Below are 45,429 nucleotides of genomic sequence, written 5' to 3' on the forward strand. Positions count from 1 at the left end.
GAGCAGGCGGACCTGGTCTTTGTCGAGGACCTTGTGCAGGGCGGTGATGATGCCCTTGATGCGGGGGTGGTCGGGGGCGACGCCGTAGCGGATCAAGCCGAAGGGCGCGGGCATGCGCTCGTAGAGGTCGATGCTCACTCCCCCGTCCGAGCAGGCATCGGACTTCATCAAGGCGTCGGCGGCGTAGATACCGGCGGGCCCGGCGCCGATGATCGCTACCCGCAGTGGAGTTCTCACTTCTCGTACCCCGCGACGAACGGCGTGTCCACGCCGAGCTCACCCACCGTGCCCGCGCCGCCCGGCGAACCGAGCGCACCGGCGCGGCCGGGCAGCGCCGTGTCGAAGAAGGCCGCGTTCGTGGCGACGAAACCTTCCTGCCCGGCCGGGATGTCATCGTCGAGATAGATCGCCTCGACCGGGCAGACCGGTTCGCACGCACCGCAATCCACACACTCGGTCGGATGGATGTAGGCCATCCGGTCGCCGGTGTAGATGCAATCGACGGGACATTCCTCCACGCAGGCGCGATCCATGACGTCCACGCAGGCGGCTCCGATGACGAAGGTCATGGCTGTAGTTCCTTCTCGTTGGGCTCGCCGAGGGCGGCGAGGATTTCGTAACGCAGACGCGCGAATTCGGGTTCGAAGCGGGCACCGGGCGCGCGCGGCGAGGCGATCTCGATGACGCGCTGAATGCGGGCCGGGCGCGGGGTGAGCAGCACGATCCGGTCGGCCAGCAGCAGCGCCTCGTCGACGTCGTGCGTCACGAACAGCACCGTGGTCCGGCGTTGCCGCCACACCGAGATGAGCAGCCGCTGCATATCGGCGCGGGTCTGAGCGTCCAGGGCGCCGAACGGTTCGTCCATCAGCAGCACTCGTGGTCGCGCGGCCAGCGTCCGTGCCAGCTGCACGCGCTGGCGCATGCCGCCCGAGAGCGCACCGGGTAGATGGTCACCGAAGTCTGTGAGCCCCACCAGGTTCAGTAGTTGCTGGGCTTCGACGCGACGGTCGCGGCGTGACACCCCGCGCAGTTTCAGCGCGAACTCGACATTGCGCCGGGCGGTCCGCCACGGCAGCAACGCGTCCTCCTGGAACACCATCGAGCAGTGCTGCGCCGAGGGTCCACCGTCGACCGTGACCGTCCCACCGATCGGCGGCAGCAACCCGGCCATCGCCCGCAACACGGTGGATTTGCCGCAGCCCGACGGACCGAGCAGCACCACGATCTGCCCCGCGTCGACATCCAGATCGACTTCGGCGGCGAGACTTTCGCCGTAGGCGATACGTAATCCGTCGAGCCGCACCGCAGCGCCGGCGCTCATCGCTGCGCCCTTGGCAGCCACCGGTTCACCCGGCGCCCCGCCAGTTCGACCAGCCAGGCGGTGAACCAGCCGAGCAGCCCGATGGTGAGCATCCCGACGATCACCCCCGGATAGTCAAGCAGCCCGTAGGACTGCCAGGTGAAGTACCCGATGCCGAACTGACCCGAGATCATCTCCGCGCTGATCACGCAGATCCAGGCCACGCCCATCGCCACCGACAGCCCGGAGAAGATGCCCGGTAGTGCGCCGGGCAGGGCGATCTGGAACAGGATGTCGCGTCGGCGCGCGCCGAGGGTGTGTGCCGCCTCCTCCCATACCTTGGGCAGGGCGTGCATGGCGTGGATGGTGCTCACCGCGACCGGGAAGAACGCGGCGAAGAAGGTGATGAACACGATGCCCTGTTCACCGGTCGGGAACAGCAGGATGGCCAGCGGCACCAGGGCGATCGCCGGGATGGGCCGGAATACTTCGAGCACCGGCCGCACGAGTGCGCTCACCACGGCCGAGCGGCCGACTGCCATGCCGATCAGCACACCCGACACCGTGGCCAGGCCGAAGCCGATCAGGATGCGGCGAGTGCTGGAGAAGATGTCACGGTAGTAGGTCGACGCACCGAGCTGGGTGCGAAAGGAGTCGAATACTTGTGCGGGCGTGGGGATCTTGTCGAAGCGCAGCCAGAACACGACCTGGTTGGTGGTGAGCAAGTACCAGGCCAGCAACAGCGCGAACAGCGGTACGGCGGTCAGCGCGGCCTTGCGCGCCTTGGCGGGAACGGCGAAACGGGTGGGTGAACTCGTTGGCGTGGTGGCGGTTTCGGGTGCCGCGACGGGCGCGGTGCGTGGTTCGATGGAAACGGTCATGGTGAGCCTCCTGGTCTCACGTGACGGATTTAGCGGGCCTTCAGTGCTGCCTGGTAGTCGATCACCGTGACGCCCGGATGGGCGGCGGCGTACTGATGTGCGTCGGTACGGGTCGCGAAGGGCAGCAGCCGGTCGTCGGGGCCCGCGGCGGGATCGCTCACCCAGGTCGCGGTGGCGGCGAACAGCCGGGTGCCGGTGCTGTGGTCGGGCACGTAGGCGGCGCGGACGGTGGTGCCTGCGGCCGCGATCTGTCGCAGCAGACAGGTCGGGGTCTTGGCGACCGTGGTTGTCGGGGTGTTCGCGAACCACACCTCGGAGGCGGTAGCGAGGCCGTCCACCGCTCCCCCGCAGGTGGCATCGGTGCCGGTCAGTGATGCGGGGGCGGCCACCGATGCGCGGGCGGTGTCGTAATCGGCGCCGTAGACGGTGCGCACATAGCGGTCGTCGACGAACTCGCCGAGGTCCAGATCCGAGAGCGCGCCAAGGCTTTTCAGAAACGGCAGCAGCTTGCCGAGCGCGTCCACCTGCTGGGTCTTGATCGTCGGATCGAAGCTCACCAGGCCGTTCGGGCCGTTGTAGAGGTACACGACCTCGGCCGGTAACCCGGTGATCTCGGCGACTCGCTGTGCGGCCTCGAGTGGGTTCTCGTTGAGGTAGTCGGTGGTCTTGCGTACCGCGGTGAGGAACGCGGTGACGATGTCGGGGTTGCCGGTGCCGAAGCGTTCGCTCGCGACGACGGCGTGGAAGGTCGGAATGCCCGCGCTGCCACCGTCATAGAGCAGTTTCGCCTTGCCGTCGTAGACGAGTTTCTGTGGCCACGGCACGAATTGCGCCAGCGCGGCCACCTGATCCCCCTGGAGCGCCGAGGCGCCGACGGCGGGATCCTGGCCGAGCAGTTTCACCTCGTCGAGGGCCAGACCCGCCGCCGAGAGCCCGGTGGCGAGCATGCCGTGCGCGGCCGACCCGACGCTGGTCGACACGATCTCACCGCGCAGGTCGGTGATCGTGGCCGCCTTCGAATCCGTGGGCACCACAATCTGATTCAGCGAACCGCGCAGGTTGTAGCCGGTGACGGCGATCAGTTCGGACTTCACGTCGGCGTGGTCGCGGGTCTTGGAGCCGTTGACCAGGATCGGCGCGTCGCCCATCGAGCCGATGTCGACCTGACCCGCCAGCATCTGCGCGGTCAGCGGTGGACCCGCGGCGAAGTCCTTCCACTCCACCTTGTAGGTGAGGCCCTTGGCCCTGCCGAGTTCGGCGAGTTCGGCCTCGAAGGTGCCGCGATCACGCAGCAGGGTGCCGGCGGTGACGGTGTTGATGGTCTTGGACTGGTAGCCGATGTTCACGGTGACGGTCTTGCCGTCGTCGGCGCCCCCGCAGCCGGTGGCCAGGGAAGCGACCGCGGCGATGCCGAGCAGCAGCGCGGGGATTCGGATGCTCATGATGGCTCTCTCAACGCAACAGGATCGGAATGTTCACGGTGACGGCGCCGACCGGGCATCGCGCGGCGCACGGCCCGCAGTACCAGCATTCGTCGACGTGCATGTAGGCCTTGCCCGAATCCGGGTGGATGGCAAGGGAATCGAGCGGGCACATGTCCACGCAGAGGGTGCAGCCGTCGATACATTTCGCCTCGTCGACCGAGACGGGGACATCGAGGCGGGCATTGACCAGGGCCATCAGAGTTCCTTTCCAGAGTTGGCGATGCCGATGCGGGCGAAGGCACGGACGTCGGCGTCCGGGTCGTCGAGAGCCGTCTGCAGCGCCGAGGTGATGTCGCGTCGCTCGGCGATCCGTTCGGCCAGTGCGCGCACTGCCGCCTTGCGGACGTCGAGGTTGGGATCGGCGACCGCCGACAGCAGCGGTGCCGCGGCGAGTTCGGGGTCGGCGGCGGCCAGGGCGATCGCCGCCGCCTGCCGGACCTGCCATGCCGGGTCGGTGATGGACGCCGTGGCCGTCGCGGCGGCCTGCTCGTCGCAGCCGGTACCCGCCAGGCTCGACAGCGCGGCCGCCCGGACGAGCGGCTGGGGGTCGGCGGCCAAGGCGAGCAGGGTCACCGCGCCGCGCGGATCACCCACTGCCGCGATACCTTTCGCGACACTGATCCGCACTTCCTTGTCTTCGTCGTCGGCGGCGACGGCGAGTTCGTCGAGCGCGTCGACCGAGGTGAGGCCGGCGACCACCGTGCGCCGCACCGCGACATTCGGATCGGCCAGCCATCGCCTCAGCTCACCCGCATCCACCCTGCGGTGGCGCCACAGCGCCTCGATCGCGGCCGAGCGCACCGCCGGTTCCGTCGCAGCGACGCAATTACGCAGTGCCGCATCGAATTCCGGACCAGGCACGAGTACCTCGAGGAGTTCGGTGAGCAAGCCGATGGCGGCGTGACGCACGTCGACATCGGCATCGGCGAGTGCCGTGGCGAAGATCGGAGCGGCCTCGGCCCAGGCGTCGGTGGTCTCGCTGAGCACCGACAGTGCCGTGCGGCGCACTTCTGGGTCGGGGTCGGTGATGAACGGGGTGAGTTCGTCGAGCTCGGGGCACTCGTCCGCCAGCTCGAGCAGGGCCAGCAGGCGGGCGCTCATCGGACGCCTCCCACTTCGAGGTCGCCGACATTCCTCAGGCTCGGCAGGTGTGTGATCATCGCGCACCCCACGCGCCGACGAGTTCGGGTGCGGAGACGTCGGCGACGCCGTCGGGACGGACGAAGCCCGGCACCGGCACGATGTAGGGGGCGACCGGCCTGGTGCGGAACTCCATCGCCCCGCCGGCCCCGCGATACAGGTTCAAGTGGCAGAACCATTCGGCATCGTTGCGTCCGGGCCAGTCGGCGCGCTGATGGTAGAGCCCCCAACGGCTTTCGGTGCGTCGCAGTGAAGCCCGCGCCGCCATCTCGGCACAGTCGCGAATGAAGGTCACCTCGGCGCAGCGCATCAGTTCGTGCGGGGTCTGGCCGCCCATCGCGGCGATTTCGGTCTGCATCCGTTCGAAGGCTTCGACGCCGAGCGTCAGATACGACTGCGCCTTGGGCGGCTGGAGATAGTCGTTGACGAAGCGGCGCAGTTTGTATTCGACCTGCGGCTGGGGCGGGCCGTCGGGATTGCGCAGCGGGCGGTAGATCAGGTCGTGGGCGGCTTCGATCTGGTCGGCGGGCAGTTCCGGATGTGCTGCGCTGCGGGCGAATTCGCTCGCGTGCTCGCCCGCGATGTCGCCGTAGACGAAGGCGCCGATCATGTAATTGTGCGGCACCAGTGCCATATCCCCCGCCGCGTACAGACCGGGCACCGTGGTGGCGGCGTGTTCGTCGACCCAGACTCCGGACGCGGAATGGCCACTGCACAAACCGATCTCGGAGATGTGCATCTCGATGTCGCCGGTGCGGTAGTCGGTGCCGCGGCCTTCGTGGAAGGTGCCGCGGGTGGGGCGTTCGGTGGTGTGCAGGATGCCTTCGATCTCGCGGATCGTGGCATCGGGCAGGTGACTCAGCTTCAGGTAGATCGGGCCGCGGGCGCTGTCGAGTTCGCGTTTGACCTCGGCCATCATCTGACCCGACCAGTAGTCGCAGTCGACGAAGCGGTTGCCTTCGGAGTTGACCTGGTAGCCGCCGAACGGGTTGGCCACATACGCGCAGGCAGGACCGTTGTAGTCCTTGATCAGCGGGTTGATCTGGAAGCACTCGATGCCCGAGAGTTCGGCGCCCGCGTGGTAGGCCATGGCGTAGCCGTCGCCCGCGTTGGTCGGGTTCTCGTAGGTGCCGTAGAGATAGCCCGAAGCGGGCAGCCCGAGCCGACCGCACGCACCCGCGGCCAGGATCACCGCGCCCGCCGAGATGGTGACGAATTCGCCGGTGCGCGTGTCGAATCCGACCGCGCCGACCGCACGTCCGTCGACGGTGAGTACCCGCACCGGCATCACCCGGTTGCTGATGGTCACCTTGGATCGGACGTCGCGGGCGCGCAGGGTGCGGTAGAGCACCTTCTTCACGTCGCGCCCCTCCGGCATCGGCAGGACATAGGAGCCGGAGCGGTGCACCTTGCGGACCGCGTATTCGCCGTGCTCGTCCTTCTCGAACTTGACGCCGTAGCCCTCGAGTCGCTGCACCATCTCGAAACCCCTTGTCGCGGTTTCATAGACGGTGCGCTGGTTGACGATGCCGTCGTTGGCGACGGTGATGTCGGCGACGTAGTCCTCGGGGCTGGCCTTGCCGGGGACGACAGCATTGTTGACACCGTCCATGCCCATGGCGAGCGCGCCGGAGTGCCGGACGTGGGCCTTCTCGAGCAGCAGCACGTCGGCGCCGTGGCGGGCGGCGGTGAGCGCGGCCATGGTGCCCGCGGTGCCGCCGCCGACGATCAGGACATCGCAGACCAGTTCTCGCCGGTCGGTCAGCGGTGGAATCTGCATGGGGATCAAGCCCTTTCGTGGTTGTCGCGGGTGCGCCGCGGGGTCACCGGAACGCGGTCGAGCCGCCCGGACAGGGAGAACCGGTCACCGCGATAGCGGATGTACTCGAGATCGACGGGTCGACCGGAATCGGTATAGGTGAGCCGTTCGAGGAACAGCAGCGGAGATCCCGCGCGGACCTGCAACAGTCCGGCGACGGTGGGGTCGGCGGCGACCGCCTCGATCGCGACCGCGGCCGAGCCGAGGGGCAGGCCCAGTTCGGCTTCCAGGAGGCCGAACACGTCGCAGCCGGTGAGGTCCTTGTCCAGGAGTGGGATGCCGACGTCGGCGGTGAGGTAGCTGGCGTCGAGCGACAGTGGCGCGCCGTCGAGGTAGCGCACCCGTTCCAGTGCCACGACCGGATCGCCGGGCTGGAGCTCGAGCCGTTCGGCGACCAGCGGTGTGGCGGGCACGATCTCGGCGAGCAGGACCTGGTTCACCACCCGGTCGCTGCTGGTCTCGAAGGTTTCGGCGAGGCCGCGCAGCCGGTCGAGACCCTGTACCGCCTTGTCTGCGACGACGAAGGTGCCCGCCCCGGGGACACGGTCGATCAGGCCCTCGTCGCGCAGCAGGGTGAGTGCGTCGCGGACGATATTGCGGCTGGTGGCGAAGTCGGCGGCGAGCTGAGGTTCGGCGGGCAGTGCGCGAGTGCCGTAGACGCCGCTGCGGATGCGGGCCCGCAGGATGTCGCGGATGCGCCGGGCCGGTGCGCTGCGTCTGCCCGAACCCGGATCGGGAGGCCGTGGCCTCGCCGAGGAGGTTGGAGTGGCTGTCATGCGGCAAATGCTGCGAACGCCACGTTACAAGGGACGTTTCGGGCAATTACCGGATGGTTACGCCAGTTCCTGATCGTCGGTGAGGGCCGTGACCTGCGGCGATGCCGACACACCTGCCAATCCCACCACTACCGGAGTGGGGAACTCGGCGCCCGGCGGACTCAGTCGGCGCCGAGATGGAGGCGGATCGTGTCACGTACCCAGCACCTGTACCGGTCGAGCGACCAACCTCGTTCGTTGACGAGATTCCCGTAGGTACCGGTGTTCACGAGGCCCCACAGCATGTCGGCCACCGATGCGACGTCGACCTTCGGCGGCAGTACGCCGTCTCGTTCGAGCCTGCGCCCGATATCGAGCAGCTCGCCGTAGCGATCGGCCTCGCGGACCCGCAAGGTCTCCTCGACTTCCGGATACTGGCGCCGAGCTACGACGAGCGCCTCGTGAATCCGCCACACCCTGGACGCGACCTCGACATCGGCGGCGATCGTCGCGTCGAGCGCCTCCCACGCGGTCATCGTGTCCGTGATCGGATGCCGTTCGATGGCCGGAACGACATCGGTGGCGTAGATGTGCAGATGCAGGTCGGTCAACAACTCGACCTTGGACGGGAAATGGAGGTAGATCGCCTGGCGTGAGACCCCGGCCTCCTTCGCGATAGCTCCGAGGCCGGCGCCGTGATAGCCGTGTTCCTCGAACATCGCGCGCGCCGACTCGAGGATCTGAGTCCGGGTTTGGGGACGTCCGCCACTTGACACGCTGTCAACCATACCGTACTTTACAAGCTGTCAAGCTAATCCTCGAGGAGGAACGTCATGGCTCGCTACCTGATCAGCACCTGGGACGGCGCGGGGAACCTCGTCCCGACTCTCGGCATCGCTCGTGCCCTGGTCGATCGCGGCCACGACGTCCGAATACTCGGCCACGAGACGATCGTGCAACGATGCGCCGATGTCGGCGCCCGCTTCGTCAGCTTGACGCAGAGCGAGGGCTGGGACGCGATATACACCCCGGACGACTTCGAAGCCGAGGTGAAGCTCATGATCGAGGAACTGTGCTTCAGTTCGGCCGTCGCGCGCGACCTCGCGCAGGAGCTGGACCGCGAGCCCGCGGATGCGGTGCTCGTCGATTGCCTGCTCTTCACCGCTATCGATGTCGCGCTGGCATCGGGCACTCCCACCGCGACGCTGTTCCACACGGCGTACACCATCTTCCGGGGCGGACCACTGGTCGAGATGTTCGCGCCGGGTATCGCGCTCGCGAACGCGGGGCGCGCGGAGCTCGGCCTGCCCGCGATCGAGAGCCTCGCCGATATCCATGACGCGTGCGCGCAGGCGCTCGTCGCGGTACCCAAGGAGTTCGAGCCCGACGGACCGGACGCAGCCAACGTGGTGCGCATCGGGCCGGTGCTCGACGCACCCGCGCTGTCGCGTGAGATCGACGAGGTCGATATCGGTGACGGTTCGAAGCCGCTGGTCCTGGTCGCGCTGAGCACGAGCGAGCAAGGTCAGGCCGAGCTGTTGCAGCGGTGTGTCGACGCGGTCGCACAGATGCCGGTGCGCGCCATCGTCACGACCGGAGCGGCGATCGACCCGGCGACAGTGCGGGCGGGGGTGGATACCCAAGTTGTGCGGTATGTGCCGCACGCCGAGATCCTTCCGTCGGCGTCACTGGTGATCACCCACGCCGGGCTCGGCACGACGATGGCCGCGCTCGGTCGTGGTGTGCCGCTGCTGTGCACCCCGATGGGCCGCGACCAGTTCTTCAATGCCGAACAGGTCCGAACCCTCGGAGCGGGCCTGATGCTGATGCCCGATGCGAGCAGCGAGGTGATCGCGCGGACCGCGGCACAGATCCTCGGCGACGGCAGCTTCGCCTCGGCCGCGAAACAGCTGGCCGTCACCATCAGCGGCTACGGCGGCGCGGCGAAGGCCGTTGCCGTGCTCGAAACGCTCGGCTAGGACGCTCGACCGCGTGCGGTCTCGAGCAGCGCTGCCCGCTCCACGAGCAGTTCGCCCGGCCCGGTCGGCGGGGTGTTGCGGCGCCAGATGGCCCGGAATTTGCGGGTCAGGCGGGCGGCATCGGCCGAAGGGACTTCCACCAGGGTGCCGGTGACGAGGTCGGGCGCGGCGATCAGTCGGCTCAGGACCGCGGGTGCCATGCCGGTTCGGGCCGCTGCGACGATCGCGGCGGTCGACCCGAGTTCCGCGGCCGGGCCTGCGGGTGCGGCCGCGGTGGCGAGCAGGTCCCACACGGTGTCGCGGGTGCCCGATCCGGGTTCGCGCCACAGCAGGGCGGTGCCTGCCAGCTCGGCCAGCGTGACCGGGGTCTTCCGTTGCGCCCATGGATGATTCGGTGCCACGACTACGACGAGGTCGTCGGCCCCCAGTACGCGACTGCCGAGTCCGGCCGGTGGATGTGGGCCTTCGACGAAGCCGAGATCGGCGGTGCCGTCCCGCACGAGGCCCGCGACCTGGGTCGAGTTCTCGACTTCGAGGGAGATCACGACTTCGGGGTGATCGGCGCGCAGGGCGGCGAGCCAATGCGGAATGCGGTGGTCGGCAATGGTTTTGGAGGCGGCGATGCGCAACCGTGGGGCCTGTGCGGCGCGGAGCCGGGCGAGGTCGTCCACGAGGTCGTGCACCGCGGCGAGAACGGTACGAGCGTGCGCGACGACGGCGCGGCCCGCGTCGGTCAGTTCGGAGCCGGTCGGTGCACGGTCGAGCAGCTTCACGTGCATGCGGCGTTCGAGTGCGCTGATCCGCATGCTCGCGGCGGGCTGGCTGACCCCGTGTCTGCGGGCGGCGGCGCCCAGGCTGCCCAGCTCGGCCACCGACACGAGGAGATCGAGGACCTCGAGGTCGGGTGTTCCGGGCGGCAGGGTCATGGCCCGATTATGGGCGACGGGTGGCGCGACACCACATCAGGCACTGTCGCCGCCGTGGACATGGCCGAATCGGCCACGCAATGTCTTCGCCACACCGTAGAGGGCGAACACCGGTTTCAGCGGCATCCATTCGCCGAACCGATACTCCCGTCCCGGGACGAGCCGGACGGCCAGTTCCGGGCTCTGTTCCGCGAGATAGGCGCGGGCGGTCTCGGCGTGCGTCGGCAGCGAGACGATCTTGATCCGGTCGACATCCTTCAGGTACGGGATCGCGAAAGCGATGTTCTCCCAAGTGGATCGGCTCGACTGCTCCAGCACCAGTTCGCCGTCGTAACCGCAGATTTCCACGGCGTAGCGCCCCATCAGCGCCGCCTCGGTCTCCGGACCGGCGCAGGCGCCCCCGCACAGGACGAGGCGGGTCGCGGTCGCGCGCGGATCGATGGATCGCAGGCCGGCACGCACCCGCCACCGGTTCATGCCGTTGGCACGCGAACCAGTGTTGCGATACCCCAGCACCACGATCGCTTCCGACCCCGCGCGCGGAGTACCGACGCCCCGACGGGAGGCGCGCCGATTCGCCCATTCACCCCACAACATCAGCCCGACACCGGTGGCGATAGTCAGCCCGGTTCGTTTCCGCACCTCTCCAGCAAACCACACACGCCGTCGGCAGGCCCATAAGCCACGTTGATGGGTACCTGCGAATTCGCTCTCTACCTCGGGATCCTCGGTGGCGCGAGGGTGAAGGAGTGAACCGCGTACACACTCTCGCTCCCGGTCTGGCCCTTGCCGCACTCTTGGCCACCGTGGCCACGCCGGTCGGCAAGGCGCTGCCGATGGTCGGTGCGCCGGTGCTCGCGCTCGGCGCCGGCGCTGTCGCCGGGATGGTCCTGCGCCGCAAGGACGTGACAGGCGAGACCTTCGGCCCGGGACTCGACGTCGCCCGGCAGCGGTTGCTCGGGGTGGCGATCGTGCTGCTCGGGCTCGGCCTGCCGCTCGGGTCGGTCCTGAGTGTGGGGCGCGAGACGGCGGTGGTGCTACTCGGGACATTGCTCGTCGGCGGTGTTGCGGCGTTCTTCGTCGGACGGATGCTGGCGGTGGACAAGGAGTCGGCGACCCTGATAGCCGTGGGCACGACGATCTGCGGCGCGTCCGCGATCGCCGCCGCCACCGCGGTCCTGCGACCCGACAAACAACGCGTCGCCTACGCCCTCGGCACCATCTTCATCTTCAATGTGACCGCCGTGCTGGTGTATCCGCCGCTCGGCCGCGCTCTCGGGCTGTCGCAGGAGGCGTTCGGGTTGTGGGCGGGCACCGCGATCAACGACACCTCGTCGGTCCTGGCCGCGGGCGTGATCTTCGGTGCCGGTGCGGCGCAATTCGCTGTGATCGTGAAAATGGTCCGCAGCCTCGCCATCATCCCGCTCTGCCTGGGCCTGCACGTCGGCCGCCGCCACATCGCCGAGCAGACCGATCTACCCCAGGCCTCCCTGCGCCAGGCGGTCCCCCTCTTCGTGGTCCTGTTCCTGGCCGCATCCGTCATCGCGGGCCTCGACATCATCCCCGCCGAGCTCACCGAGCCGCTCGCCACCACCAGCAGCTGGCTCATCGCCGCCGTCCTCGCCGCCATCGGCACCTCCCTGAGCCTCGCCCGCCTGCGCACCGCGGGCATCCGCCCACTGATCCTCGGCGGCGCCCTCGGCCTGATCCTCGGCACCACCAGCCTCGGCCTGATGTACCTGACGGGGTGGTGGTGACAGCGGTGGTCTGTCGCTACCGTCGGCTCAGCCGGGAATCGCCTCGGCGACGAGACCCATCAGAATCGTCGTGAAAGACAGGGACCCTGTTCCGAACGCCGCAGCGATGGCGTAGCCGATGAGTACGTCCTCCGTGGTGGGTACGGGTGGCTCGATCGTCCGGTTGAGAACCTTCGTCGGCAGCGCCCAGAATACGTCGACAGTGCCATCGGCCTTCACCGTCAGCTCACCGAAGTCATTTTCGATCTCGTACGGCTTTCCGTTCACGAACGTCGCCGTCTCGATGTCTTTGGGACGCATGCTGAGACAGCGGCCGTCGACCACAGCGGTGATGCGATAGCTCCGCTTGAGAAGCTTTCCCCGTCCGATGTCCAGGGCAAGAGCACGACCGTTCACGACCGCGGAGATGGCCGCCGTGTCCCGACTACCGAGGTGGCATCGCTTTCGCGTCCGAGGTCCTCGCCGCTCGATGACAACCGAGACCTCCACATCGGACGCCAGGAATGTCCGCACTCTCCCCTCGGAGCGTTCGATCACCAAGGTCCCCCACACCACGGTATCCACCTCGACACGATCGACTTCGGTCGTCCCCACGTTGCACCCCGCTCATCCCCGCCACACAGCGAACTACGAAGTTACGATTATCGGACATCGCATGTCGGCGCGGACAGGAGGATGTTATGAACAGTGTTTGCCGGATCATCGCCGCCGCGGGTGCCGCCGCGGCATTGACCCTGGCCACCGTGGGTACCGCGGCGGCCCAGGAACCCGAGCCGCCCTCGTCGCCGTTGGTCGAATTCATCGAGTCGTGGCCGCCGGCGCCCGCGGGGTGCAACGAGGCCTGGGACCCGATCGAGGATGCCGTCGAGGATTCGATCCCACCCCAGTACGAGGCGGAGTTCGACGCTTTCGACGACTGGTGCGAGGGCGAAGCGGACTGATACGGGGCGGCCGGCAGTGCGGCCGCCCCGATCGACCTGACCTGTCGCGTTGACCGCGTTCATCACCGCTTCGAGTGCGGCCGCCACGACCGAGGTGTCGCGGCCGAACGCCCAACCGTTGCGACCTGCCGCCCGGTATTCGACGTAGCTCACCGCCGTGCTGTCGGCGCCCCTGTCCACGGCATGCTGGGTCAGGCCGAGGATTTCGATGGGGTGGCCCGCCCCGGCGAGTGCGGCGGTCAGAGCATCGACCTGGCCCACACTGTGGTGTACCGAGTGCCGCTCGGTGCCGTCATGATGAGTAAACTTCTACCACAACTCCTCAGACAAGTAGAGAGGTTCTCGGGTGGTAGCGCAGGTAAGACGTCAGCCGTTGGCCGCACAAGCGGCCGAACTCCTGCTCGCTCGCATCCGTGCGGGCGAGTGGCCGCTGGGCCATCGACTACCGGGTGAGACGCTGCTCGCCGCCCAGCTGGGTGTCGGCCGTTCGACGCTGCGCGAGGCGATCCGGGAACTCGCGGGCAAGGGTGTGCTCGACAGCAGGCAGGGTTCCGGGGTGTTCGTGACCGCCCTCGACGTGTCCGAGGACTGGGATGTCGTGCTGCGTGGCGCCACGATCGCCGCGGTGATCGAGGCGCGCATCGCGATCGAGGCCGAGGCCGCCGCGCTCGCCGCGCAACGACGCACGCCTGCTGACCTGCGGGCCATCCGCCGCGCTCTGGCGGGTCGCCGGGCCGAGGGCCAGACCGTCGCCGATCACGTCGACGCCGACATGGCCTTCCATCGCGCGGTCATCGTCGCCGCCCACAACGACGTGCTCACCCAGCTGTTCGACAGCTTCCTCCCGCGACTGCGCCTGGCCATGATCGACATGCTCGCGCTGCGCCCGGTCCGCTCCGAGCAGGCCGACCACTTCGCGCACGAGCAGCTCGCCCAGGCGATCGCCGATCGAACCCCTACTGCCGCCGCGGAATTCAGCCGCACCCACCTGTCCGCTTTGAAGGAGGCCTTCACATGACCGGCGCCCCCGTGATCGAACTCGACGACGTGACCTTCCGCCGTGACGGCAAGAAGATCATCAACGGCATCTCGCTGACCGTGCGGGCCGGTGAGCACTGGGCACTGCTCGGCCCCAACGGCGCGGGTAAGAGCACGCTGCTCGGCTTCTGCGGCGCGGTCGCCTTCCCCACCACCGGGGCCGTGCGGGTGCTCGGCGAACAGTTCGGCCGGGTGGAGCTGGCCCGGTTGCGCCGCTCGATCGGCCACGTCAACCCGCGTCACCCCCTGCGCTACGCGCTCACGGTGCGCGAGGTCGTCCTCACCGGAGTCACCGGCACGATCGATACTCCGATGCGGTGGTCACCCACCTCCGAGGATCTCGCCCGCGCCGACGCCATCATCGACACTCTCGGCCTGTCCACGAAGACCGACGACATCTGGCCCACCCTGTCCCATGGCGAACGCGGCCGCACCCTCATCGCCCGCGCCCTCATCAGCGACCCCAGAGTCCTGCTCCTGGACGAGCCGTCCACCGGCCTCGACCTGGCCGCCCGCGAACAACTCCTCACCACCATCGACACCCTCGATCACACCCACCCCGAGGTCGCCTCGATCCTGGTCACCCATCACCTCGAGGAACTCCCGAGCACCACCACCCACGCCCTGCTCATCGCCGACGGCCACACCGTCGCCGCCGGCCCCGCCACCGAGGTCATCACCACCGACCACGTCTCCACCGCCTTCGCCCACCCGATCGAAGTCCGCTACGACGGCCGCTGGAGCGCCCGCGCCCGCTGAGGACCCACCACCCATTCGGGCAGTGGTTCGCGCGCAATGAGCCACTGCTCCGGGATCCCACGGGTGCGATCCCGGATTCCGGTCCCGGTGTGGGCCGCCACGATTCCGCCGACGATCGCGGCCGTGGTGTCGGCGTCTCCGCCCGCCTCGACGCAGGCGCGGACCGCCGCCGGATAGTCGTCCAGATAGGTGGCGGCTGCCCACAATGTGAAGGGCACGGTGTCCTGAGCGCTGACCCGTGCGCCGTTGCCGAGTTCGTAGGCCGCTTCGGCTACCGTTCGGCCGAGCAATTGCCGGGCGCGACGGACACCCTGCGCGGTGAGCCCGTCGACCAGATACGGCACGACTGCCAGCAGCAATTCATCAGGCGTACAGCCCTTTTCGCGCGTGACTGCCGCATGTGCGGCCGCGACCGCGACGGCCATCGCACCCACGATCGCTTCCGGGTGCCGATGGGTCACCTCGGCGGACAGCGCTGCCTGCGCTGCCGCCCGATCCGGATCTCCGGCGAAATACGCCCCGAGGGGCGCCACCCGCATCGCCGCACCATTTCCCCACGACCCGCGCCCGTCGAATACGGCACCCGCGGCTTCGGCCCACGGCCGCCCGTCGCGAATCTCGTGCAACACAACAACTGTGCCGGGACCGTAGCCGCGATACGGTTCGCACCGTTGCGCGAATGCGGCCGCGAGCGCATCGCGATCCACACCGCCGCGGTCTCGGATTTCGGCGTACACCGAGCACGCCATCTCGGTGTCGTCGGTCCATTGCCAGGGTGCGGCCGGCGCTCGTCCGGCGAGCAGATCAGGGACGGAGCGTCCGGGGACGAAGAATTGAGCGCCCAGCGCATCCCCTACGGATAAGCCTTCGAGGCTGTCGAACGAGGGATCGGAATTCAGCATGCTGGACGCAATCATCGCCCATTCGGAGCAAGCGCCGCAAGACGAACTCCGAACGGGCTACACCAACTCGACCTCGTCGAATCCGACTGTCAACCTATGCCGCCGCTCCCGCAGAACATTCCCTTCCCGGTGAACGGTCCCCTCCCCGAATTCGATGCGCAGCTCCGCCCGCCGAGCATCGACCTCCTGTACAACACCGCAGATGCCGCTGAACGGGCCCGCCGGAAAATACACGACATCGCCCGGACCGTATTCGGTAATCCCCACGGCGCCACTGTAATTCACATCAGCGCGTCTCGTCGCCGTCCGATGTGTCAGATCGAGGGCGCACCGGTTCGTAGAGATTCCGGGCGGCCTGCGGATCGATATTCTCGAGATCGAGAAAGTAGCGGCACTGCCACTCCTGTGAGCGTCGCGCCTGCTTGTTCTCCACCACCGACCACGGCGGGTACACCCGGAATCCGCGCTTGCCGCCACGACCGGCGACCGACACGATTCCGTGCTCGACAAGTGCGCTCTTCGGGAATACGAACTGTCCGAAACGCGGTCCCGCGCGGGCGGTGATCACCAGTAGATCGGCGCAGTCTTCGGCGGCGAAAGGCTCCGTCGAACCGTCCTCGGCACGCCGCCACACGGCAACGAACACGCCCACCTTCGTCGGAGTTTGCTTGCCTACCCGGAACCGGACAGCGCTACCGCCGATCCCGGACACGAATGCTCCGTAATCAGCGTTCTCCGCCTCGGGAACCGCGGCCGAAATGTCCAGTCCCAGCACAGCGATGAGATTGCGTGCCTCGACCACGTCAGGATGCACGATCATCGGTCCCGTCGAATTCGAGATCGAAGTCCTCGAGGAGTTCGTCGGCGCGGGAGAGGGCTTGGTCCAGTTCGTCGGCGACGGAGTCCATGACGGAGATGCCGTCGAGCATGTCGGAGAGTTCGGTGTGCAGGGCGTGGAGTTCGGCGATGGCGGGGTCGACCGTGGTCCATGCGACGGTGTCGGACCACCAGGTATCGCGTTGGACCCAGGACCAGACGATGTCACGGACGAGCAGGGCGTCGGTGGTGAACAGCTGGCGATGCTCGGCGCCGGTGATGTGCTCGAGTTCGTAGGTGCCGTCGTCGAGGTAGCGCGCCTGGATGTAGTCGGTCGGGGTGCGCGTCAGCAGGAGGAACGGGTGTTCCGGTGCCGGATCGGTGGCGGAGGCGCCGGGCCGGGCCGGGTCGACAGGGTGTGGCTCCTCCGAGCCGTCACCGACGTGGACTACGACTTCGGGCTGGTCGTCGCTTTGCTCACCCATCGGGCCAGTGTGCCGGATCGGTAAGGACACCGGAGAGCCGGACCGATGAATCGGTGACGTATCTTCCGGGTGATTCGGCCACACGGTTCACCGGCGACTGAAATCGGGCTGCACCGCGATATGGCGGCGGGTAGCCTCGCCCCGATGACGTGGAAAGCACCCGAACTCGAGCCGACCAGGACCCTGGTAGGCGCTGACGAGCGGGCAATGTTGCAGTCCTGGTTGGACTTTCATCGCCAGACGTTGCTCGGCAAATGCGGTGGACTCGACGGCGAACAGCTCGCGACGCGGTCGGTGGAGCCGTCGTCGCTGTCGCTGCTCGGGCTCGTCCGGCATCTGACCGAGGTGGAGCGGGGCTGGTTCCGGCTGTCCGCGGCGGGCGAGGAGGTCGAACCGGTCTACAGCTCCCCGGTCGAGCCCGACGCCGACTTCGACGACCTCGCGTCCTTGCCCGCCGAGGAGGTTTTCGCCGCCTTCCACGCCGAGATCGCCGACTGCGACGCCGCCGTCGCCGGCCTCTCCCTCGACCACGTGTTCCACGTGCCGTGGCGCAGCGACGACTACACCCTGCGCTGGGTGTACCTGCACATGATCGAGGAATACGCCCGCCACAACGGCCATGCAGACCTGCTGCGCGAGCGGATCGACGGCGTCACCGGCAGCTTCTGAGTCAGGTACCGATCACGACATCGGCAGTGAGCTGGTCGAGATCGTCGATGACCGCCGCGGCCAGGGCGAGCGCGTCGGGCAGCGGGGGGAATTCCGGGCGCGGCGCCGCGATCAGGCGCATCCCGGCGCGGTGCGCGGAGAGCAGCCCGTTGGTCGAATCCTCCACGGCCGTACAGGCGTTCGGATCCAGGCCGAGGCGCTGCGCGACGGTGAGATACACATCGGGTGCGGGCTTGCCCCGACCGACCTCCTCGGTGGACAGCACCACGGTGAAATAGTCGATCAGCCCTGCCTTCGCGAGCACCAGATCGATCAGCGCGGCAGGCGAAGAGCTGGCCAGGCCGAGTTTCCAGGAGCCCGCGCACCGCCGCACCGCGTCGATCGCGCCGGGCAGCAGCGGAACGTGGTGAGCGTATTCGTCGGCCATCAGATCGATGATGTCGGCAGCGACCTTGTCGGCCGGTGCGGCCACACCGAGATCGTCGGCCAGGTACGACGACCACTCGACGGTGCTCATCCCCATCATCTTCTTCTGCGAATCCGGTTGCCACCGACCATTTTTCAGAACGACGTAATCGTGCCTGACCTTTTCCCAGATGGGTTCGGAATCGATCAGCACACCATCCATGTCGAACACAACCGCCGCGATACCCATGCGTTCAGCCTTTCGCCGCTCACCCGGAGGGGCACCACCGACGGTGCGCCGACTCTCCGGTACCAAGGAGACCTACTCGGTGATCGGCACCCAGCCTAGTTGACCTGACACCGATCCCCGACGCGAACATCCAGCTGGGCAGCGATAACGTGTTGCATATGGACGATACACAGGTCGGCAGCTCGCTCCCGGACGAGAAGCATCACGAAGGCGGATTCCGGCCGGTTGCCGAGCTGATCCAGGCACGCAAGGATCGCAGCGGCGAGTCGACCGCGGGCGGGCCGCACTACGGCGAACTGATCGAACAGGCCCGCGTGCTGATGGACCGGGCGCGGCTGGTGAGCCCGTCCGACGAGCTCGCCAAGGAGGCCATCGCCATCCTCGAGCAGCTCAATGCCCGCCTCGAGGAGGCGGTGGTGGACGAGTGGTCCTCGCCCAGCTGGTCGCGCACCGACCTGCCCGCGCGCGGCAACATCACCCTGCCGCCGTACACGGTGATCAGCGGTGACCGCGACGGTGTCACCGCGAAGGTCACCTTCCGCACCTTCCACCTGGGCGGCAACAACGCCGCCCACGGCGGGCACATCGCGCTCGCTTTCGACGACATCATCGGCATGACCGCCGCGCTGTCCACCAAGTCGGTGACCCGCACGGCCTCGCTCACCCTCGACTACCGGTCGATCACACCGCTCAATCGCGAACTGACGGTCCGCGCGTGGACCGAACGCGTCGAGGGCCGCAAGGTGTACCTACGGGCGACGCTGCACGACGACGAACGTCTATGCGCCGAGGCGAAGGGACTGTTCATCGTGCTCAACCCCGGCCAGCCCTGAATCCGTTCCGACATTGCGATCGACGTGATCGCAATGTCGGCCGCGTGCCGCGAGGTGGCGCAATAGCGGTTTCCCGGCCGATACCCGCAGGTCGCGCGAACCGCCACCCGGCGTAGAAACATCCCCTGAATTCACGCCGGAATCGCGGCGGGCCGGGTGCCGCGTAATCGCCGCTATCGTCGCTGTTCATGCAGGTCAGCGAGAAAACAGGGGCGCCGGAGCCCACCCCGATCCGCGGTCAGCGCGCCGATCGGGCGCGCCGGGTCGCCGATATCCTGCGCCACCAGATCCTGGCGGGCGCGGTGGCGGGCACGGTGCCCGGCGAGCAGGAACTCGCCGCCGAGCACGGCACCTCCCGCAACACCGTGCGCGAAGCACTGGCGCTGTTGCGCGACGAGGGGCTCATCGATCGCGCCCCGAAACTCGGCACCAGGGTCGCCGCCCGCAAGTTCGACCACGGCCTCGATGCCCTGCTCGGCCTGCAGGAGACCCTCAAAGGACACGGCACCGTCCGCAACGAGGTCCGTGCCGCCACCACGATCACCGCTCCCCCGGCCGTCGCGCGCCGGCTCGAGCTGGCCCCGGGCGACAAGGTCGTCTACATCGAACGGCTGCGGTTTCTCGCCGATCTGCCGCTGAGCCTCGACCTCACCTACCTCGCGCCCGATATCGGCACCGAGCTGCTCACCCACGACCTCGAGACCACCGACGTGTTCGTGCTGCTCGAACAGGTCACCGGGCAATCGCTGGGCGCCGCCGACCTCGCACTCGAAGCCGTCGCGGCCGACCCACACACCGCGACCACCCTGGACACCCCGGCCGGTGCGCCGCTGCTGATGCTCGAACGCCTCACCCACCTCGACGACGGGCGCCCCGTCGATCTCGAATACATCCGCATGCGCGGTGACCGCATCACCATGCGCGGCAGCCTCACCCGCAGCACCCCCGAATGGAAGGTCCTGTAATGGCACTGGTCCCCCAGCGCGCCGACGTCCCGGTGACGATCGACGAGTCACTGTGCATCACCGGCTGCACTCTCTGCGTGGACATGTGTCCGCTCGATTCCCTTGCCATCCACGATGATTCGGGCAAGGCCTACATGCACGTCGACGAGTGCTGGTACTGCGGGCCGTGCGCGGCACGCTGCCCCACCGGCGCCGTCACCGTCAACATGCCCTATCTGCTCCGCTGAACCCGGGAACCCCACGCATGAAGATCACTCGATTCGCCCCTGTCGCACTGGCTCTCGCGCTCGCCGCGGCGGGCTGCTCGCTCGAAAGTACCGACGCCGCACCGGCGGGCACCGTCAAGGTCGTCGTCGGTTACCAGTCCAAGACCATCAATACCGTCACCGCGGGCACGCTGCTGAAAGCGCAGGGCTACCTGGAGCAGCGGCTGCAGAAGATCACCGACGGTGGCGGCGCGAAGTATCAGGTGGAGTGGCAGGACTACGACACCGGCGCGCCGATCACCGCTCAGATGGTGGCCGAGAAGATCGATATCGGCTCGATGGGCGACTATCCGTTGCTGATCAACGGATCTCGCACGCAGGCCAATGAACGTGCACGGACCGAGCTGGTGTCGATCACCGGCTACAACCCCAAGGGCGCGCTGAACATGGTGGTGGTGCCCAATGATTCACCTGCTCGCTCGCTGACCGATCTGGCCGGGCAGAAGATCTCGGCCAGCGTGGGTTCGGCGGGCCACGGCACCCTGGTGCAGGCGCTGAGCCGGGCCGGGATCGACCCGGCCAAGGGTGTGGAGGTGCTCAACCAGCAGCCGCAGGTCGGGGCGACCGCGCTGGAATCACACCAGGTGAGCGCCCTGTCGCAGTTCGTGGCGTGGCCCGGTCTGCTGGTGCAGCAGAACAAGGCCAAGCTGCTCTACGACGGCGCCGAGCTGAATGTGCCGACTTTCCACGGCGTGGTGGCGCGCCGGGCGTACGCGGCCGACCATCCGGAGGTGTTGCAGGCGTTCCTCGCCGCACAGCTGGACGCGACCGCGTTCCTCAACGAGAAGCCTTTCGAGGCAGCCGATCTCGTCGCCAAGGGGTCGGGCCTGCCGCAAGAGGTCGTGTATCTCTACAACGGCCCTGGCGGTACCAGTTTCGACACCACGCTCAAGGCGAACCTGATCGCGGCGTTCAAGGATGACGTCAACTACCTGAAGTCGATCGGAGATTTCGCCGATCTCGACATCGACGCCTTCGTTGAGGACGGACCGCTGCGCAAGGCCTTCGCCGAGACCGGCCGTGGGGATTACGACGCCACGCTGGCGTCGGGGGTCAACCCGAGCAAGGTGACCGGTACCGATCCGATCTGCGCTGTGGCGGTGAGTGATCCGGCGCTCGCCGGCGAAGTCTGGGTCGACGGTGCGGACAAGCCCCAGCCCGCCGCGAACCCCGGCTGCTTGTTGCGGGCGGTGCAGGCAGCAAAGGCGCAGGGCAAGACGATTCGCGCGGTGTATGTCCCCGATGCCGAGCTGGGCACTCGCTGGTTCGCCGACAAGGCCATCTGGTTGCGCGAGGGCACCCAGTATCTGCCGTTCACCACGCAGGCAGCGGCCGACCGCTACCGCGGTTCCCATCCCACCGCCGCACCGGTCTCCTATGAGCAGGCCGTGACGGAAGTCCGCGGATGAGCACGGCTTCCGGGCTGACCACCCCGATCAGGACCGATACCGACAGCGCCGATTCCACAACTCAGCGCGACGGCGCACCCACCAGGTCGGTCTGGGTGTCGCGGGCGATCCGGGTCACCTCGGTGGCGGCGGCCATCGGTCTGTGGCAACTGCTCACCGCGGGCAACGTGCGCGCCGGACTCCGGTTCGACACCCTGCCGACGGTGACCGAGATCGTCACCGAGTTCGGTGAACATCTCGGGACCGGCCAGTACTACCTCGACGTGGCGCAGTCGCTGATCCGGATCGTCACCGGATTCGGTCTGGCCGCGGTCGTCGGGGTGCTGGCGGGCATCGGGCTCGGCCGGTCGCGGCTGCTGGCCGATGTGTTCGGGTCGCTGGCCGAGCTGATCCGGCCGATTCCGGCGATCGCGCTGGTGCCGGTGGCGATCCTGCTGTTCCCCAGCGACGAATCCGGCATCGTGTTCATCACTTTCACCGCGTCGCTGTTCCCGGTGCTGGTGAGTACCCGGCATGCGACGCGGGCGCTGCCGACCATCTGGGAGGACGCCATCCGCACGCTGGGCGCCTCGCGGCGGGAGGTGCTGACCCGAGTCGTCGTGCCCGGCATCCTGCCCGGTGTGTTCAGCGGGCTGTCGGTCGGCATGGGCGTGGCCTGGATCTGCCTGATCTCCGCCGAGATGATCTCCGGACGCCTCGGCATCGGCTACCGCACCTGGCAGTCCTACACCATCGTCGACTACCCAGCCGTGTTCGTCGGGATGATCACCATCGGTGTACTCGGTTTCCTCACCTCCGGAATCGTCGAACTGGCAGGCCGTCGGGTGACCCGATGGCTGCCGCGAGAGGTTGCCCCATGACCACGACCACCGCCGCACCTGCCGTGTCCGTCGGCATGCGGTTGAGCCTCGAGGCCGTCCGTATCAGCTACGGAACCGAAACCGTGGTGCGCGACTTCGATCTGACGGTCGCGGCGGGTGAGATCCTGGTCCTGGTCGGCAAATCCGGTTGTGGCAAGTCGACGTTGTTGCGCGCGATCGCCGGGCTGCGCAAACCCGCCGCCGGCGTGATCCGCGCCGATGAGGACACCGTCACCGGCCCGTCCGCCGATCGCGCGCTGGTGTTCCAGGACGACGCGCTGCTTCCGTGGCGCACCGCTCGCGCCAATATCGATCTGGCGCTACACCTTCGGGGAGTATCGCGGAGCGAGCGCGCGACGCGTTCGCAACGCTGGCTCGACGAGGTGGGGCTCAGCGGCTACGCCGACTATCTGCCGCGCGATCTGTCCGGCGGCATGCGCCAACGGGTTCAGCTCGCCCGCAGCCTGGCGGGCTCGCCGCGCGCGGTGCTCATGGACGAACCGTTCGGCGCACTCGACAGCCAGACGCGTTCGGAGATGCAGCGCCTGCTCGTCGACACCTGGCGCGCACACCCGACCACGATCGTTTTCGTCACCCACGACCTCGACGAGGCCCTGCTGCTCGGCGACCGGATCGCCGTGCTCGGCGCCGGCTCGCTACGCGCGGTCGTCGAGGTGCCCGACGCGCGCGAACCGGTGGACCGCAGCGCCCTGCGGGCCCGAATCCTGGAGTCTCTATGAACATTCCCGAACTGTCCGATCGCATCCGTCTCGACTGCGACGTGCTCGTCATCGGTGGCGGCACCGCAGGCACCATGGCCGCGCTCACCGCCGCCGAGTCCGGCGCGAACGTGCTGCTGCTCGAGAAGGCGCATGTGCGCCATTCCGGTGCGCTGGCCATGGGCATGGACGGCGTGAACAACGCCGTCATCCCCGGTAAGGCGGAACCGGAGGACTACGTCGCCGAGATCACTCGCGCCAACGACGGCATCGTCGACCAGCGCACCGTGTACCAAACGGCGACGCGGGGTTTCGCGATGGTTCAGCGGCTCGAGCGCTACGGGGTGAAGTTCGAGAAGGACGAATACGGCGAGTACGCGGTGCGCCGGGTGCACCGGTCCGGGTCGTATGTGCTGCCGATGCCCGAGGGCAAGGATGTGAAGAAGGCGCTCTATCGCGTGCTGCGGCAGCGGAAGATGCGGGAGAAGATCCGCATCGAGAACCGGCTGATGCCGGTGCGGGTGCTCACCGCAGGCGGCCGCGCGGTGGGGGCGGCCGCGCTGAACACGCGCACCGGCGAATTCGTCGAGGTGGCCGCGAAAGCGGTGATTCTGGCGACGGGCCCCTGCGGGCGGCTCGGCCTGCCCGCGTCGGGCTATCTGTACGGCACCTACGAGAATCCCACCAACGCCGGTGACGGCTACTCGATGGCCTACCACGCCGGTGCGGAACTCTCCGGAATCGAGTGCTTCCAGATCAACCCGCTGATCAAGGACTACAACGGCCCTGCCTGCGCGTATGTGGCCAACCCGTTCGGTGGCTATCAGGTCAACGCCGAGGGTGAACGGTTCGTCGACTCCGACTACTGGTCGGGTCAGATGATGGCCGAGGTGAAGCAGGAGATCGAATCCGCCCGCGGACCCATCTATCTCAAGGTGTCGCACCTGCCGGACGAGACGCTGTCGACACTCGAATCGATCCTGCACACCACCGAGCGCCCCACCCGGGGAACCTTCCACGCAAATCGCGGGCACGACTACCGCACGCACGATATCGAGATGCACATCTCCGAGATCGGTTTGTGCGGTGGACATTCCGCGTCCGGTGTGTGGGTGGACGAGAACGCGCGAACCACGGTGCCCGGCCTGTACGCGGCGGGTGACCTGGCGTGCGTGCCACACAACTACATGATCGGCGCGTTCGTCTACGGCGATCTGGCGGGCGCGCACGCGGCGTCGACACTGGCCGGGATCGACGCACCGGCAGACCTGCCCGAAGACCAGCTCGCCGACGCCCACGACCTGATCTACCGGCCGTTGCGCCAGCCAGAGGGGCCACCGCAGCCACAGGTCGAATACAAGCTGCGCCGGTTCGTGAACGACTATGTGGCGCCGCCGAAAACGGCGGCCAAGCTCTCGATCGCCGTGGAGACCTTCGAACGGATGCGCGCCGAGGTCGACGGCATCGGCGCACAGACACCGCACGAACTCATGCGCGCGGTCGAGGTGCAGTTCATCCGGGATTGCGCCGAAATGGCTTCGCGCAGTTCGCTGACCCGCACCGAGTCGCGGTGGGGTCTCTATCACGATCGCGCCGATCTGCCCGAGCGTGACGACGAGTCCTGGAATTTCCATCTGAACCTGCGCAAGACGGTCGATGGGGCGATGGAATTCGTGAAGCGTTCGGTGGCGCCCTATCTGGTTCCGGTGCCCGGTCTCGACGACGTGCCCTCGGCCGAGCCGATCGTCGAAGTGATCGCGCAGCCCGAACTGGTCGGGACGCGGGCGCCACAGCGCGAGGCCCCCGTCCGCACCGAGGCCGCGCCGGTATCGCCGTCCTCGCCTCGGCTGGTCACCCTGCTCGCGCTGGATTCACCTGCGGTCGAGGACCTTTCGAGCTACCTCACGGATGCCGATCCGGTGGTGCGGGTCGCGGCGCTGTCGGTGCTCACCGAGAACACTCCGGACGGATTCGCCGACGAGCTGGTGCGGGCGCTGGGCGACGAGGCGGCCTCGGTGCGCCGAGCGGCCACCGAGAGTCTGCGGGAACTGGTCGAGGTACTCGCGGGGGCCGGTGCGCTGAGCGAGCATCTGCGCTCCCCCGATCCTCTGGTCCGTGCGACCGTGGTCGATCTGCTGCGCGCGCTGCGGGCCGGATCGGCATCGGATTACCTTGCGGCACTTGGTGATACCGACCATCGAGTCAGGATCGAAGCGGTGCGCGCGCTGGTCTCGCTCGACGACGCCGATGCGGTGTCCTCGATCGCGGGCGATGCCAACCGTGAGGTGCGCATCGCGGTCGCGCACGGGCTCGCCTCGATCGGTGACGGCGGTGTCGAGGTGATCCGCGTGCTCGCGGGCGACCCCGATCCCCTGGTCCGCGCCGCCGCGCTCACCGCGTATGCCGCACTGGGCACCGCCGAGGCGGATATCGCCGAACTCGCTGCGGCACTAGACCATTCCGCATGGCAGGTGCGTGTCGGTGCGGCGCGTGGACTGGCGGGTTCGACCCCGGAAGCGGGCGTGGTGCCGTTGGGCGAGGCGCTCACCGACCGTCACCTCGACGTGCGCAAGGCGGCGGTACTCGCCCTGTCCACCTGGCCGAGCAGCGCCGCCGCCCTCGACGCGCTGGAGTCGGCGATCACCGATCCCGACGCCGACGTCCGTGCCTACGCCCGCCGCGCGGTGACCGCCGCGGGTCGCGTACCGGACGACGCCGTTCGTGCCGACGCGACCCTGACCGAGGCCAGGGCATGACCGCCACGCTCAGGATTATCACAGCTCGCCGTCGGTAGGCTGGCCCGATGAGTGCACTTCCAGCCACGTTGGTGAGGGTTACCGAGGATCTGGACGCGGTGACCACGATCGGCCACGAGGACGATCCGGCCGATGCCGGGTCGTCGCGTGCCGACGTCGAGGCGATCTGGGCGTCGGTGCGCGCGTGGTATGCGATGGGCACGACACCGGCCATTCAGGTCTGCCTGCGGCGCAACGGCGGGATCGTCCTGAACCGGACCATCGGTCACGGCTGGGGCAACGCACCGAGCGACGGACCGGACGCCGAGCGGATCCCGGCGACACCGCAGACACCGTTCTGCGGGTTCTCCACCGCGAAGGGCGTCGCCGCCACCCTGATGTTCATGCTCATCGAGCAGGGCGCGTTCGCGCTGAAAGACCCTGTGGCCGAATACATTCCCGAGTTCGCGGCCCACCGCAAAGGCATGATCACCATCGGCGATGTGCTGTCGCATTCGGCGGGCATTCCGTTCATCACCGCACCACACAGCGGAACCGCCGCGGTCCTCGACGAGGAACTGGCCCTCGCCGCCCTCACCGATCTGGTGCCGAGCTGGCCGCCCGGCCGTTTCCGCGTCTACCACGCCTTGACCAGCGGACTGATCCAGCGACTGCTCGTCCAGCGCGCCACCGGCAAGCGGATGCGCGAGCACCTCGCCGACCAGGTGCTGACACCGTTCGGCTTCCGCTGGACCAACTTCGGCGTCGATCCCGTCGATGTCGGCAAGGTCGTGCCCAGTGTGAAGACCGGCCCACCGCAGCCCCGCCTCGCCCGATTCCTGGCGAACAAGGCACTGGGCGGCCATATGGACAAGGCGTCGAAGGCGACCAACGACGCGTTCCTCGCCGCCGAACTCCCCTCCGGCAACCTGGTCACCACCGCCTACGAACTGTCGCGCTTCTACGAAATACTCGCGCGCGGTGGCGAATTGGACGGAAGAAGAATCATCGGTCCCGGCACGTTGCGCGACGCGATCGCCCCCGCCGATCGCATGCCCGGCCTGGCCGGTCGCGTCAGCCGCGCCGGATTCGAGCTCGGTGCCCGCCGCTCGAAATTCGGCCGCGACACCGGATCGCACTTCGGCCGCAGTGGCCTCACCACCCAGTACGGCTGGGCCGACCCCGACCGGGGCTTGTCGGGTGCCGTTCTGACCAGCGGCAAAGCGACCACCGATCTCGATCGACCATGGCAGCTGGTCGCCCAGATTTCCGACACCCTGCGCCCGCTACCCCCTGCCGGTCGGCTCTTTCGTCCCTGATCGGACCAGCACAAACGCACTATTCGGGATCGACGACGACCACGACGCCGGTCGGCGCTTCGAGCAGATCGAGTGTGCGCGCGGCGGCGGTGTCGACGTGGATGCGGGGATGCGCCGGTGGGGTCGACTCGTAGTACGTCCCGGGACCGTAGAACTGGCCGTAACGCAGCACCACGCCGCCCGCGGCCAGGACGGCGGATTCGTGGGTCGCGATCGCCGCACCGCGGCCCGCGGGCGGTGCCCAAGCGATGCTCTGGGCGATAAACCGTGTCGCCCCGGCGGCCGCGGCGGCCGCGAGCAGATTGGCGGTGCCCTCGGTCCGGATACGGGAGTTCGCCTCGCCGGAGGCGGCCAATCGCGCCACATCATCGGGGAGGTCGGTGAGCTGGTGCATGACCAGTTCCGGAGCGAAGTCCATTACCGCGGTGGTGAGGCCGTCGGCGTCGTAGACGTCGTGGACCACCGCGCAGGCTCCACTCGCGCGGACGGCCGCCGCTTTACCCGGGGAACGGGTCAGGCCGGCCACCTCGTGACCGGCGCCGACCAGCAATGGCAGCAACCGAGATCCGATGACGCCCGTGGCGCCCGCGAGAAAGATACGCACGCCCCCGACAGTAGCGGGGGCGGTATTCAGGCCCCGATGACCGCGTTCATGATCGTGCCCGCGCTGGTGGCGACCGCGCCGCCCGCCATGGCGCTGGCGATCATCTTCGGCGACTGCAGACCGCCGCCGTTCCACTTCTCCCAGGCGAAGCGGCCACCGCCGTAGGTGATGGCGGTGACGCCGGATAACAGGATCATCCAGGTGAAATACCGGCCCAGCTGCATCACTTTGTCGGCCATCGGCGGTGCCTCCGGCGTGGGATTGCCCACCTGGGCGACAACGATGCCATATGTGTCGTGCACTGCGGCCAGGATCATGCTCACGATCGGTGCTCCTTCGTCGGTTGTTCGTGGTGAAGCCGATGTCGAGAACTCGTGACGCGGTAGAACCCAGATATGCGGTAGAACCCAGATATGTTGAACATTCAACCTCATGGGCGTTTCGGTGACGTGGGCGACACTCCGCGCAAACCATGACCGCCATCACACGCGCGGATCCGTGCCCGCGTCGCGCCGTGCCCCTACTATCGAACGTGCGGGGCTTGTTCAGATTCGGCGCGACGAGGCGCTGACCACCACCTTCATCGCACGACTACCGTACCGCGAGGAGGGCACGATGGCTTTCCTGATTCCCTTGTTCTTCGCGTTTCTTCTGGTAACCGCAGCAGTGGTAATGGTTTCCTACGCCACCGTTTTCCTGACTTATTGGTTTGAATCACGCCGGATCCGTCCGGAACAGTCCGACCCGCAACCTGCACGCTGAGCCCCGTTCCGACCTGATGTCCCGGTATCCCACGAGGTACCGGGACATCGTCGGTTTCACCCCCGATCGCGGTCAGGGCAGATCGAGACCGGACTGCGATGCGATCACGGCGGCCTGCACGCGCGACTGCACGCCGAGCTTGCTCAGCACCCGGGAGACGTGCGTTTTGACCGTGGCCTCGCCGATCCGTAGGCGCGTGCCGATCTGAATGTTGGACAGACCGGCGCCGAGACCGGCGAGTACCTGCCGTTCGCGGTCGGTGAGCGCGGACAGGTCCGGCGCGGGCGGGACGTCCCCCACGCGGGGCAGCGCGGCGATCACCGCGCGCGTCACCTTCGGATCGAGGACAGCGTCTCCGTCGGCGACGGCCAGCACGGCGCTGACCAGGTCGTCGCCGCCGACGGACTTGAGCAGGAATCCGCTCGCACCGGCCGAGAGCGCGCCGAGGACGTATTCGTCGATGGCGAAGGTGGTGAGTACCAGCACTTTCGCGCTGGTCTCGGCGACGACGGCGGCGGTGGCCTCCAGCCCGTCGACGCGCGGCATGCGCACATCCATCAGCACCACATCAGGGCTCAGGGCACGGGCTTGCCGCACCGCGGCGGCGCCGTCGGCCGCTTCGCCGATCACCCGCACTTCGCCGGAAACCTCGAGGAGCATCTTCAGGCCCGCTCGGATGGTGGCGTGATCGTCGGCCACCAGTACGGTCACTGTCACTTGTCCCCCAGTGGAATTCGCGCGCACACGCGCCAGGTGCCGTCGTGTGGGCCCGCGGTGATCGTGCCGTCGACCGATTCCGCGCGAAACATCATGTTGCGCAATCCATTTCCCTGACCCTGGGCTGCTCCCGGTGGGATCGAATTCGTCGCGGTCATCACCAAGCGTGTCGCATCGCGGCTCAATTCGATGTCGAGTGGTGCGCCGGGTGCGTGTTTGGTCGCATTGGTCAGGGTCTCGCTCAGGATCCGGGTGACGACGGCCTCGATCGCGATGGGCAGTTCGAGGTCTCCCGGCCGTCGCAAGGTCACCGCGCCGCCTGCGGCCTCGGCCGCGTCGATCAGGCCGTCCAGGGACGACAGTCGCGTGGTCACCGCGGTGTCGTCGGGTGCGGTCAGCAACTCGATGGTCGTTCGCATTTCTTCCAGTGCGGCCAGACTGCCCGAGCGGATCGTCCGCAGGACCGCCATATTGCCGGGATCCTTCTGCGCCACTTCGGCCAGGATCGCGACCGCGGAGACGTGGCCTGCCACCGCGTCGTGCAGGTCGCGGGCCAATCGCCTGCGCTCCTCGCCGATCGCGGCGGACCGTTCGGCGTCGCGCGCGGTGAGCTCGGCGCGAGCGGCGTCGCGTTCAGCGTCGACCGTGCGGCGCGAGGCCCGTACCGCGCGCGCGTATCCGAGCGGCGACCAAGTGAGCGCGACGCCGATCAGGCCGGTGTACAACGCCGCTCTGACGCCGAACACGGTGAGCGCGAGCAACGAACCGCCCACGGTGACCGTCAGCGAGAACCAGGCGACGACCGCGCCGAGCCGGTCCGATCCGGTGCTGACGGCCAGGTAGATCACGTCGGTCAGCGCGATCCACAGCGGCAGCGACGGTCCGAGCACGAAGTCACCGGCCAGCAGGGCGACCATCAGGCCGAAGCCGAGGGCGGGCTTGCGTTGCGCGGTCATCTGGATCACGAACGCCGCGCCGAGCAGCGCCAATTTCGCCGGCGGTGGATACAGGTCGCGGTCCACCACGACCGCCCAGCCACCCGCGGCCCACAGCAGCAGCCCCACCAGAAACACCCCGACGGCGGCGGCGGTCGCGCTGTCGAAGGCTTCCGCGAGCCGGCTCAGGGGCGTGCGGGGTGGTGGCATGCCCCATTTCAGCACACCGCTGTGACGCCGCGGGTCCCCCGAAAGGCGGACCGGACAACGCCCCGAAGCGGGACGACGGTCCTGCGGTGTCCCCGGCACAGTGAGGGAATGGACGAACTGAGGAACCCTGTATTGCTGACGATCGCCGCGTGCGAAGTCGGTTTCTGGGTGCTGGTGGTGGGCGGTTTGCTACTGCGCTACGCGATCCGGCTGCCGCGCGCGAGCACGGTGACGCTGGCGCTGGTGCCGGTGCTGGATGTGGTGCTGGTGGTGGCGGTGGCGATCGACCTGCATCGTGGCGGTGAGGTGACCTTCGCCCATCGGGTCGCCGGGATCTACCTCGGCTGCACGGTGATGTTCGGTGGCCGGATCATCCGGTGGGCCGATGAGCGGTTCGCCCACCGGTTCGCCGGTGGGCCGGTTCCGGTGAAGGTCCCGAAGTACGGGCCCGAGCGAACGCGCAAGGAGTGGGCCGATTTCTCCCGTTGGCTCGGTGCGGCTGCCATCGCCGGCGCGCTCACCTTGGTGCTGAGCTATACGGTCGCCGATGCCGAGCAACGCGAGCAGTTGATGGGGGTATTCGGCAGCCTCGGTGTGATCACCGTGATCTGGCTGGTCACCGGGCCGGTATGGGTCACGGGGTCGCGTAACGGCTGAGCCGATAGGCGGTACTCGGGCCGCACTGATATCGAGCGATACTCCGGGTGACCCAGTTGGTCACCCGGAGTATCGCTCGTCGATGGCTCAGACGGCGGCGGCGGCCTGTCCGGTGACGACCTCACCGATCCACGGCAGCACCGCGGACCGCACGTCGACCGTGCGCGGGAGCAGCCCGTTCGCCGCGAGGAGGTCGGCGGCGCGCTGCTGTTCGTCGAGGAAGTCCGCGCTCACCGGGTGCACACCGAACGGACGGCCGCGCAGCGCCGCCTCCCAGGCATCCAGATCGGCGGGCAGGCCGCGTGCCTGCGCGTCGTCGACGAAGTACTGGGCCGCCTCGCGCGGATTCGCGGCGATCCAGGCGTCGGATTCCTGCAGCGCGGCCAGCACCGCTTCCACCGCGGCGCGGTTGCCTTCGGCCAGGTCGCGGCGCGTGAACCACAGCGACGGGTGGCTGAACACCGACGCGGTGTCGACCAGGGTGGTGAGCTCGGTGGCCGCCTCGACTTCCCGCAGGCCGGGGTAGGTGCCGACCCAGGCGTCGAGTTCGCCTGCCAGCAGCGCGGAGCCGCCACCGCGCACATCGACGTCGACCGGCTCGACGTCGGCCCAGGTGAGACCGGCCTGATCGAGGGCGAACAGCAGCAGCGTGGTCTGCCACGAGCCGTGCGCGATCCCGACCCGTTTCCCCTTCAGATCCGCGGCGGAGGTGATGCCACTGGCCGCCGTCGCGACCAGTCTCCCGTTCTCCACGCGCGGGCCCGAGATGCCCAGGTAGACGATGTCGCGCTCGTTGGCGAGCGCGGTGAGCGGCGGGGTGAAGCCGGTGCCGATGATGTCGTAGCCGCCCTCGGCGAACAGCCAATCCGAATGTTCGCCCGGCAGTGCGGTTTTGGGGTCGATGCGGTCGGGGTGCGGCAGTGCGCGCAGGTCGACCCATTCGACGTCGGGCAGCAGGCGTTCCAAGATCCCGCGGTGGCGCAGGACGAACAGCGAGTTGTTGTGCGGGAAGTAGCCGACCCGGATGCTCATCGCGCGTCTCCGATCAGGCCGAGGCGACGGGCTTCGTCGGCCAGACCGCTGCGCTGCCACTGCACGGCGAGGTTCGACGGATCGAATTCGACCGAGCCGCCGAGGGTTTCGGCGATCGCCTGGTACTGCGCGCCCTCCTCGAGCAGCACGACGAACTTCGCCAGCTCCAGCAGGCCGGCGCGACCGATCACGTTGGCGCCACCGTTGGCTTCGAAGATCGCGACCAGGTGCGGGTCGACCTCGAGGCGGCCGAGGATGAAATCGCCCGCGCCGATCGTGCGGTCGATGTGCGGCGGGATCTCGCGCGACAGGGTGAGTCGCTGCGAGGCGGCGTAGCGGATCGGCAGCGTGCGGTGGGTCTGGGCCCAGCCGCCGAGCCACGGCGTGTGGATGTGGACGACGGAGGTGATCTCGGGGTGGGCGCGGAACACCTTCGCGTAGCCGGTGACGAATCCGGCGGAACCCTTGCCGGACAGCACTTCTCCGTCGAAGGTGGCGACGACGGGCTCGACGGTGCGGTCGTCGGCCCACGGGCCGGGCGCGTTGAGAGCGACGGCGATCTCCTCGCCGGGCACCCGCTCGACGAAGTTGACGGTGCCGTTGCCGGTGACGGTGCCGGTCTCCCGGAACACCCGGAACGCGGTGTCGGCGTCGCGGGTGACCGTTTCGACGAAGGCCGTGACAGCCTCCGGCAGACGGGTTTCGGTGGTGGTCATCGAATGGCTCCTGCGTTATCGGGCCGTCGCGAGGACGGTGTCGGTGGACGGGGTGGTGAGCCGGGAGCGGCCGAGCAGCGGCAGGACTTCCTCGCCGACCCGGTAGGCCTCTTCCAGGTGCGGGTTGCCCGCGAGGATGAAGGCGTCGACGCCGAGGCCGATCAGTTCGTCGAGCCGCTGGGCGACCTGCTCGTAGCTGCCGACCAGGCCGAAGGCGGGGCCGCCGCGGATCAGGCTGAATCCGGCCCAGACATTGGGCTGGACCTCGAGATCGCGGTAGCCGGTGATGGTTTCGGGCACCCATCCCGCGATGCGGGCGGCCCCGACCGAGTCGCCTTGGGCGGCGCGATTGGCGGCGTCGCGGTCGACGAAGGCCCAGCCTTTCTCGATCTCGGCCCAGGCCGCTTCCTCGGTGTGGCGGGCGACGATGTCGATGCGGACCGCGAACTTCGGTGTGCGGCCCGTTGTTTCGGCGTTGCGGCGGACACCGTCGAACTTGGCGCGCAGGTCGGCGTAGGGCTCGAGCCAGGACAGGTAGTAGTCGGCGTGGCGGCCCGCGGCGGCGACGGCGGCGCCCGAGGAGCCGGAGAAATACACCTCCGGGAACGGGTGTCCGGCCAGGCCGGGCGGTAGCGCGGCGCCCTCGGTACGGAAGAAGCGGCCGTCGTGGTCGAAGGGTTCGCCGTCCCATACCCCGCGCAGCACGTCGAGGAATTCGCTCGTTCGCGCGTAGCGGTCGTCATGGGAAACCTTGTCGCCCCACCACAATTGGGCCGCTCCGCCGCCACCACTGATGATGTTGTAGACGAGTCGCCCGCCGGTGGCGCGCTGCAGGCTCGCCGACATCCTGGCCGCCTGCACCGGATGCAGGAAGCCGGGCTGGAAAGCGACCATGAAACGGTAGGTGGTGGTCTCGGCGGCCAGCGCAGCGGCCACGGCCCACGGGTCGTCGGTCACCGGGAACGACGGCAGCAGCCCGCCGAGAAAGCCCGCCGATTCCGAGGCTTTCGCGACCGCGACGACATGGTCGAGATAGCTGTACTGATCGAGTGCGCCGTCGCGGATCGCCGGTGCGATATTGCCCGGTCCGTAGCCGCTCGCATTGCCCCGGTTGTAGCGGCGCGGGGTGCGCAGGGAGGCATGGTCGCCTTCCATGCCGATGCGCCAGTAGACGTCGATGGTCATGCGGTGAGCTCCTGCGCGGTGGTGAGGGTGCGGCCGATCGGGTCGGCGAGGAACAGCAGGTGTTCGCCGGCCCGGTGGATTTCCTCGATGTTCGGGTGTCCGGCCAGCACGAAGGTCTGCACTCCGGCGCTCTCATAGGCCGAGAGTTGTTGTGCCACCTGCTCGTAGCTGCCGACCAGGCCGATGCGCTGGTCGTAGCCGAGGGCGTCGAAGCCCGCCCAGCGGCCGTCGCCGAGCGTGTGTTCGACCGCGGTGTCGGGCCGGTCCAGCTCGGCCCACTGTCGGTGGACCCTGGCCCAGGCTTCGTCCTCGGTCTCCCTGGCGATGATCGGCAGCTCGAGGCCGGCCCGTACCCGGCGTCCCGCTGCAATGGCCCGCTCCCCCAATTCGGCGACGGCACCGGCGATTCCGTCGGGGCTCTCGACGAACAGGTGGACGTCACCGTGCGCGGCAGACAGCGCCAGCGCGGCCGGTGAGGTGCCGCTCAGATGCACGCTCGGGAACGGCAGACCGGACAGGATCCCGCGGAATCCACCGTCGATCACGTCGTAGTAGCGGCCTGAGTAGTCGAAGCCGGTACCCGCGAATCCAGCTGCGCCGATCTCGTTCTCGTTCCAGACGCCGCGCGCGACGGTGAGGAACTCCGCAGCGCGGTCGTAGCGCTCGTCACCGGTGACGCGGTCGCCGCGCGAGCGGGCCTCGGCGTCGTCGGTGTCGACGGCCAGCCGCCAGTTCAGCCGGCCTGCCGCGTGCCGCTGCAGGGTCGCCGACACCTTGGCCGCGTAGACCGGTGTGCCGAAGGCGGGCTGGAATTCGACAGTGACCCGGGTGTAGCGGGTGGCGCGCAAGGCCGCCGCCGCCACGATCCAGGATTCCTCGCCGAGCGGGTCGTAGGGCGCGAGGACACCGTCGAAACCGTTCAGCTCGGCGGCATCGACGATCTGGGCGAGATCGTCGAACGGGCCGAACCGGCCGGGCCGGACATCGGTGGCCCCGGTCGGCGGCGTCGGCGGGCCGAAGCCACCGCGACCACGCAGTTCGGGCTTCCCACGGCGGCCGTCGCCGCGGCTGGGCAGCCGCCAGTGGAACTCGGTCATGCGGGCACCCGCTCGACGGCTACCAGCTCCTGCGCGCGAGCCAACGGCTCAGGGTCGACCCAGGATTCGAGGTCGAAGTCCGCGGCCAGGAAGCCGTGGGTGTAGAGGAACTGCTTCTGCACGCCGAGCAGTTCGACGCGTTCGGCGGTGAGCGAGGGATGCAATCCGCGATGGAAGTCGTCGCCGTAGGCCGCGGCGACACCCGCGGGCCCGGACAGCGTTTCGCGCTGCAGCACCGCGCGGACGCCGTCGAGATCACCGGCGGCCCAGTCGGCGGCACGCAGGCTCTGCGCGAGGAAGCCGATGACGACATCGGGCCGCGACTCGAGCAGGTCGGCATGCACGGTGATCGGACGCGGTGTTCCGTTGTTGACGCGCAGATGCTTGGTGGCCGAGGCGTCGAGGTCGACCGCGACGCGCAGCCCGTTCTCCTTCGCCACTTCCTGCGCACGGGCGCCCTTGACGTAGATGGCGTCGACCGTGCCGTCGAGGAGTTCCTCGACACCCCACGTCGTCGAGCGTCGTGCGCTCTGGATCGCGGTGCGCACCTGCGGGTCCCGCTCGACGTCGAGCTCGACGACCCGGACGTCGGCCAGGGTCAGCCCGGCGGGGCGCAGCGCATTGGCGAAGCCGTGCAGCGCCATCGCGCGCGGGAAGCTACGGGCCTGGTCCTGCGCCCATGCGGGGACACCGATGCGCAGACCAGCCAGGCCCGCCGCGTCGGTGACCGGCGAATCGGGGCCGACCAGGATCGCCTGGGACTCGTCGATCCAGGTGAGGCCGATCAGGCGGGTCGGCGAACCCTGCGCGCGGGCGGCCAGCGCGGGCACATTGCCGCCCTCCCGGATCAGGCCGGACAGGTCGTGTGAGAAGTGGTGGCCGGCGAGCTCGGGGCCCGCGTCCTGCAGGACGCCGAACTCGAGGCCCGCGTCGGCCGCGGTCTGGCCGAGCCAGCCGAGGCTGTGCGCGAGACCGCTGGCAGTCGGCACGGGGCAGCGGGTGTACCACAGGGTTTCGGTCATGACAGGCTCCTTGGGTGTGGTCCGACGCCGAGCTGGGCGAGGAATCGCGTTCGGTAACCGAGGGTTTCGGGTGCGGTGTGGTCACGCGGGTGGGGTAGGTCGATGACCTCGTCTACGGCGAAGCGGCCGCGGTCGAGGATGATCACGCGGTCGGCGAGCCGGATCGCCTCATCCACGTCGTGGGTGACCATGAGGACGGCGGGCCGGTGCCGGGCGACGAGATCGCCGACCAGGTCCTGCATCTGGAGCCTGGTCAGTGCGTCCAGTGCCGCGAACGGTTCGTCGAGCAGCAACAGTTCCGGTTCCCGCACCAGCGCCCTGGCCAGCGCTGCGCGCTGTGCTTCGCCACCGGACAGCGTGGCGGGCCACTGACCTGCCTTGCCGTCGAGGTGAACCTCGTTCAGCGCGCGCACACCGGCGTCGCGCTGTGTCTTGCCGCGCCGCAGGCCGACGATCACATTGGCCAGCACCCGCTTCGAGGGAATCAGGCGGGGTTCCTGATAGACGGTGGTTCGGCGGGCGGGCACCAATACCTCACCGGTATCCGGTGTTTCGAGCCCGGTGAGCAGGCGCAGCAGCGTGGTCTTGCCCGTGCCGCTCGGGCCGAGCAGCACGACGAACTCGCCGCGGCGGATGGTCAGGTCGACTCCGTCGAGAACTGTCTTCTCACCGAACGCCTTGCGCAGTCCGGTGATCGACACCGCCACCGGCGCTGGGCTCGCCACTTCGATCGGCGCGGCTGCTGTCGTCGTCATCGGATCGCCACCTGCTTGCGCCAAGGCATCGCGTAGCGTTCCGCGAGCCGTACGAGTGCGTCGAACACCAGACCGAGCAGCGCGTAGAGAACCACGCACAGCACCATGTAGTCGGTGCGGTTGTATTCCTGGGCCAGTGTCACCAGGTAGCCGACGCCCTGCTGGGTACCGACCTGTTCGGCGGCGATGAGCGCGGTGATGCTGATCGACAGGCACACCCGCAGCGCCATCAGGATGCCGGGCAGCGCGGCGGGCACGATCACCTCGACGACGAGCCTGGTTCCGGTGAGCCCGAAACTGCGTGCCGCCTCGACCATCTTGCGGTCGACATTGCGCACGCCGAGATAGGTGTAGGCATACATCGGCGCCGTCGTCGCCACCGCGATGAGCAGCACCTTGTACAGCTCATCGATCCCGAACCAGGCGATGAACAGCGGCACCAGCGCCAGGAACGGCACCGCGCGCACGATCTGCATGGTCGAGTCGACCAGCTCCTCGCCCAGGCTGGACAGCCCCGACAGCAGGCCGAGCACCAGCCCGACGCCGACGCCGATCGCCACCCCGGCGGCCGCGCGCCAGAACGAGGCGAGCGCGAAGTCGACCAGCTGGCCGCTGTCGAACAGTTCCACGAAGGCCGACCAGACCGCGCCGGGGCCGGCGATGACCCGCGGCGAGATGGCGCCACTCGCCGAACCCGCCCACCAGGCCAGCACGATCGCGGCGGGCAGCGCGGCGCGCAGGCTCAGCGACAACCACCGGGGCCGCTGCCGGGCGACGCGCGCACGGGGCGCAGCCAATGCGAGAGTCGCCATGTCACTTGTCCTTCAACGCGGCGAGCTGGTCCGCGGTGAGCTTGGACTTCAGGTCGTAGAAGATGTCGGCGGCGGTGATCCGGCGGGGAATGACGCCGTTGTCGGCGAAGGTGTTCACCACATCGGCCAGATCGGCGGCATCGGACTCGACCGGCAGCCGGGGCACCCTCGCCTCACCACCCACGCGCACCGCGTCGGCGAGCCGGTCACCGGTCAGCGCGCGCGGGCCGGACTTCTCGAAGACGTTCTCGAAATCGGCGGGCGTCGCCTTCTGCTTCGCGGTAAGTCCCTGCAGCACTTCGAGATACTTCGCCGCGACATCGGGTCGCTGATCGAGGATCTCGGTGCGGAAGACCACGACGGAGTTGTCCTTGGAGCCGATCTGCTTCTCGGTGACGATCTCCACCGCGCCTGCCGCCTTGGCTTCCTGGTAGGGCACCAGGAACGACGCCCACGCGTCGACCTTGCCGGTGGCGAATGCCGAGGCGGCGTCCTTCTGCTGCAAGGGAACCCGGGTCACCTTGTCGGCCGGGATGCCCGCCTGAACCAGGGCCTTGAGCGTGATGTACTCGCCTTTGGCGGCGGGGTTCACCGCGATGCGCTTGCCGACGAGACCGGCCACGTTCGTCACCCCCGATTCCGGGCTGACGACGATGCCGCTCTGATCCTGGCCCGCCGGGTCGGCCACCGCCACGATCTTCACGCCGACGTCCTTGGACAGCGCGCCGACGACGGGGCTGAAGGCGGCACCGGAGACATCGAGTTCGCCGGTATTGAACAGCTTCAAGGTGGAACTGAAACCCGGTGTGGTGCTGACCCATTGGATCTTCGCGCCCAGTGGGGCCAGCGCCGCGTCGAAGCTGCCGTCACGCTTGCCGACCGCGAGCGGACCACTGTTGCCGGGATCGGTGACCTTGAGAACGAACGGGGTGTCGGCCCCGTTTTCGGGCGTCGCGCCGGAGCCACACGCCGCGACGAGGGCAACGACGGGGACGATCGCGAGAGCGATTCGCGAGAAGGCCGGCAGCCTGCGGGACATCGGGGCTCCTGTTCGGGGCTGGGGGTTGATGCCTTCGCAGCGTAGGAGCGGGTACGGCGCCGGACGAGGTATGCCTTTCCATGGATCGGAAAGCTTGACACGGCATGACTCCTCGTTCTATGGCCTTCGAACGCGATCCGAACCTTCTTGCTTTCCACATAGTGAAATCGCTGACCGATTTCTGTTCGAACGTCTGTGTTACCGTCGATTCCGTGGAGACCTCCGGCGTGCAGACCGTAACCAGGGCCCTGTCGGTACTCGACTGCTTCCGTGGCGGTGAGGAGCGTGGGGTCTCGGAGGTCGCACGCGCCCAGGGACTTGCGGTCAGCACCACACACCGCCTGCTCGGTGCGCTCGTGCAGGCCGGGTTCCTGGAGAAGGACGCCGAATCCAGCCGCTACCGCATGGGCGGGGCGCTCGCCGAATACGGCCAGATCGCCTACCGCCAGCACCGGATCTATCTCGCCGAGCCCTACCTCGAACAGTTGGCCGCCACCACCGGCGCGACCGGATCGGTGGCCACCCGTCACGGCATCCACGCGGTGTTGCTCGGCACCAGCCGGTGGCGCGAGAGCGACGGCCACAAGTTGCAGGGTGTCCGGCTTCCCCTGCACGCCAGCGCACTCGGCAAGGCGCTGCTCGCCTGGACCGACGCCAGTGACGACGAACTGCGATCGCTGCCCTATGAGGAGGGCACCGAACGTTCGGTGTCGGGACCGGAAGAGCTTCGCGCCGAACTGATCACCACGCGTGAGCGCGGTTACGCGTTCAACGACCGCGAACTCGATCCCGGATTCCGCACGATCGGCCTGCCGATCCTCGACCCACACGGCCGCTGCCGGTTCGCGCTCGGCCTGCGCGGACCCGCCGCGTTGATGATCGACGAACGCGTGCCGTTCTTCGTCGAGCTGGCCAAGGTCACCGCGGCCGACATCGCGGCGAGGTTCGCGCAGGACTGAGACCGCGCCGGACGCCGATCGCGTCACACCCTGGGAAAAGGGCGCGCGGGAACAACCGTGCGGCCGATACCTTGAACCGAGTGGTTAGTCGAAGCAATGAGAGGACCTCGGTGGCGACCGATACCGTGAGCCCGGCCGTCGGCCTGCGTTCCGAACGAGGTGCGATTCTCGCCTCGCTCATGCTCTCCACCGGGTTGGTCGCGCTCGACTCGACCATCATCGCGACCGCGGTCCTCACCATCACCGACACCCTCGGTGGGTTCGCGATGTTCCCGTGGTTGTTCTCCATCTACCTTCTCGCGCAGGCTGTTACGGTGCCGATCTACGGCAAGCTCGCCGATATGGTGGGGCGCAAGCCGGTGATCCTGTTCGGGATCGTGGCGTTCGCGGTGGGGTCACTGCTGTGCGGGCTGGCCACGAGCATGGTGGCGCTCATCGCCTTTCGGGCGATCCAGGGCATCGGGGCGGGTGCGATCCAGCCGATGACGATGGTGATCGCCGGTGATCTGTACACGCTGGCCGAACGCGCCAAGGTCCAGGGTTATCTGGCCGGGGTGTGGGCGAGCTCGGCCGTGCTCGGGCCGCTGCTCGGCGGCATGTTCGCCGACCATCTGAGCTGGCGGTGGATCTTCCTGATCAACCTGCCGCTGTGTGCGGTCGCGGGCTGGATGTTGGTGCGCCACTTCACCGAATCGGCGGTGCGGAGCACCCAGCGAATCGACTACCTCGGCGCGATCCTGCTCACCGTCGGCGCAGGTGCCTTGATCTTGGCCCTGCTCGAGGGTGGGCAGGCGTGGGAGTGGACCTCGCCGATCTCCCTGACCTTGTTCGTGGGCAGCGTGGCGGTGCTCGTACTTTTCGCAGTCGTCGAGTTGCGGACGGCGAATCCGATTCTGCCGCTGTGGATCTTCACCCGGCGGGTGGTGATCGCGAGCAGCACGGTCTCCCTGCTGGTCGGCGCCGTTGTGCTCGGATTGACCTCGTATGTGCCGACGTTCGCCCAGGGTGTGCTCGGGACCAGCGCGCTGGTGGCCGGGCTCACCGTCGGTGGGCTCACCCTCGGCTGGCCGCTCGCCGCGACCCTGTCCGGAAAGCTGTACCTGCGCTGGGGCTTTCGCATCAGCGGCGTGATCGGCAGCACGATCGCCGTGCTCGGCTGCGCGACCACGCTACTCGTCGGCCCCCAGGCGAGCCCCTGGCAGATCGCGGCCTCCTGCTTCCTGATCGGCAGCGGCATGGGCTTGGTCGCCTCCCCCACCCTCATCGCGGCACAGGCCAGCGCGCAATGGCACGAACGCGGCGTCGTCACCTCCGCCAACATGTTCGCCCGCTCCCTCGGCAGCGCACTGGGCGTCGCGGTGTTCGGCGCCATCGTCAACGCGGGCATCCGCAACCCCGACCATCCGGCACCCAGCGAGCTCGCCCACGGCATCCACCTGGTGTTCGTCGCCATGCTGGCCATGGCCGTCGTCATGCTGATCGCCGCCGCGACCATGCCGGGCCGCGCGTCCGGTGGCCGCGCCCCGGTCACCTAGCGCCGGCGCTCAGCCGTGCGGATCCGGTTGCGGGGTGTCGGTCCGGGCGCGACGATCGAACTCCTTCCGCGTCTCTTTGAGCGTTGCGAGCCGTTCGTTCAGATCGATATCGGCGGCCGATTCGAGCCCGAGATCCTCTCGAATCCCGCTACGCAACAGGCGCACGGCGAATCCCAAAGTGTCGTTCACGTAGAAGTCCACCGCCGCGACCGCCGCGGGATCGCTCGCGTCCACTTCGAGCACCGCTCGATGGCCGATGCCGAGGCTACGATTCGCCTCGGACGCGAAGTCGATGGCCCGATCCGACAACACCATCTGCGCACGTGAATAGCTCTCGCGCAGGGTATCCCACGCCCCCTGCAGTCCGGCGAGGTCAGGACTACGCCCATCGCGCTTCTCATCGAGGTAGCTCCGTGCCGCGGCGCGCAGGGAATGAGCCGCGGTGTTGAGAGCCGCGTAGATTGCTCGCTTCTCATCGGTCGCCTCTTTGCGACCGAGCTCGCGCAGTTCTTCTGTTCGATAGACACGCTGCATCTGCGCGTCGATCCGCTTGCTGCGAATCGCGAACACCTGCGTGACGATTCCGCCACCGAGCGTGCCGACAACAGTGATCGCGGCGACTGACACATTGGTCCAATCCATACCGGCGATTCTTCCTGCCTACCACCACCATTCGCTACCCGCAGGTCGCTACGCGTCAGTGGAGATGGTCGGCCAGGGAGCCGTCGGTGCCGAACAATTCGGCGGTCCACCGCTCGAGGACGGCGGTGTTGTCGACATCGTCGGGATGGAATCCCGGCCGGAGGTAGTCGCGCACGCGGCGGCGGACCGACCGCGCGACGAACGGCGAATACCGAAGCCTCGCCAGACTCTTTCCGAGCACGAGCGGGTGATAGGCCGTGCGGTCACCCAGCAGTGACACCGCGGTGTGCACGGCGATGCCCGCACCGAACAGGGCGATGATCGCGCCCATCACGATGATTCGCCGTCGTTCGCCACCACCGACACTGCGATAGACATCGAAGGCGACGGCGCGGTGTTCGGATTCCTCGACGGCGTGCCACAGCAGCATGGACCGGACTTCGGTGGAGCCGAGCAGCCGGCGGGCGCGTTCGTCGGTGAGCAGGGTTTCGGCGAGCACCGCGGTGAAATGTTCCAGTGCGACCGTCATCGCCAGGCACGTCAACGGCGAGAAGACCCGTTCGTAGGTGGCGAGGATCCGATGCGTGGTGCGCTCCTCCCACCGGGTCGGGTAGCCCATCTGCGCGAGCCGCTCGTTGAGCACGCGATGCTCACGACCGTGGGTCACTTCCTGTCCGACGAAACCGCGAACCTCACGCATGAGGTCCGGATCGGTGATCTCGTCCGCGAACGCGCGCACCGAGCGGACGAAGAACTCCTCGCCCTCGGGAAACGTCGCGGACAGATAGGCGATCAGATGGCTCGAGACCAGGTCACCGTCGACATAGTGGCGATCCAACGATCCACTGGGATAGTCGAAGCGGATCCGGCGGACTCGGGGCGGGCGTTTTCCGGCGGTCGGTTCGTATGCCATGGGAACTCCGTTTCAGGCGTCTGCCGGTGCTGGATCGTCGGTGAGCTGAGCGCGCACCATCGTCTTGAACAGGTCGAGTACCGCCGCGGCGTCGTAGGGCCGGTGACCGGGCAGTGAATCGGCCACGGCCAGCCCTGTCATCAGCGAATACACCAGGTGCAGCGTGGTTCTCGGATCGAATTCGATGTCGGGGAACAGCGCGGCGAAGACATGCTCGCTCGCGGCAAGGAAGTGGCGGTCCATCGCCGCGACGGTGGTAGCCAGCTCGGGATCGGTGCGGGCCGCGGTCCACAGTTCGTTCCAGGCGAGAAAAGTGGGTCGCGAATACATCGCCCACAACATGTCCAGGGCACTGTCGATGGGGTCGGCGGTGGGGTCCCGGCGAGCCATGGACTCCTGGTACTCCTCGATCCGGCGGTCGAAAGCGTGGCCGACCGCCGCGGTGAGCAGTTCGGATTTGGCGGGAAAATGGTGCAGCAGTGCGCCCATCGACACCCCTGCGCGATGAGCGACCTCACTGGTCGTCGTCCCACGAAAGCCGAACTCCACCAACGTGTCGAACGCCGCGTCGAGGACGACGCGGCGCGTCTCACTCCGTCGTTCGGCCTGCGTTCGCCGGATTCGCTGTGTGGACATGGCACCAGCATCGCACAACAAACCGTAAACAGACACGGTTTCTTCTAAGTTAGCCCGGACGATGCCGGGCTGCTCGAGTGCCGAACCGGCGGTCAGTGCGCCATGATCCACTCCGCGATATCTGCCACGACCCGGCCGTCGACGTGCTGTGGCCGCGCGTAGTCGGTGGGCATCGACGGTGTGTCGCCAGGAAAGAACAGGTGGTCGGCGGCGGGATAGGTGCGGATGTCGACGTCGGCGCGATCGCCCAGGCCCGCTCGCCACAGCGCGAGGTCACCGTCGACAGTGACCTGATAGTCGCGCTCGCCCTGCAGGATCAGCATCGGGATGTCGAGGGACGCCGCGACCGCGACCGGGTCGTAGGCGCGCAGGTCCAGCCAGTACGCGGCGGATTGACCGAACGGCAGATCCTCGGTCGGTGTCTCGAGCGAGAGCTCGGGACTGTCCACCAGTTCCGCCTGCCCGATGACCGTCTCGACCGGCGGGAACGCCGCGACCGCAGCCGGATCGAGCTCCGCGAGATGGCGCAGAACCCGCACCATGGCCCACCACATCGGCTGTGTGTCACCGGCCAAGGTGACGATCCCGGCGACCGAGGGGGAGGCTTCGGCCACTCGCGGTGCGATCCTGCCGCCCATGCTGTGTCCGACCAGATGGATTCGCTTCGCGTCGATATCCGGTGCCGCGCCGAGGATTTCGATCGCGGCCAGGGCATGGGGAAGGTATTCGTCGCACAGGGTGAACTCCGGCGTGGCCGCGACCGTGTCGGCATGGGTGAGGGTGACCTTGTCGAAGCGCAGGACCGCGATTCCACGGCAGGCCAGTCCCCACGCGAGGTCCCGGTAGATCCGGTTCGGGCCGATCGTTCCATCACGGTCGAACGCGCCGCCGCCGGCCAGGAGGACGACCGCCGGGTGCGGTCCTCGGCCGACCGGCACGCTCAGAACTCCCGCGACGGCGAGCCCACCGGAACCCACGGTGACATCGCGGTCAGTGAAGGCCGCCGGGTTCACATAGTCCGGGATCTGCCACGAATCGGCGCCTGCCCGCTCTGTTTCGTTGATTGTCATGGTGCTCCGTCCACTATTCTCATCTTTGCGAACGGTATCATATGTGAGAACCTAGAAGGCATGGACTCGTTGGAGCTACTGACGCACCCGGTGCGGTTGCGCATCGTGCACGCGATGTCGGGCGGGCGGATCCACACGACCGCACAGCTGAGCGCGATGCTGCCCGAGGTCTCGAAGGCGACGGTGTATCGCCATGTCGATCTGCTGGCGTCCGGTGGCGTGCTCGAGGTCGTCGACGAACGCCGCGTGCGCGGGGCGGTCGAACGGCGCTACCGGCTGCGCCGCGAACGCGCGAGCATCGACGGCACCACCGTGACCCCGACGGACCATCGCCAGATCTTCGTCGCCGCGATGGCCACGCTGCTCGCCGAATTCGACGCCTACATCGGCGACGACCGCGCCGATCCGGTGGACGACCTCGTCGGTTACCGACAGCACTCGCTGTGGCTCGACCCCGACGAACTCGCACAGCTGATCACCGGACTGCGCGCCGCGATCGCACCGCATTTCGACAACGCGGCGACGCCGGGCCGTTCGGAGTATTTGCTCAGCCCGATCCTGTTTCCGCTCAACCGGGGACCCGAAGCCACAGCGTAGACAGTCCCGGGATCACCGACCGAGGTTCCGCCGCCCCCCCACCCGGGGGGGCGGGGCGGGGGGGCGGGGCGGCGGGCGGTCTGTATGTTTTGTTCAACAAACCACACAACGGCCGGGGGCTA

Annotated in this window: 51 protein-coding genes and 2 pseudogenes; 19 read left to right on the forward strand and 34 right to left on the reverse strand. The window is 68.2% G+C overall.

Annotated elements, in window-relative coordinates:
• The 9 genes and pseudogenes from ACFWPX_RS30695 to ACFWPX_RS30735 all read right to left on the reverse strand — a co-directional run.
• Positions 1–237 (reverse strand): NAD(P)-binding protein (locus tag ACFWPX_RS30695; RefSeq protein ID WP_378931372.1); only part of this gene is annotated, 237 nt, incomplete at its 3' end.
• The gene (gene fdxA, locus ACFWPX_RS30700) at positions 234–569 is read right to left on the reverse strand and encodes a ferredoxin (protein ID WP_378914482.1); all 336 of its coding nucleotides are present in this window, start codon (positions 567–569) and stop codon (positions 234–236) included. The genes fdxA and ACFWPX_RS30695, both read right to left, overlap by 4 nt.
• Entirely contained in the window at positions 566–1,321 is a 756-nt protein-coding gene (locus ACFWPX_RS30705) for an ABC transporter ATP-binding protein (RefSeq protein WP_378914481.1), read from the reverse strand. The genes fdxA and ACFWPX_RS30705 overlap by 4 nt, the downstream gene beginning before the upstream one ends.
• Entirely contained in the window at positions 1,318–2,181 is an 864-nt protein-coding gene (locus ACFWPX_RS30710; protein ID WP_378914480.1) for an ABC transporter permease, read from the reverse strand. Before ACFWPX_RS30710 ends, ACFWPX_RS30705 begins: the two co-directional genes overlap by 4 nt.
• Positions 2,182–2,210: 29 nt before the next feature.
• On the reverse strand, positions 2,211–3,623 hold the full coding sequence (locus ACFWPX_RS30715; RefSeq protein WP_378931376.1) for an ABC transporter substrate-binding protein: 1,413 nt from the start codon (positions 3,621–3,623) through the stop codon (positions 2,211–2,213).
• A 10-nt stretch (positions 3,624–3,633) separates the two neighbouring features.
• On the reverse strand, positions 3,634–3,861 hold the full coding sequence (locus tag ACFWPX_RS30720; RefSeq protein ID WP_378914478.1) for a ferredoxin family protein: 228 nt from the start codon (positions 3,859–3,861) through the stop codon (positions 3,634–3,636).
• Positions 3,861–6,585: pseudogene (locus ACFWPX_RS30725) on the reverse strand (fumarate reductase/succinate dehydrogenase flavoprotein subunit). The gene ACFWPX_RS30720 and the pseudogene ACFWPX_RS30725 overlap by 1 nt, the downstream one beginning before the upstream one ends.
• 5 nt (positions 6,586–6,590) lie before the next feature.
• Positions 6,591–7,400, reverse strand: coding sequence for a GntR family transcriptional regulator (locus tag ACFWPX_RS30730; protein ID WP_378931378.1), 810 nt, complete (start codon positions 7,398–7,400; stop codon positions 6,591–6,593).
• 161 nt (positions 7,401–7,561) lie between these two features.
• Positions 7,562–8,155 carry a TetR/AcrR family transcriptional regulator gene (locus ACFWPX_RS30735; protein WP_378931380.1) on the reverse strand — a complete coding sequence of 198 codons (594 nt, stop codon included), beginning with the start codon at positions 8,153–8,155 and terminating at the stop codon, positions 7,562–7,564.
• 57 nt (positions 8,156–8,212) lie between these two features.
• Here ACFWPX_RS30735 and ACFWPX_RS30740 point away from each other — a divergent pair, with 57 nt between their 5' ends.
• Complete coding sequence (locus ACFWPX_RS30740; RefSeq protein ID WP_378931383.1) at positions 8,213–9,358, forward strand: glycosyltransferase; 1,146 nt, start codon at positions 8,213–8,215, stop codon at positions 9,356–9,358.
• On the opposite strand, the gene ACFWPX_RS30745 is transcribed toward ACFWPX_RS30740, so the two are convergent.
• Together ACFWPX_RS30745 and ACFWPX_RS30750 are read right to left on the reverse strand one after the other, a co-directional pair.
• The gene (locus ACFWPX_RS30745) at positions 9,355–10,284 is read right to left on the reverse strand and encodes a LysR substrate-binding domain-containing protein (protein WP_378914474.1); all 930 of its coding nucleotides are present in this window, start codon (positions 10,282–10,284) and stop codon (positions 9,355–9,357) included. The two genes, ACFWPX_RS30740 and ACFWPX_RS30745, sit on opposite strands and share 4 nt — an antisense overlap.
• 36 nt (positions 10,285–10,320) lie before the next feature.
• Positions 10,321–10,926, reverse strand: coding sequence for a YdcF family protein (locus ACFWPX_RS30750; RefSeq protein WP_378931385.1), 606 nt, complete (start codon positions 10,924–10,926; stop codon positions 10,321–10,323).
• A 107-nt stretch (positions 10,927–11,033) separates the two neighbouring features.
• Between ACFWPX_RS30750 and ACFWPX_RS30755 the strand changes: the two genes are divergently transcribed.
• Positions 11,034–12,041 (forward strand): YeiH family protein, encoded by a 1,008-nt coding sequence (locus ACFWPX_RS30755; RefSeq protein ID WP_378931387.1) that lies wholly within the window; start codon positions 11,034–11,036, stop codon positions 12,039–12,041.
• 27 nt (positions 12,042–12,068) lie between these two features.
• On the opposite strand, the gene ACFWPX_RS30760 is transcribed toward ACFWPX_RS30755, so the two are convergent.
• Positions 12,069–12,635, reverse strand: coding sequence for a hypothetical protein (locus ACFWPX_RS30760; RefSeq protein ID WP_378931389.1), 567 nt, complete (start codon positions 12,633–12,635; stop codon positions 12,069–12,071).
• An 86-nt stretch (positions 12,636–12,721) separates the two neighbouring features.
• Here ACFWPX_RS30760 and ACFWPX_RS30765 point away from each other — a divergent pair, with 86 nt between their 5' ends.
• Positions 12,722–12,982 carry a hypothetical protein gene (locus ACFWPX_RS30765; protein ID WP_378914470.1) on the forward strand — a complete coding sequence of 87 codons (261 nt, stop codon included), beginning with the start codon at positions 12,722–12,724 and terminating at the stop codon, positions 12,980–12,982.
• 57 nt (positions 12,983–13,039) lie between these two features.
• On the opposite strand, the pseudogene ACFWPX_RS30770 reads toward ACFWPX_RS30765, so the two are convergent.
• Positions 13,040–13,264, reverse strand: a pseudogene (locus tag ACFWPX_RS30770) (alpha-isopropylmalate synthase regulatory domain-containing protein); the annotation flags it as partial.
• A 64-nt stretch (positions 13,265–13,328) separates the two neighbouring features.
• On the opposite strand from ACFWPX_RS30770, the gene ACFWPX_RS30775 reads away from it, so the two are divergent.
• Together ACFWPX_RS30775 and ACFWPX_RS30780 are read left to right on the forward strand one after the other, a co-directional pair.
• The gene (locus ACFWPX_RS30775; RefSeq protein WP_378931391.1) at positions 13,329–14,000 is read left to right on the forward strand and encodes a FadR/GntR family transcriptional regulator; all 672 of its coding nucleotides are present in this window, start codon (positions 13,329–13,331) and stop codon (positions 13,998–14,000) included.
• On the forward strand, positions 13,997–14,779 hold the full coding sequence (locus ACFWPX_RS30780; RefSeq protein WP_378931393.1) for an ABC transporter ATP-binding protein: 783 nt from the start codon (positions 13,997–13,999) through the stop codon (positions 14,777–14,779). Before ACFWPX_RS30775 ends, ACFWPX_RS30780 begins: the two co-directional genes overlap by 4 nt.
• On the opposite strand, the gene ACFWPX_RS30785 is transcribed toward ACFWPX_RS30780, so the two are convergent.
• Genes ACFWPX_RS30785 through ACFWPX_RS30800 form a run of 4 tightly spaced genes read right to left on the reverse strand, consistent with a single transcriptional unit; the run spans position 14,746 to position 16,982 of the window.
• A complete protein-coding gene (locus ACFWPX_RS30785; RefSeq protein WP_378914467.1) occupies positions 14,746–15,681 on the reverse strand; it encodes an ADP-ribosylglycohydrolase family protein in 936 nt (311 codons plus the stop codon). The two genes, ACFWPX_RS30780 and ACFWPX_RS30785, sit on opposite strands and share 34 nt — an antisense overlap.
• 57 nt (positions 15,682–15,738) lie before the next feature.
• The gene (locus ACFWPX_RS30790) at positions 15,739–15,948 is read right to left on the reverse strand and encodes a hypothetical protein (RefSeq protein ID WP_378931396.1); all 210 of its coding nucleotides are present in this window, start codon (positions 15,946–15,948) and stop codon (positions 15,739–15,741) included.
• Positions 15,949–15,967: 19 nt separating this feature from the next.
• A complete protein-coding gene (locus ACFWPX_RS30795; RefSeq protein WP_378931398.1) occupies positions 15,968–16,501 on the reverse strand; it encodes a MepB family protein in 534 nt (177 codons plus the stop codon).
• Positions 16,485–16,982, reverse strand: a complete 498-nt coding sequence (locus ACFWPX_RS30800) for a hypothetical protein (RefSeq protein ID WP_378931400.1) — start codon at positions 16,980–16,982, stop codon at positions 16,485–16,487. The genes ACFWPX_RS30795 and ACFWPX_RS30800 overlap by 17 nt, the downstream gene beginning before the upstream one ends.
• Positions 16,983–17,126: 144 nt before the next feature.
• On the opposite strand from ACFWPX_RS30800, the gene ACFWPX_RS30805 reads away from it, so the two are divergent.
• Complete coding sequence (locus ACFWPX_RS30805; protein ID WP_378931402.1) at positions 17,127–17,651, forward strand: DinB family protein; 525 nt, start codon at positions 17,127–17,129, stop codon at positions 17,649–17,651.
• A gap of 1 nt (position 17,652) precedes the next feature.
• Here ACFWPX_RS30805 and ACFWPX_RS30810 read toward each other — a convergent pair whose 3' ends face one another.
• Positions 17,653–18,306, reverse strand: a complete 654-nt coding sequence (locus ACFWPX_RS30810) for an HAD family hydrolase (protein WP_378914463.1) — start codon at positions 18,304–18,306, stop codon at positions 17,653–17,655.
• Positions 18,307–18,464: 158 nt separating this feature from the next.
• Here ACFWPX_RS30810 and ACFWPX_RS30815 point away from each other — a divergent pair, with 158 nt between their 5' ends.
• The 8 genes from ACFWPX_RS30815 to ACFWPX_RS30850 all read left to right on the forward strand — a co-directional run bounded on the left by ACFWPX_RS30815 (position 18,465) and on the right by ACFWPX_RS30850 (position 27,412).
• Complete coding sequence (locus ACFWPX_RS30815; protein ID WP_378914462.1) at positions 18,465–19,139, forward strand: hotdog domain-containing protein; 675 nt, start codon at positions 18,465–18,467, stop codon at positions 19,137–19,139.
• A 188-nt stretch (positions 19,140–19,327) separates the two neighbouring features.
• The gene (locus ACFWPX_RS30820) at positions 19,328–20,104 is read left to right on the forward strand and encodes a GntR family transcriptional regulator (protein ID WP_378914461.1); all 777 of its coding nucleotides are present in this window, start codon (positions 19,328–19,330) and stop codon (positions 20,102–20,104) included.
• Complete coding sequence (locus ACFWPX_RS30825; protein ID WP_056816936.1) at positions 20,104–20,331, forward strand: ferredoxin family protein; 228 nt, start codon at positions 20,104–20,106, stop codon at positions 20,329–20,331. The genes ACFWPX_RS30820 and ACFWPX_RS30825 overlap by 1 nt, the downstream gene beginning before the upstream one ends.
• 17 nt (positions 20,332–20,348) lie before the next feature.
• Positions 20,349–21,779, forward strand: a complete 1,431-nt coding sequence (locus ACFWPX_RS30830) for an ABC transporter substrate-binding protein (protein ID WP_378931404.1) — start codon at positions 20,349–20,351, stop codon at positions 21,777–21,779.
• Positions 21,776–22,639, forward strand: a complete 864-nt coding sequence (locus ACFWPX_RS30835; protein WP_378931406.1) for an ABC transporter permease — start codon at positions 21,776–21,778, stop codon at positions 22,637–22,639. Before ACFWPX_RS30830 ends, ACFWPX_RS30835 begins: the two co-directional genes overlap by 4 nt.
• A complete protein-coding gene (locus ACFWPX_RS30840; RefSeq protein WP_378931408.1) occupies positions 22,636–23,379 on the forward strand; it encodes an ABC transporter ATP-binding protein in 744 nt (247 codons plus the stop codon). The genes ACFWPX_RS30835 and ACFWPX_RS30840 overlap by 4 nt, the downstream gene beginning before the upstream one ends.
• Positions 23,376–26,114, forward strand: coding sequence for a fumarate reductase/succinate dehydrogenase flavoprotein subunit (locus ACFWPX_RS30845; RefSeq protein WP_378931410.1), 2,739 nt, complete (start codon positions 23,376–23,378; stop codon positions 26,112–26,114). The genes ACFWPX_RS30840 and ACFWPX_RS30845 overlap by 4 nt, the downstream gene beginning before the upstream one ends.
• A 47-nt stretch (positions 26,115–26,161) precedes the next feature.
• Positions 26,162–27,412 carry a serine hydrolase gene (locus ACFWPX_RS30850; protein WP_378931412.1) on the forward strand — a complete coding sequence of 417 codons (1,251 nt, stop codon included), beginning with the start codon at positions 26,162–26,164 and terminating at the stop codon, positions 27,410–27,412.
• 19 nt (positions 27,413–27,431) lie between these two features.
• On the opposite strand, the gene ACFWPX_RS30855 is transcribed toward ACFWPX_RS30850, so the two are convergent.
• Positions 27,432–28,016, reverse strand: a complete 585-nt coding sequence (locus ACFWPX_RS30855; protein WP_378931414.1) for an NAD-dependent epimerase/dehydratase family protein — start codon at positions 28,014–28,016, stop codon at positions 27,432–27,434.
• A 26-nt stretch (positions 28,017–28,042) separates the two neighbouring features.
• A complete protein-coding gene (locus ACFWPX_RS30860) occupies positions 28,043–28,333 on the reverse strand; it encodes a hypothetical protein (protein WP_174555379.1) in 291 nt (96 codons plus the stop codon).
• Between the two features lie 115 nt (positions 28,334–28,448).
• Here ACFWPX_RS30860 and ACFWPX_RS30865 point away from each other — a divergent pair, with 115 nt between their 5' ends.
• Positions 28,449–28,778 (forward strand): hypothetical protein, encoded by a 330-nt coding sequence (locus tag ACFWPX_RS30865; protein WP_378931416.1) that lies wholly within the window; start codon positions 28,449–28,451, stop codon positions 28,776–28,778.
• Positions 28,779–28,850: 72 nt separating this feature from the next.
• On the opposite strand, the gene ACFWPX_RS30870 is transcribed toward ACFWPX_RS30865, so the two are convergent.
• Both ACFWPX_RS30870 and ACFWPX_RS30875 read right to left on the reverse strand, forming a co-directional pair.
• Complete coding sequence (locus ACFWPX_RS30870; RefSeq protein ID WP_378931418.1) at positions 28,851–29,495, reverse strand: response regulator; 645 nt, start codon at positions 29,493–29,495, stop codon at positions 28,851–28,853.
• Complete coding sequence (locus ACFWPX_RS30875) at positions 29,492–30,640, reverse strand: sensor histidine kinase (protein WP_378931420.1); 1,149 nt, start codon at positions 30,638–30,640, stop codon at positions 29,492–29,494. The genes ACFWPX_RS30870 and ACFWPX_RS30875 overlap by 4 nt, the downstream gene beginning before the upstream one ends.
• Before the next feature lie 108 nt (positions 30,641–30,748).
• On the opposite strand from ACFWPX_RS30875, the gene ACFWPX_RS30880 reads away from it, so the two are divergent.
• The gene (locus ACFWPX_RS30880) at positions 30,749–31,297 is read left to right on the forward strand and encodes a hypothetical protein (RefSeq protein WP_378931422.1); all 549 of its coding nucleotides are present in this window, start codon (positions 30,749–30,751) and stop codon (positions 31,295–31,297) included.
• A gap of 87 nt (positions 31,298–31,384) precedes the next feature.
• Here the strand turns inward: ACFWPX_RS30880 and ACFWPX_RS30885 are convergent, their stop codons facing one another.
• Genes ACFWPX_RS30885 through ACFWPX_RS30920 form a run of 8 tightly spaced genes read right to left on the reverse strand, consistent with a single transcriptional unit; the run spans position 31,385 to position 38,955 of the window.
• Complete coding sequence (locus ACFWPX_RS30885) at positions 31,385–32,329, reverse strand: ABC transporter substrate-binding protein (protein ID WP_378931424.1); 945 nt, start codon at positions 32,327–32,329, stop codon at positions 31,385–31,387.
• The gene (locus ACFWPX_RS30890; protein ID WP_378931426.1) at positions 32,326–33,045 is read right to left on the reverse strand and encodes a class II aldolase/adducin family protein; all 720 of its coding nucleotides are present in this window, start codon (positions 33,043–33,045) and stop codon (positions 32,326–32,328) included. The genes ACFWPX_RS30885 and ACFWPX_RS30890 overlap by 4 nt, the downstream gene beginning before the upstream one ends.
• A 15-nt stretch (positions 33,046–33,060) precedes the next feature.
• Positions 33,061–34,230: an LLM class flavin-dependent oxidoreductase gene (locus ACFWPX_RS30895; protein ID WP_378931428.1), complete on the reverse strand. Its 1,170-nt coding sequence runs from the start codon at positions 34,228–34,230 to the stop codon at positions 33,061–33,063.
• Positions 34,227–35,327, reverse strand: a complete 1,101-nt coding sequence (locus ACFWPX_RS30900; protein WP_378931430.1) for an LLM class flavin-dependent oxidoreductase — start codon at positions 35,325–35,327, stop codon at positions 34,227–34,229. The genes ACFWPX_RS30895 and ACFWPX_RS30900 overlap by 4 nt, the downstream gene beginning before the upstream one ends.
• Positions 35,324–36,349: an ABC transporter substrate-binding protein gene (locus ACFWPX_RS30905; RefSeq protein WP_378931432.1), complete on the reverse strand. Its 1,026-nt coding sequence runs from the start codon at positions 36,347–36,349 to the stop codon at positions 35,324–35,326. Before ACFWPX_RS30905 ends, ACFWPX_RS30900 begins: the two co-directional genes overlap by 4 nt.
• Entirely contained in the window at positions 36,346–37,104 is a 759-nt protein-coding gene (locus ACFWPX_RS30910; RefSeq protein WP_378931434.1) for an ABC transporter ATP-binding protein, read from the reverse strand. The genes ACFWPX_RS30905 and ACFWPX_RS30910 overlap by 4 nt, the downstream gene beginning before the upstream one ends.
• The gene (locus tag ACFWPX_RS30915; RefSeq protein WP_378931436.1) at positions 37,101–37,916 is read right to left on the reverse strand and encodes an ABC transporter permease; all 816 of its coding nucleotides are present in this window, start codon (positions 37,914–37,916) and stop codon (positions 37,101–37,103) included. Before ACFWPX_RS30915 ends, ACFWPX_RS30910 begins: the two co-directional genes overlap by 4 nt.
• 1 nt (position 37,917) lies before the next feature.
• A complete protein-coding gene (locus ACFWPX_RS30920; RefSeq protein ID WP_378931438.1) occupies positions 37,918–38,955 on the reverse strand; it encodes an NrtA/SsuA/CpmA family ABC transporter substrate-binding protein in 1,038 nt (345 codons plus the stop codon).
• 212 nt (positions 38,956–39,167) lie between these two features.
• Between ACFWPX_RS30920 and ACFWPX_RS30925 the strand changes: the two genes are divergently transcribed.
• Together ACFWPX_RS30925 and ACFWPX_RS30930 are read left to right on the forward strand one after the other, a co-directional pair.
• Positions 39,168–39,914, forward strand: coding sequence for an IclR family transcriptional regulator (locus ACFWPX_RS30925; protein WP_378931440.1), 747 nt, complete (start codon positions 39,168–39,170; stop codon positions 39,912–39,914).
• Positions 39,915–40,024: 110 nt separating this feature from the next.
• Positions 40,025–41,449 carry an MDR family MFS transporter gene (locus ACFWPX_RS30930; protein WP_378914443.1) on the forward strand — a complete coding sequence of 475 codons (1,425 nt, stop codon included), beginning with the start codon at positions 40,025–40,027 and terminating at the stop codon, positions 41,447–41,449.
• 9 nt (positions 41,450–41,458) lie between these two features.
• On the opposite strand, the gene ACFWPX_RS30935 is transcribed toward ACFWPX_RS30930, so the two are convergent.
• The 4 genes from ACFWPX_RS30935 to ACFWPX_RS30950 all read right to left on the reverse strand — a co-directional run bounded on the left by ACFWPX_RS30935 (position 41,459) and on the right by ACFWPX_RS30950 (position 44,710).
• Entirely contained in the window at positions 41,459–42,091 is a 633-nt protein-coding gene (locus ACFWPX_RS30935; protein WP_378931442.1) for a hypothetical protein, read from the reverse strand.
• Between the two features lie 55 nt (positions 42,092–42,146).
• The gene (locus tag ACFWPX_RS30940) at positions 42,147–43,004 is read right to left on the reverse strand and encodes a metal-dependent hydrolase (RefSeq protein ID WP_378931444.1); all 858 of its coding nucleotides are present in this window, start codon (positions 43,002–43,004) and stop codon (positions 42,147–42,149) included.
• Between the two features lie 12 nt (positions 43,005–43,016).
• Entirely contained in the window at positions 43,017–43,640 is a 624-nt protein-coding gene (locus tag ACFWPX_RS30945) for a TetR/AcrR family transcriptional regulator (RefSeq protein ID WP_378931446.1), read from the reverse strand.
• Between the two features lie 92 nt (positions 43,641–43,732).
• Positions 43,733–44,710, reverse strand: coding sequence for an alpha/beta hydrolase family protein (locus tag ACFWPX_RS30950; protein ID WP_378931448.1), 978 nt, complete (start codon positions 44,708–44,710; stop codon positions 43,733–43,735).
• 60 nt (positions 44,711–44,770) lie between these two features.
• Between ACFWPX_RS30950 and ACFWPX_RS30955 the strand changes: the two genes are divergently transcribed.
• Positions 44,771–45,307, forward strand: coding sequence for a helix-turn-helix domain-containing protein (locus ACFWPX_RS30955; RefSeq protein WP_378931450.1), 537 nt, complete (start codon positions 44,771–44,773; stop codon positions 45,305–45,307).
• Positions 45,308–45,429: the final 122 nt, after the last annotated feature.

The organism is Nocardia sp. NPDC058518 (assembly GCF_042719655.1).
GTDB lineage: Bacteria > Actinomycetota > Actinomycetes > Mycobacteriales > Mycobacteriaceae > Nocardia.

Excerpts from the sequence above, each read along its gene's own strand:
- ACFWPX_RS30715 (WP_378931376.1), bottom strand. The coding sequence starts at position 3,623 with ATGAGCATCCGAATCCCCGCGCTGCTGCTCGGCATCGCCGCGGTCGCT.
- ACFWPX_RS30780 (WP_378931393.1), top strand. The coding sequence starts at position 13,997 with ATGACCGGCGCCCCCGTGATCGAACTCGACGACGTGACCTTCCGCCGT.
- ACFWPX_RS30710 (WP_378914480.1), bottom strand. The coding sequence starts at position 2,181 with ATGACCGTTTCCATCGAACCACGCACCGCGCCCGTCGCGGCACCCGAA.
- ACFWPX_RS30885 (WP_378931424.1), bottom strand. The coding sequence starts at position 32,329 with ATGAGCATCCGGGTCGGCTACTTCCCGCACAACAACTCGCTGTTCGTC.
- ACFWPX_RS30940 (WP_378931444.1), bottom strand. The coding sequence starts at position 43,004 with ATGGCATACGAACCGACCGCCGGAAAACGCCCGCCCCGAGTCCGCCGG.
- ACFWPX_RS30880 (WP_378931422.1), top strand. The coding sequence starts at position 30,749 with ATGGACGAACTGAGGAACCCTGTATTGCTGACGATCGCCGCGTGCGAA.
- ACFWPX_RS30845 (WP_378931410.1), top strand. The coding sequence starts at position 23,376 with ATGAACATTCCCGAACTGTCCGATCGCATCCGTCTCGACTGCGACGTG.
- ACFWPX_RS30705 (WP_378914481.1), bottom strand. The coding sequence starts at position 1,321 with ATGAGCGCCGGCGCTGCGGTGCGGCTCGACGGATTACGTATCGCCTAC.
- ACFWPX_RS30815 (WP_378914462.1), top strand. The coding sequence starts at position 18,465 with ATGGACGATACACAGGTCGGCAGCTCGCTCCCGGACGAGAAGCATCAC.
- ACFWPX_RS30785 (WP_378914467.1), bottom strand. The coding sequence starts at position 15,681 with ATGCTGAATTCCGATCCCTCGTTCGACAGCCTCGAAGGCTTATCCGTA.
- ACFWPX_RS30905 (WP_378931432.1), bottom strand. The coding sequence starts at position 36,349 with ATGACCGAAACCCTGTGGTACACCCGCTGCCCCGTGCCGACTGCCAGC.
- ACFWPX_RS30865 (WP_378931416.1), top strand. The coding sequence starts at position 28,449 with ATGGGCGTTTCGGTGACGTGGGCGACACTCCGCGCAAACCATGACCGC.
- ACFWPX_RS30835 (WP_378931406.1), top strand. The coding sequence starts at position 21,776 with ATGAGCACGGCTTCCGGGCTGACCACCCCGATCAGGACCGATACCGAC.
- ACFWPX_RS30805 (WP_378931402.1), top strand. The coding sequence starts at position 17,127 with ATGACGTGGAAAGCACCCGAACTCGAGCCGACCAGGACCCTGGTAGGC.
- ACFWPX_RS30935 (WP_378931442.1), bottom strand. The coding sequence starts at position 42,091 with ATGGATTGGACCAATGTGTCAGTCGCCGCGATCACTGTTGTCGGCACG.
- ACFWPX_RS30860 (WP_174555379.1), bottom strand. The coding sequence starts at position 28,333 with ATGATCCTGGCCGCAGTGCACGACACATATGGCATCGTTGTCGCCCAG.
- ACFWPX_RS30740 (WP_378931383.1), top strand. The coding sequence starts at position 8,213 with ATGGCTCGCTACCTGATCAGCACCTGGGACGGCGCGGGGAACCTCGTC.
- ACFWPX_RS30950 (WP_378931448.1), bottom strand. The coding sequence starts at position 44,710 with ATGACAATCAACGAAACAGAGCGGGCAGGCGCCGATTCGTGGCAGATC.
- ACFWPX_RS30890 (WP_378931426.1), bottom strand. The coding sequence starts at position 33,045 with ATGACCACCACCGAAACCCGTCTGCCGGAGGCTGTCACGGCCTTCGTC.
- ACFWPX_RS30720 (WP_378914478.1), bottom strand. The coding sequence starts at position 3,861 with ATGGCCCTGGTCAATGCCCGCCTCGATGTCCCCGTCTCGGTCGACGAG.
- ACFWPX_RS30830 (WP_378931404.1), top strand. The coding sequence starts at position 20,349 with ATGAAGATCACTCGATTCGCCCCTGTCGCACTGGCTCTCGCGCTCGCC.
- ACFWPX_RS30875 (WP_378931420.1), bottom strand. The coding sequence starts at position 30,640 with ATGCCACCACCCCGCACGCCCCTGAGCCGGCTCGCGGAAGCCTTCGAC.
- ACFWPX_RS30730 (WP_378931378.1), bottom strand. The coding sequence starts at position 7,400 with ATGACAGCCACTCCAACCTCCTCGGCGAGGCCACGGCCTCCCGATCCG.
- ACFWPX_RS30800 (WP_378931400.1), bottom strand. The coding sequence starts at position 16,982 with ATGGGTGAGCAAAGCGACGACCAGCCCGAAGTCGTAGTCCACGTCGGT.
- fdxA (WP_378914482.1), bottom strand. The coding sequence starts at position 569 with ATGACCTTCGTCATCGGAGCCGCCTGCGTGGACGTCATGGATCGCGCC.
- ACFWPX_RS30840 (WP_378931408.1), top strand. The coding sequence starts at position 22,636 with ATGACCACGACCACCGCCGCACCTGCCGTGTCCGTCGGCATGCGGTTG.
- ACFWPX_RS30745 (WP_378914474.1), bottom strand. The coding sequence starts at position 10,284 with ATGACCCTGCCGCCCGGAACACCCGACCTCGAGGTCCTCGATCTCCTC.
- ACFWPX_RS30850 (WP_378931412.1), top strand. The coding sequence starts at position 26,162 with ATGAGTGCACTTCCAGCCACGTTGGTGAGGGTTACCGAGGATCTGGAC.
- ACFWPX_RS30955 (WP_378931450.1), top strand. The coding sequence starts at position 44,771 with ATGGACTCGTTGGAGCTACTGACGCACCCGGTGCGGTTGCGCATCGTG.
- ACFWPX_RS30910 (WP_378931434.1), bottom strand. The coding sequence starts at position 37,104 with ATGACGACGACAGCAGCCGCGCCGATCGAAGTGGCGAGCCCAGCGCCG.
- ACFWPX_RS30810 (WP_378914463.1), bottom strand. The coding sequence starts at position 18,306 with ATGGGTATCGCGGCGGTTGTGTTCGACATGGATGGTGTGCTGATCGAT.
- ACFWPX_RS30895 (WP_378931428.1), bottom strand. The coding sequence starts at position 34,230 with ATGACCATCGACGTCTACTGGCGCATCGGCATGGAAGGCGACCATGCC.
- ACFWPX_RS30825 (WP_056816936.1), top strand. The coding sequence starts at position 20,104 with ATGGCACTGGTCCCCCAGCGCGCCGACGTCCCGGTGACGATCGACGAG.
- ACFWPX_RS30920 (WP_378931438.1), bottom strand. The coding sequence starts at position 38,955 with ATGTCCCGCAGGCTGCCGGCCTTCTCGCGAATCGCTCTCGCGATCGTC.
- ACFWPX_RS30820 (WP_378914461.1), top strand. The coding sequence starts at position 19,328 with ATGCAGGTCAGCGAGAAAACAGGGGCGCCGGAGCCCACCCCGATCCGC.
- ACFWPX_RS30915 (WP_378931436.1), bottom strand. The coding sequence starts at position 37,916 with ATGGCGACTCTCGCATTGGCTGCGCCCCGTGCGCGCGTCGCCCGGCAG.
- ACFWPX_RS30765 (WP_378914470.1), top strand. The coding sequence starts at position 12,722 with ATGAACAGTGTTTGCCGGATCATCGCCGCCGCGGGTGCCGCCGCGGCA.
- ACFWPX_RS30795 (WP_378931398.1), bottom strand. The coding sequence starts at position 16,501 with ATGATCGTGCATCCTGACGTGGTCGAGGCACGCAATCTCATCGCTGTG.
- ACFWPX_RS30900 (WP_378931430.1), bottom strand. The coding sequence starts at position 35,327 with ATGACCGAGTTCCACTGGCGGCTGCCCAGCCGCGGCGACGGCCGCCGT.
- ACFWPX_RS30945 (WP_378931446.1), bottom strand. The coding sequence starts at position 43,640 with ATGTCCACACAGCGAATCCGGCGAACGCAGGCCGAACGACGGAGTGAG.